At 53.7% G+C, this 56,070-nt stretch carries 61 protein-coding genes and 8 pseudogenes (1 of these 69 only partly in view); 31 read left to right on the top strand and 38 right to left on the bottom strand.

The genetic code is table 11. The features are described 5' to 3' along the window. A protein-coding gene (dmeF, locus tag C8024_RS09240; protein WP_367947252.1) for a CDF family Co(II)/Ni(II) efflux transporter DmeF crosses the window boundary here: on the bottom strand, positions 1–345 show its beginning. Its footprint begins 513 nt before the window's first position; 345 of the gene's 858 nt are visible here — the first part of the coding sequence; its start codon is at positions 343–345; its stop codon lies beyond the left edge, outside the window. Then, positions 342–616 (bottom strand): annotated as a pseudogene (locus C8024_RS09235) (metal/formaldehyde-sensitive transcriptional repressor). The gene dmeF and the pseudogene C8024_RS09235 overlap by 4 nt, the downstream one beginning before the upstream one ends. Positions 617–866: 250 nt before the next feature. Between C8024_RS09235 and C8024_RS23285 the strand changes: the two are divergent. Further along, positions 867–1,052 carry a copper-binding protein gene (locus C8024_RS23285; protein ID WP_367947251.1) on the top strand — a complete coding sequence of 62 codons (186 nt, stop codon included), beginning with the start codon at positions 867–869 and terminating at the stop codon, positions 1,050–1,052. Between the two features lie 436 nt (positions 1,053–1,488). On the opposite strand, the gene C8024_RS09225 is transcribed toward C8024_RS23285, so the two are convergent. The 16 genes and pseudogenes from C8024_RS09225 to C8024_RS09165 all read right to left on the bottom strand — a co-directional run bounded on the left by C8024_RS09225 (position 1,489) and on the right by C8024_RS09165 (position 17,225). Beyond that, on the bottom strand, positions 1,489–3,471 hold the full coding sequence (locus C8024_RS09225) for a heavy metal translocating P-type ATPase (RefSeq protein WP_173204328.1): 1,983 nt from the start codon (positions 3,469–3,471) through the stop codon (positions 1,489–1,491). 3 nt (positions 3,472–3,474) lie between these two features. After that, a complete protein-coding gene (locus C8024_RS09220; RefSeq protein WP_173204326.1) occupies positions 3,475–3,813 on the bottom strand; it encodes a DUF190 domain-containing protein in 339 nt (112 codons plus the stop codon). A 13-nt stretch (positions 3,814–3,826) separates the two neighbouring features. Then, a pseudogene (locus tag C8024_RS23280) lies at positions 3,827–5,175 on the bottom strand (efflux RND transporter permease subunit). Continuing rightward, positions 5,067–6,507: pseudogene (locus tag C8024_RS23275) on the bottom strand (efflux RND transporter permease subunit). The pseudogenes C8024_RS23280 and C8024_RS23275 overlap by 109 nt, the downstream one beginning before the upstream one ends. A gap of 83 nt (positions 6,508–6,590) precedes the next feature. Then, positions 6,591–7,091, bottom strand: a complete 501-nt coding sequence (locus C8024_RS23270) for an efflux RND transporter permease subunit (RefSeq protein WP_367947250.1) — start codon at positions 7,089–7,091, stop codon at positions 6,591–6,593. A 28-nt stretch (positions 7,092–7,119) separates the two neighbouring features. Further along, positions 7,120–8,112: an efflux RND transporter periplasmic adaptor subunit gene (locus C8024_RS09210; RefSeq protein ID WP_173204324.1), complete on the bottom strand. Its 993-nt coding sequence runs from the start codon at positions 8,110–8,112 to the stop codon at positions 7,120–7,122. Between the two features lie 35 nt (positions 8,113–8,147). Then, positions 8,148–8,270, bottom strand: coding sequence for a hypothetical protein (locus tag C8024_RS22555; RefSeq protein ID WP_302051615.1), 123 nt, complete (start codon positions 8,268–8,270; stop codon positions 8,148–8,150). A gap of 211 nt (positions 8,271–8,481) precedes the next feature. Continuing rightward, positions 8,482–9,516 (bottom strand): annotated as a pseudogene (locus C8024_RS23265) (TolC family protein); the annotation flags it as partial. 259 nt (positions 9,517–9,775) lie between these two features. Further along, positions 9,776–10,174 (bottom strand): hypothetical protein, encoded by a 399-nt coding sequence (locus C8024_RS09200; protein ID WP_173204320.1) that lies wholly within the window; start codon positions 10,172–10,174, stop codon positions 9,776–9,778. 97 nt (positions 10,175–10,271) lie between these two features. Further along, positions 10,272–12,196 (bottom strand): annotated as a pseudogene (locus C8024_RS09195) (FTR1 family protein). A gap of 106 nt (positions 12,197–12,302) precedes the next feature. Next, the gene (locus C8024_RS09190; RefSeq protein ID WP_173204318.1) at positions 12,303–12,833 is read right to left on the bottom strand and encodes a DUF305 domain-containing protein; all 531 of its coding nucleotides are present in this window, start codon (positions 12,831–12,833) and stop codon (positions 12,303–12,305) included. 129 nt (positions 12,834–12,962) lie between these two features. Then, positions 12,963–13,997 carry a copper resistance protein B gene (locus C8024_RS09185; protein ID WP_173204316.1) on the bottom strand — a complete coding sequence of 345 codons (1,035 nt, stop codon included), beginning with the start codon at positions 13,995–13,997 and terminating at the stop codon, positions 12,963–12,965. Beyond that, on the bottom strand, positions 13,994–15,847 hold the full coding sequence (locus C8024_RS09180; RefSeq protein WP_173204314.1) for a copper resistance system multicopper oxidase: 1,854 nt from the start codon (positions 15,845–15,847) through the stop codon (positions 13,994–13,996). Before C8024_RS09180 ends, C8024_RS09185 begins: the two co-directional genes overlap by 4 nt. 51 nt (positions 15,848–15,898) lie before the next feature. Continuing rightward, positions 15,899–16,477: an RNA polymerase sigma factor gene (locus C8024_RS09175; protein ID WP_367947249.1), complete on the bottom strand. Its 579-nt coding sequence runs from the start codon at positions 16,475–16,477 to the stop codon at positions 15,899–15,901. Further along, the gene (locus tag C8024_RS09170) at positions 16,478–16,915 is read right to left on the bottom strand and encodes a periplasmic heavy metal sensor (RefSeq protein WP_173204312.1); all 438 of its coding nucleotides are present in this window, start codon (positions 16,913–16,915) and stop codon (positions 16,478–16,480) included. Between the two features lie 13 nt (positions 16,916–16,928). Then, positions 16,929–17,225: a hypothetical protein gene (locus C8024_RS09165; RefSeq protein ID WP_173204310.1), complete on the bottom strand. Its 297-nt coding sequence runs from the start codon at positions 17,223–17,225 to the stop codon at positions 16,929–16,931. Positions 17,226–17,354: 129 nt separating this feature from the next. Between C8024_RS09165 and C8024_RS09160 the strand changes: the two genes are divergently transcribed. The 4 genes from C8024_RS09160 to C8024_RS09145 all read left to right on the top strand — a co-directional run bounded on the left by C8024_RS09160 (position 17,355) and on the right by C8024_RS09145 (position 19,489). Then, positions 17,355–17,738 (top strand): copper resistance protein CopC, encoded by a 384-nt coding sequence (locus C8024_RS09160; protein ID WP_173204308.1) that lies wholly within the window; start codon positions 17,355–17,357, stop codon positions 17,736–17,738. A gap of 129 nt (positions 17,739–17,867) precedes the next feature. Further along, positions 17,868–18,626 carry a DUF2231 domain-containing protein gene (locus C8024_RS09155; RefSeq protein WP_254305757.1) on the top strand — a complete coding sequence of 253 codons (759 nt, stop codon included), beginning with the start codon at positions 17,868–17,870 and terminating at the stop codon, positions 18,624–18,626. Next, positions 18,623–19,153, top strand: coding sequence for a DUF411 domain-containing protein (locus C8024_RS09150; protein WP_367947248.1), 531 nt, complete (start codon positions 18,623–18,625; stop codon positions 19,151–19,153). The genes C8024_RS09155 and C8024_RS09150 overlap by 4 nt, the downstream gene beginning before the upstream one ends. A 123-nt stretch (positions 19,154–19,276) precedes the next feature. Next, positions 19,277–19,489 (top strand): hypothetical protein, encoded by a 213-nt coding sequence (locus tag C8024_RS09145; RefSeq protein ID WP_217272122.1) that lies wholly within the window; start codon positions 19,277–19,279, stop codon positions 19,487–19,489. Positions 19,490–19,560: 71 nt separating this feature from the next. Here the strand turns inward: C8024_RS09145 and C8024_RS09140 are convergent, their stop codons facing one another. Further along, positions 19,561–19,806, bottom strand: coding sequence for a metal-sensitive transcriptional regulator (locus C8024_RS09140; RefSeq protein ID WP_173204306.1), 246 nt, complete (start codon positions 19,804–19,806; stop codon positions 19,561–19,563). A 128-nt stretch (positions 19,807–19,934) separates the two neighbouring features. On the opposite strand from C8024_RS09140, the gene C8024_RS09135 reads away from it, so the two are divergent. The 9 genes and pseudogenes from C8024_RS09135 to C8024_RS22550 all read left to right on the top strand — a co-directional run bounded on the left by C8024_RS09135 (position 19,935) and on the right by C8024_RS22550 (position 24,869). Continuing rightward, a complete protein-coding gene (locus C8024_RS09135; protein ID WP_173204304.1) occupies positions 19,935–20,222 on the top strand; it encodes a hypothetical protein in 288 nt (95 codons plus the stop codon). Continuing rightward, on the top strand, positions 20,215–20,775 hold the full coding sequence (locus C8024_RS23260) for a YHS domain-containing protein (protein WP_367947247.1): 561 nt from the start codon (positions 20,215–20,217) through the stop codon (positions 20,773–20,775). The genes C8024_RS09135 and C8024_RS23260 overlap by 8 nt, the downstream gene beginning before the upstream one ends. Further along, positions 20,706–21,634, top strand: a pseudogene (locus tag C8024_RS23255) (HAD-IC family P-type ATPase); the annotation flags it as partial. The gene C8024_RS23260 and the pseudogene C8024_RS23255, both read left to right, overlap by 70 nt. Further along, on the top strand, positions 21,629–21,895 hold the full coding sequence (locus C8024_RS23250; protein ID WP_367947258.1) for an HAD family hydrolase: 267 nt from the start codon (positions 21,629–21,631) through the stop codon (positions 21,893–21,895). The pseudogene C8024_RS23255 and the gene C8024_RS23250, both read left to right, overlap by 6 nt. 73 nt (positions 21,896–21,968) lie before the next feature. Beyond that, complete coding sequence (locus C8024_RS23245) at positions 21,969–22,484, top strand: HAD-IC family P-type ATPase (protein ID WP_367947257.1); 516 nt, start codon at positions 21,969–21,971, stop codon at positions 22,482–22,484. A gap of 212 nt (positions 22,485–22,696) precedes the next feature. Further along, positions 22,697–23,047 (top strand): hypothetical protein, encoded by a 351-nt coding sequence (locus C8024_RS09125; protein ID WP_173204302.1) that lies wholly within the window; start codon positions 22,697–22,699, stop codon positions 23,045–23,047. 13 nt (positions 23,048–23,060) lie between these two features. Then, positions 23,061–23,507 carry a hypothetical protein gene (locus C8024_RS09120; RefSeq protein WP_173204300.1) on the top strand — a complete coding sequence of 149 codons (447 nt, stop codon included), beginning with the start codon at positions 23,061–23,063 and terminating at the stop codon, positions 23,505–23,507. 8 nt (positions 23,508–23,515) lie between these two features. Continuing rightward, positions 23,516–23,815 carry an amino acid permease gene (locus C8024_RS23240; protein ID WP_254305756.1) on the top strand — a complete coding sequence of 100 codons (300 nt, stop codon included), beginning with the start codon at positions 23,516–23,518 and terminating at the stop codon, positions 23,813–23,815. Positions 23,816–23,990: 175 nt separating this feature from the next. Then, positions 23,991–24,869: an APC family permease gene (locus C8024_RS22550; RefSeq protein ID WP_367947256.1), complete on the top strand. Its 879-nt coding sequence runs from the start codon at positions 23,991–23,993 to the stop codon at positions 24,867–24,869. Between the two features lie 700 nt (positions 24,870–25,569). On the opposite strand, the gene C8024_RS09110 is transcribed toward C8024_RS22550, so the two are convergent. From C8024_RS09110 to C8024_RS09045, 15 genes and pseudogenes are all read right to left on the bottom strand, one after another. Next, positions 25,570–25,857, bottom strand: a complete 288-nt coding sequence (locus C8024_RS09110; RefSeq protein WP_173204298.1) for a hypothetical protein — start codon at positions 25,855–25,857, stop codon at positions 25,570–25,572. Between the two features lie 136 nt (positions 25,858–25,993). Continuing rightward, positions 25,994–26,401, bottom strand: a complete 408-nt coding sequence (locus tag C8024_RS09105) for a hypothetical protein (protein WP_173204296.1) — start codon at positions 26,399–26,401, stop codon at positions 25,994–25,996. Positions 26,402–26,477: 76 nt separating this feature from the next. Then, positions 26,478–27,485, bottom strand: coding sequence for a VacJ family lipoprotein (locus C8024_RS09100; RefSeq protein WP_173204295.1), 1,008 nt, complete (start codon positions 27,483–27,485; stop codon positions 26,478–26,480). A gap of 54 nt (positions 27,486–27,539) precedes the next feature. After that, on the bottom strand, positions 27,540–27,629 hold the full coding sequence (locus tag C8024_RS09095) for an entericidin A/B family lipoprotein (RefSeq protein ID WP_367947255.1): 90 nt from the start codon (positions 27,627–27,629) through the stop codon (positions 27,540–27,542). Between the two features lie 50 nt (positions 27,630–27,679). After that, positions 27,680–28,282, bottom strand: a complete 603-nt coding sequence (locus C8024_RS09090; RefSeq protein ID WP_173204291.1) for a hypothetical protein — start codon at positions 28,280–28,282, stop codon at positions 27,680–27,682. Between the two features lie 289 nt (positions 28,283–28,571). Continuing rightward, the gene (locus C8024_RS09085; protein WP_217272121.1) at positions 28,572–29,273 is read right to left on the bottom strand and encodes a hypothetical protein; all 702 of its coding nucleotides are present in this window, start codon (positions 29,271–29,273) and stop codon (positions 28,572–28,574) included. A 195-nt stretch (positions 29,274–29,468) separates the two neighbouring features. Next, positions 29,469–30,128: a phosphatase PAP2 family protein gene (locus tag C8024_RS09080; protein WP_173204289.1), complete on the bottom strand. Its 660-nt coding sequence runs from the start codon at positions 30,126–30,128 to the stop codon at positions 29,469–29,471. A gap of 51 nt (positions 30,129–30,179) precedes the next feature. After that, on the bottom strand, positions 30,180–30,740 hold the full coding sequence (locus C8024_RS09075; RefSeq protein WP_367947246.1) for a cation transporter: 561 nt from the start codon (positions 30,738–30,740) through the stop codon (positions 30,180–30,182). Positions 30,741–30,805: 65 nt separating this feature from the next. Further along, positions 30,806–32,112: pseudogene (locus tag C8024_RS21435) on the bottom strand (efflux RND transporter permease subunit). Further along, a complete protein-coding gene (locus C8024_RS21430) occupies positions 32,112–33,851 on the bottom strand; it encodes an efflux RND transporter permease subunit (RefSeq protein WP_254305755.1) in 1,740 nt (579 codons plus the stop codon). Before C8024_RS21430 ends, C8024_RS21435 begins: the two are co-directional and overlap by 1 nt. Beyond that, entirely contained in the window at positions 33,848–34,888 is a 1,041-nt protein-coding gene (locus C8024_RS09065; RefSeq protein WP_217272120.1) for an efflux RND transporter periplasmic adaptor subunit, read from the bottom strand. Before C8024_RS09065 ends, C8024_RS21430 begins: the two co-directional genes overlap by 4 nt. Positions 34,889–34,943: 55 nt before the next feature. After that, complete coding sequence (locus C8024_RS09060) at positions 34,944–36,242, bottom strand: TolC family protein (RefSeq protein ID WP_254305754.1); 1,299 nt, start codon at positions 36,240–36,242, stop codon at positions 34,944–34,946. Then, positions 36,235–37,629 (bottom strand): HAMP domain-containing sensor histidine kinase, encoded by a 1,395-nt coding sequence (locus C8024_RS09055; RefSeq protein ID WP_173204283.1) that lies wholly within the window; start codon positions 37,627–37,629, stop codon positions 36,235–36,237. The genes C8024_RS09060 and C8024_RS09055 overlap by 8 nt, the downstream gene beginning before the upstream one ends. Continuing rightward, positions 37,622–38,299 (bottom strand): response regulator transcription factor, encoded by a 678-nt coding sequence (locus C8024_RS09050; RefSeq protein ID WP_173204281.1) that lies wholly within the window; start codon positions 38,297–38,299, stop codon positions 37,622–37,624. Before C8024_RS09050 ends, C8024_RS09055 begins: the two co-directional genes overlap by 8 nt. A gap of 113 nt (positions 38,300–38,412) precedes the next feature. Continuing rightward, positions 38,413–38,784 carry a PepSY domain-containing protein gene (locus C8024_RS09045; RefSeq protein WP_173204280.1) on the bottom strand — a complete coding sequence of 124 codons (372 nt, stop codon included), beginning with the start codon at positions 38,782–38,784 and terminating at the stop codon, positions 38,413–38,415. Between the two features lie 554 nt (positions 38,785–39,338). Between C8024_RS09045 and C8024_RS09040 the strand changes: the two genes are divergently transcribed. From C8024_RS09040 to C8024_RS09010, 6 genes and pseudogenes are all read left to right on the top strand, one after another. Beyond that, complete coding sequence (locus C8024_RS09040) at positions 39,339–40,106, top strand: DUF2334 domain-containing protein (protein WP_173204277.1); 768 nt, start codon at positions 39,339–39,341, stop codon at positions 40,104–40,106. Next, complete coding sequence (locus C8024_RS09035) at positions 40,103–40,408, top strand: hypothetical protein (RefSeq protein ID WP_173204275.1); 306 nt, start codon at positions 40,103–40,105, stop codon at positions 40,406–40,408. Before C8024_RS09040 ends, C8024_RS09035 begins: the two co-directional genes overlap by 4 nt. Positions 40,409–40,427: 19 nt before the next feature. Then, the gene (locus tag C8024_RS09030; RefSeq protein WP_173204273.1) at positions 40,428–40,682 is read left to right on the top strand and encodes a hypothetical protein; all 255 of its coding nucleotides are present in this window, start codon (positions 40,428–40,430) and stop codon (positions 40,680–40,682) included. Positions 40,683–40,784: 102 nt separating this feature from the next. Then, positions 40,785–41,257, top strand: a pseudogene (locus tag C8024_RS09020) (glycosyltransferase); the annotation flags it as partial. Positions 41,258–41,313: 56 nt separating this feature from the next. Beyond that, complete coding sequence (locus C8024_RS09015) at positions 41,314–42,222, top strand: hypothetical protein (RefSeq protein WP_217272119.1); 909 nt, start codon at positions 41,314–41,316, stop codon at positions 42,220–42,222. Further along, positions 42,219–42,749, top strand: a complete 531-nt coding sequence (locus C8024_RS09010; RefSeq protein ID WP_173204266.1) for a DUF2141 domain-containing protein — start codon at positions 42,219–42,221, stop codon at positions 42,747–42,749. Before C8024_RS09015 ends, C8024_RS09010 begins: the two co-directional genes overlap by 4 nt. 278 nt (positions 42,750–43,027) lie before the next feature. Here C8024_RS09010 and C8024_RS23235 read toward each other — a convergent pair whose 3' ends face one another. Next, a complete protein-coding gene (locus C8024_RS23235) occupies positions 43,028–43,204 on the bottom strand; it encodes a hypothetical protein (protein WP_367947245.1) in 177 nt (58 codons plus the stop codon). Positions 43,205–43,365: 161 nt separating this feature from the next. Here C8024_RS23235 and C8024_RS23230 point away from each other — a divergent pair, with 161 nt between their 5' ends. Next, positions 43,366–43,932 carry a glycosyltransferase gene (locus C8024_RS23230; RefSeq protein WP_367947244.1) on the top strand — a complete coding sequence of 189 codons (567 nt, stop codon included), beginning with the start codon at positions 43,366–43,368 and terminating at the stop codon, positions 43,930–43,932. A 173-nt stretch (positions 43,933–44,105) separates the two neighbouring features. Then, positions 44,106–44,954 (top strand): protein-L-isoaspartate(D-aspartate) O-methyltransferase, encoded by an 849-nt coding sequence (locus tag C8024_RS09000; RefSeq protein WP_217272118.1) that lies wholly within the window; start codon positions 44,106–44,108, stop codon positions 44,952–44,954. A 629-nt stretch (positions 44,955–45,583) separates the two neighbouring features. Here the strand turns inward: C8024_RS09000 and C8024_RS08995 are convergent. Then, positions 45,584–47,041, bottom strand: coding sequence for an alpha-L-fucosidase (locus tag C8024_RS08995; protein ID WP_173204264.1), 1,458 nt, complete (start codon positions 47,039–47,041; stop codon positions 45,584–45,586). A gap of 580 nt (positions 47,042–47,621) precedes the next feature. Here C8024_RS08995 and C8024_RS08990 point away from each other — a divergent pair. From C8024_RS08990 to C8024_RS08970, 5 genes are all read left to right on the top strand, one after another. After that, complete coding sequence (locus C8024_RS08990) at positions 47,622–48,140, top strand: hypothetical protein (protein WP_217272117.1); 519 nt, start codon at positions 47,622–47,624, stop codon at positions 48,138–48,140. Then, positions 48,053–50,167 (top strand): TonB-dependent receptor, encoded by a 2,115-nt coding sequence (locus C8024_RS08985; protein ID WP_173204260.1) that lies wholly within the window; start codon positions 48,053–48,055, stop codon positions 50,165–50,167. The genes C8024_RS08990 and C8024_RS08985 overlap by 88 nt, the downstream gene beginning before the upstream one ends. Positions 50,168–50,177: 10 nt before the next feature. Then, a complete protein-coding gene (locus tag C8024_RS08980; protein ID WP_173204258.1) occupies positions 50,178–50,681 on the top strand; it encodes an MFS transporter in 504 nt (167 codons plus the stop codon). Next, entirely contained in the window at positions 50,678–50,836 is a 159-nt protein-coding gene (locus tag C8024_RS20215; protein ID WP_217272116.1) for a hypothetical protein, read from the top strand. Before C8024_RS08980 ends, C8024_RS20215 begins: the two co-directional genes overlap by 4 nt. A gap of 288 nt (positions 50,837–51,124) precedes the next feature. Then, positions 51,125–51,610 (top strand): MFS transporter, encoded by a 486-nt coding sequence (locus C8024_RS08970; protein ID WP_173204254.1) that lies wholly within the window; start codon positions 51,125–51,127, stop codon positions 51,608–51,610. A gap of 17 nt (positions 51,611–51,627) precedes the next feature. Here C8024_RS08970 and C8024_RS08965 read toward each other — a convergent pair whose 3' ends face one another. Then, complete coding sequence (locus C8024_RS08965; RefSeq protein WP_173204252.1) at positions 51,628–52,287, bottom strand: TetR/AcrR family transcriptional regulator; 660 nt, start codon at positions 52,285–52,287, stop codon at positions 51,628–51,630. A 101-nt stretch (positions 52,288–52,388) separates the two neighbouring features. Between C8024_RS08965 and C8024_RS08960 the strand changes: the two genes are divergently transcribed. Then, a complete protein-coding gene (locus C8024_RS08960; protein ID WP_217272115.1) occupies positions 52,389–52,715 on the top strand; it encodes a hypothetical protein in 327 nt (108 codons plus the stop codon). Further along, positions 52,712–53,338: a Coq4 family protein gene (locus C8024_RS08955; protein WP_173204248.1), complete on the top strand. Its 627-nt coding sequence runs from the start codon at positions 52,712–52,714 to the stop codon at positions 53,336–53,338. Before C8024_RS08960 ends, C8024_RS08955 begins: the two co-directional genes overlap by 4 nt. Before the next feature lie 48 nt (positions 53,339–53,386). Here C8024_RS08955 and C8024_RS08950 read toward each other — a convergent pair whose 3' ends face one another. Next, on the bottom strand, positions 53,387–54,730 hold the full coding sequence (locus tag C8024_RS08950; RefSeq protein ID WP_173204246.1) for an oxygenase MpaB family protein: 1,344 nt from the start codon (positions 54,728–54,730) through the stop codon (positions 53,387–53,389). An 84-nt stretch (positions 54,731–54,814) separates the two neighbouring features. Here C8024_RS08950 and C8024_RS08945 point away from each other — a divergent pair, with 84 nt between their 5' ends. Beyond that, positions 54,815–55,513, top strand: a complete 699-nt coding sequence (locus C8024_RS08945) for a CerR family C-terminal domain-containing protein (RefSeq protein WP_173204243.1) — start codon at positions 54,815–54,817, stop codon at positions 55,511–55,513. Between the two features lie 267 nt (positions 55,514–55,780). Continuing rightward, positions 55,781–56,070, top strand: a 290-nt coding sequence (locus tag C8024_RS20210; protein ID WP_217272114.1) for a hypothetical protein, incomplete at its 3' end; no start/stop codon positions are given.

The raw sequence follows: 56,070 nt of genomic DNA, 5'->3' as shown, positions 1-56,070 counted from the left end.
TATCAGTAACGCAACCAACGCCAGCACGATTGCACTGGCGAAAGCTGCAAGATCTCCTACCTTACCGGTGCCAAACGTAAACCGCGGGTTTTTGGCGTTGCGGCGTGCATAAAGATAGGCGAGCGCAGCTATGAGCATCGCAGCGGCATGCGTGGACATATGCCAGCCATCGGCGACCAGCGCCATCGAACCGTAAATGGTTCCGGCTGCAATCTCGACAACCATCATCACGCTGGTCAAGGCAATAACGAACCACGTCCGGCGCTCGTTCCGCTCGTGATTTGGGCCTAGAAATATATGGTCATGTTCGTGGCTGGTTTGCGCCATGCTATCGGAAGCGGTCATTTCAAATATGTCCTGATAACCTGAATCAGATCAGTTGCGCCCTGAGCGCGCTTTTCATCGGTGTCCGTTTCGGGGTTGGAGACATGCTCGCGGACATGCTCCTCAATCAATTCGACCGTAAGGCCATTTACGGCTCCTCGAACCGAGGCAACAAGATTGAGTATCTCGCCGCACGGAGCCTTTTTTCCAAAGCCCGCTCGACGGCTTCGAGTTGCCCTTTAAGGCGGCTGATGCGCGCAAGCAGCTTTTTATCATCTGATGTATGAGACATGGTATAGGGGGTTACCCTATATAGAGAATTTGTAAAGCTGTTATATTCGTAGTTCCGGGTCCAAGTCATATTTAATACGTGGAGTGCAAATCTGTGGCCGATCGGCCTATTGTGGGCATAAGTTAGTTTGACTAAGACGTATAAAATCGTCCCCATTCCCATCGGAAAGTTTGGGCGAATTGGCTCCATCAAATTTCGGCTTCTCGCCCAAATCTTCCCAGTTCCTCCTCGCAAAGTTACTTCCTTGCTAGTGCAAAACATAGATCCAATATCGGAACGAACCAACGATATACCTGAAGCCCCATGGTCCGGTATAACAATGACCTTTCATACAGATGCTGCGATGTTAGCCGACATCAAGCTCGGTGACCAAATCACGTTTGATGTCGTAATCGCTGCTGGTGGCAGCGAGATGAAAGCCATTAGAGAGAAATAATGATGTCTAAAGTCAGAAAATATCACAAAGGACCATGCTTCCTAGCATTGTGCCAATACCCGGCCGCTATGACTGCAATTACCAAAACTTGAGCGATAAGAGATTGAACCGCAGGGAAAATTCACAACATGGAGATTTGCGGAAAATCAGTAAGCGGGGTCACGCTCATCAACGCAGAGCTATAAGCGAAAAACTTGGCAATCCTTTGATTCTTTACCCGTTTGTGGATGTGTCATTCATGCCCATTTCGCTGCAGTGGGACATGTCCACATTACCAGCATCGCTGTTTACAAGCGACGGGCAGGATATGGGACTGGCGATGCCCTGTCCAGCCAAGGCAAGTCCAAGAACAAAGAATAGAAAAATCCGTTTAAACACGACCCAAGTTTTCATTGTTTTGCGATCCCCGTCAACCGATTCATGATGGCTGCACCGATTAACTTTCCTTATATCCCAGCAGCCGCAAGGCATTTATGACCACGACAAGCGTCGATCCTTCATGCATCACGACAGCGGGGCCAATCCCTAAGCCAAATAGGGTTGCCGGTATTAATACAGCCACCACGCCGAGACTGATCCAGAGATTTTGACGGATAATGCCACTTGTTGATCGGCTGAGACCAACGGCAAAAGGCAATGTTGCCAGATCATCTGCCATTAACGCGATATCTGCCGTTTCAAGCGCGACATCGGAGCCCGCAGCTCCCATGGCTATTCCAACAGTCGCATTGGCCATCGCAGGTGCGTCGTTCACGCCATCTCCTACCATTGCGACCCCGCCGTGATCGCTCAGTTGAGCGATCTTCTCGACCTTGTCATCCGGCATCAAGTCACCGAAGGCCTCGTCAAGACCCACTTCCAGAGCGATTGCGTCCGCGACTTTCTGATTGTCGCCAGAAATCATCATCATCCGTGTAATTCCAATAGAGCGTAGCTTCTTTATTACATCGGATGCCGCAGCGCGGGGCGTGTCCATAAGGCCAAGAACACCAACAAATTCTCCGCCGCGTCTGACAATCATGGTGCTGCGTCCGCGTGATGACATTTCGGTAACTTTTTGAGCGACATCTTCAGGAAGCGCATCCTGATCATCTTTGAGAAAAAGCCCCGCTTTCCCTATAAAGACGTGTTCGCCATTGATTTTGGCAGAAACACCTTTGCCCGTTATGCTCTGAAAATCTGTAGCGATCAGATCCGATGTTCCGAGGCGTTTTTCTACAGCACGCACAATAGCTTGCGCCAGAGGGTGATCACTATGCACTTCGACAGCGGCAGAAATAGCGATAAGTTCGTCCGCTCCAATTTCTCCGAAGGGCACCGTCTCGACCAACTCCGGTTCGCCAATCGTAAGGGTTCCAGTTTTATCAAAAGCGATTGAATCAAGCTTACCCAGCATCTCGAGAGGCGCGCCGCCCTTTATGAGAACGCCGCCGCGCGCTGCACGGGCAATCCCGCTTAAAACAGCGCTGGGTGTTGCAATAGCCAGCGCACAGGGGCTGGCAGCAACGAGGACTGCCATTGCCCTGTAAATGCTATCAGAGACTGGCTCGTCAATCACCAACCAGGAAAACCCAGTTGTGATTGCAAGCAGAATGACAACTGGAACAAAAATTCGTTCAAATTTATTGGTGAAGCTCTGCGTTGGCGATTGACGCGTCTCCGCATCGTTCACCATTTCGACAACCCGTGCCAAAGTGGTTTCCGACGCCAATCGGGTGACTTGCACTTCGAGACTACCGCTTCCGTTTATGGATCCGGCGAAAACCCTATGTTCGGATTTGACTTTATCGGCCGCTTTGGCCGCCGCTACAGCGTTGTCGACCGGACGCTTGTCGACCGGGACGCTCTCACCGGTTATAGGTGCCTGGTTGACGCTGCTCGCCCCTTTGACAACAAAACCGTCTGCTGGAAGTCGCTCGTTGGAGCGGATGATGACAATATCGCCGATTACCAACTCGGCCACGGGCAATCGCAATTCCTCTCCATCCCTGCGGACCACGGCATCCTCGGGAGCTAGTTCAGACAGTGCGGATATGGCATTGCGCGCGCGGGCCATTGCATAATTTTCAAGTGCATGGCCGATGCTGAACAGGAATAATAGAAATGCTCCCTCTGCCCATGCCCCGAGCCACGCCGCCCCGCCGGCGGCAACGATCATGAGAAAATCTATTTCAAATTTTCGACGCCTGATCTTTTCGAAGGCTTCCAATATCGTATAATAGCCGCCAAAAAATAGGCCACCACCAAAACCAGAACCCAATACTCGCCGGCAGAAGATTGATTTTGGGTCCCAGCCATCCGGCAAGAAGGGTTGCACCGCAGAGACCTGCAAAAACCATTTCTGCACGGCCACCGAGCAGCCTGTCGATTTGCCCTCCGTGCGAGTGATCCGAATTTTCCGAATGCTTGCTGTGCTCATCGGTCATTTCTGTTCTGCCGCTCGCGTGAGAACATCAACCTTTTCGAGGCTGACTAGCCCGATCCCTCGCAGATCGTCTAGCTGAGTGTAGAAATCTTCCAGTCGTGCCCGGGCATCGATTATTTCGATCACCACCGGCGGGTTATCGCCAATTCCGAACGCGTGATGTTCATGAACAATGGAAGACGAAGAGAACCCCAATATGCCTTTCAGGACGGTGCCTCCGCGAAGACCATAAGACCTCGCCCGAGCAATGATAGTGGTAACAACCGTCTCGTCCCCATGCATTGCGGCTTCGTCGGTATAAATCCGCATGAGCGATATTTGTTGCGTCTTTTGCATTATGCACTCCTTACTATTCTGGCTTTGGACGGAAACGTTGCAGGATGGGAAACTTGTCCAGAGAGGGCGTGAATCGCTTGAAATGGGGCTTCAAATCGGGAAATTGGCGCTCAAGCATCAACCGTGTCACCGCAGGCAAAACGAATAAGGTCAATATCGTCGCCGTGATCAAACCGCCGATAACTACGATTGCCAGCGGCTTTTGCACTTCTGCACCAGTGCCAGTCGCAATAGCCATCGGAACAAAACCCAATGACGGCACGATGGCTGTCATTAGAATGGACCTGTAGCGTTCGACTGCACCGGAGTAGATGGCCTCAACAAGTTCTACGCCCGATTCAAGGCGCGCCTGGATGCTAGTCATCATGACAAGCCCATTGAGCACTGCCACCCCGGCAAGAACAATGAAGCCGACCGCAACCGAGATAGAAAATGGCAGGCCCGTTATGGCAAGCGAGAATATCCCGCCAGCAATTCCCAGAGGGACTGTGACAAATACTGCGGCAGCCATACGGAAGTTACCGAGAGCCATGACCAGCAGGCCAAAGATCAACAGCGCAACGACAGGAACAACAAGATTGATCCTTGCCTGAGCGGCCTGCAGGCTTTCAAATTGCCCGCCCCATTCGAGGATGACTCCTGATGGCAGAGCAACATCGCGCTCAATTTGGGACTTCGCTTCGTTCACAAAGGAACCCACATCGCGGCCTCGAACATTGAGCTGCACAACAACGCGCCGCTGTCCGTTTTCCCGGCTTATCTGATTTAGTCCTTCGGTTTCTTTCAGGGTAGCCAAGGATCTGAGTGGAACCGACGATCTTTTCCCGAAACCATTCTCTGGCAAAATAACCGGAAGCGCTCCGATAGCGTCGATATCATTTCGCACTTCGCCGGGTAGCCGCACTACAATATCAAACCGGCGGTCGCCTTGAAATACGAGCCCGCTTTCCGCGCCGCCCAATGCGGCGCTGACGGTTGCGGCGACTTCATCAACGGTGAAACCATGGGCTGCAATTGCCGAATTATCGAACTGCACGTCCAATGTCGGGAAGCCCTCGGTTTGCTCGACGCGGACATCCGCAGAACCTTCAATACCCGAAAAACGGTCGCAAGCTGATTGGCAGTGGCCGACAGCTGTTCGAGATCGTCGCCAAATACCTTGACGGCAACATCTCCTCGCACACCGGCTATCAACTCATTGAAGCGCATCTCAATAGGCTGACTGAACTCGTAGTTCTGGCCAATGAGATTGGCTAATTTCGCTTCCATTTGTTCCACCAACTCTGTCTTTGAAAGCGCCGGGTCGGGCCATTCATCTTTCGGACGCAAAATGATAAATGCATCGGAAATATTGACCGGCATGGGATCGCTGGCCACTTCAGCTGTTCCGGTTTTGAATACATGAAGCGGACTTGTGGAAATTTGGAAATCTCCCGCTCGATCTGTTTTTGCATTGAAACGGACTGATCCAGCGACGTGGACGGTATTCGGATCGATTGAAGGGACAGATCCTGTTCGTCCAGCTGCGGCATGAACTCGCTACCGAGAAAGCCGAATATGCCGATAGACAGTCCAAATACGGCGAGCCCTGCCAAGGTTGCCGTCCGGGCCATTTCAGTGCTTTTCGTAATGCCGGTTCGTATTTGCTTTTGCTCCAGCTCACCATCCGAACCTCTTTTTCAGAAACGCGGCCGCTTATCAGCAGAGCCAATAATGCCGGGACCAAGGTCAGTGAGAGAATAAACGCCGATATAAGCGCAAGCATTACGGTGATGGCCATCGGCGAGAAGGTTTTTCCTTCAACACCCTGAAAAGTCAGCAAAGGCACGAAAACCAGCAAAATTATCGCCTGGCCAAATAGCGAAGGCCTGATCATTTCTCTTGTTGATGCGATCACTTCTTCCAGTCGTTCGCCTAGAGACAGAAGTCGTCCTTCGTCATGTTGCCGGCCTGCCATCCGGCGCAGAAAATTTTCCACGATGATAACGCTGCCATCAACGATCAAGCCGAAATCAAGAGCGCCCAGGCTCATGAGATTTCCCGATACGCCAAATCGATTCATCCCGATGGCCATCATCACAAAGGAAACGGGAATGACGAGCGCGGTAATCAGGGCTGCTCTGAAATTGCCCAAGAGCAGAAATAGCGCGACGATAACCAACAAAGCTCCTTCGGTCAGGTTTTTTCAACCGTGCTGATAGTCGCATTGACCAGTTTCGAACGGTCCAGAACGACTTCCAATTTTATGTTAGGGGGCATTGTCTTGACGATCTCTGCAAGCCGATCACCGGTTGCAGCGGCAACCGCACGGCTATTTTCGCCAAGCAACATCAATGCGGTTCCGACAACGACTTCTTCGCCGTTCTCGGTTGCCGCGCCGGTTCGCAAATCGCCGCCATTGCTTACAGATGCAACGTCACGGACGCGAACGGGAATGCCTTCGCGTCTCGCGATGATCGAATTTTCAATTTCTTCCAGTGATTTGAGTCGTGCGTCTGCCCGCACCAGAAATGCCTCTCCGCCGCGTTCAACAAAGTTTGCGCCAACAGAAAGATTGACCCTTCCCAGCGCTTCGGAAAGATCGTCAAAACCGATACCGTAGGAAGAAAGCCGAGCCGCCGAGGGGGTAACAACAAATTGTTTGGCATAACCGCCAATCGAGTCGACACCGGCAATTCCTTGAACATTGCGCAATTGTGGTCCGATTACCCAGTCCTGGAGCGTGCGCAGATACGCCGCCTTCGAGACTTCATCGTTCAAGCGTTCACCTTCAGGGGTCAGATAAGAGCCATCAGATTGCCAGCCAGGACCGCCCGAAGTCTTTCTTTTTGGAACGGCTCATAGCTGACCGTCCACATCAAAACCTCGCCAAGACCCGTCGATACCGGTCCCATTGCCGGCTCGGCCGTGGCTGGCAGGCTGTTGCGAACAGTGGTCAGTCGTTCGGCCACCTGTTGACGAGCAAAATAGACGTCGGCGCTATCGTCAAATATTGCCGTAACCTGCGAAAAGCCGTTCCGGGAGATGGAACGGGTCGTCTGCAGTCCTGGAATGCCCGCGAGCGATGTTTCAACCGGATAAGTCACCAGGCGTTCAATATCGAGCGGCGACAGGGTGGGATCGACAGTGTTGATCTGGACCTGATTGTTGGTGATGTCAGGGACAGCATCAATTGGCAGATTAACCAGATTATAGACTCCGAGTGCCGCGACTGCAGCAAGAAACAATACGGTAAGATACCGATTGCGGACGGACATTTCGACGAGACGTGCAATCATAGCCGTTGCTCCAATGGGGATGTATTAATCAATGTTCTGCTTCGCCGCGGCCAAGTTCAGATTTCAGGAGAAAGGCATTTTTACCGGCGATTTGTTCACCGGCCTTGAGACCGTCGACAATCTCGATTCTACCGCCGCTCTTTGCTCCGGTCGTAACGGGCCGTGCACGGAAACCAGATTTGGTCTTTACAAACACGACGTTGCGTCCTTCGACGGATTGGACAGCCTCTGCGGGAACAATCAATGCCGTAGACTGAGCGCTTGTCGCCTGCTGAAGTATCCGCACTCGCACATATTCTCCGGGGACGAGTCTGGCGCCTGAAGCAGGGGCAAGCACGACAATGGCCGCTCTGTTTTCCGGATCGGCAGCTGGCGTAACCGCCAATACCCGAGCGGAGATTTCACCCTCGGGCGTTTCGACCGTTGCCGCTGCTCCAGTGCTGATCTTGCGCGCATCTTCCGCAGGAACTGCCGCCTCAATTTGAATAAGGTTCGGATTGGCGATACGGAAAAGCTCATCCTGGGCGGTCACGTAGGAGCCCAGAATTGCCGGGCTTGACGTTATCCGGCCGCCAATCGGTGAGCGCACAGCAATAAAGCGTCCGCTGACACCTGACGCAATGGCCGCCTGGCTTGCCCGTCTTGCTTCTGCGGCAGCCTGTTGATTTTCTGCTCTCGCCGTTTCAAGATCTGCCCGTGCGGTGATTTTCTCATCGAAGAGGCGCTGCTCCCGGTTCATCTGCGACCGGGCAAGCGCGGCCCGAGAAGCTGCCGATGTAACCTCGGAACTAATTGCGGCGGCTTCGCGGCTCTCTATGGTAGCCACTGTCTCGCCGCGCTGAACTGCATCTCCCAACCTCTTTTTGATGCTCGTGACCCTGCCTTCAGCGCCGGCACTCAATATGGCCTGCCCTTGAGGAGACGGTGCAACACTACCCTGCGCAATAATCTCGGCATCAAGCGAACTTGGAGCCACATCGAATATTCCGATTTCAGAGGCGCGCAGCTGTTCTTCTGTCATTTCGACAACGCCCTCTTCTTCGGAATGATTTTCTTCTATGGTGTTGGCAGCGCCTGATTTTCCGCGCTACCGCCGGTTGAGCCATTGAAAATTACTCCCAGCACAACCGCAAACGCGATGGCTAGGCCAGCGATTATGATCCATTTTCTGTTGTTCATTTTATATATCCCTGCTCGAATTTTGTGACCGTCCCGCAGTCAAACTCTGGTTTTGTGGAGGCGCGCTGTCACCGGAAATACTGGTTTCTGTAGTGACGCAATCCGGCACCGCTATTGCGATCGACGTCAGCATGAACAGGCCGGTTAGAACTGTCAGCATGATGAAGATGCCAGCCAATATTATGATGTGATCTGTTTCCAGTTTTCTCATCTATTTGGCAGCCAATCTCAGAAGCGTTATCACTGCTTCCGCTCGTGCGACCTTTGCTTCCAGCAGGCCGAGTTCAGCCGTGTCTCTTGCTGCTGCAGCGTCCAGGACATCCAGCAGGGTAAATTTCCCGTATTGATATCCCAGTTGGGCCAGTCTTGAAGCTTCCTCAGCCTGGGGCAGTGTCTGGCTTTCCAGAGTTTCCACACGGCTTTGCGTTGCCTCCAGTTGATTGCTGGCAATATTATATTCCCGGTTGATCTCTACCAAACGCAACGCGCGCCGTGCCTCAGCTCCGCGAACGCTTGCTTCTGCCGCCTGAATGCCGCCCTGGTTGCGATTTCCAAACGGTATGGCAATCGAAGCGCCCACGATAAACGCAGTATCTCCGCTTTCTTCAAAACGTCTGGCGCCGCCGCTTAACGTTAGATCCGGAACAGCATTTGCGCGTTCGCGCGTGACAATGGCACTGGCAGCGTCCCGGTTCGCTTCCACGGCTTTGATCTGTAGGGATTGGGACAGGTCGGCTTCAAATTCTACGTCACCGCTACTTAGCCAGACCGGCTCAACTTCCTGAGGTGGTGTTTGCGAGCCCCAAAGCGATGCAAGTAATAGTCTGGCGGAATATTCCTCTGCCCTTGCGGCTTCCAGCGCTGCTTGCGCTTCGCCAAGCGCGGCGTCAGCGCGCAATGCTCTGAGCGGCGGGTCACGGCCAGTTTCAACGAGGATTCTGGCAATCCTTGCCAGTTCCCGGTTGCGTCCGAGGACGCGCGTTGCAAAGCCAACGCGGCTCTGAGCGGCAACTGCTTCTGTATATGCCAGACGCACGGAGCTGGCCAATTCGGCCTGAGAAATCGCAGCTTCAATCTCTGCGAGGCTTGTCTGCGCTCGCGCCGCACGTGTTCTGGCACCGCGTTTACCGCCGAGCTCCAATCGCTGCCCAACAGAAACGGTATATTCGGTTGAACGCAGGCCTTTGAAAACGCCGCTCCCGGCGACGTTTTCAACGTCTACCGAGACCTCGGGATTTGGTCCGAGGCTCGCTTGTTTTGGTTCCCGCGCGCGATATCAATCTCTGCTTGGGAAATTTGCACGGCAGGCGATTCAGCTCCAGCGCGCACTAAGGCCTCGTTTAAACTAACACTCTGATCCTCCGCCAGAGCGGCAGTGGCAGGGCTCGCGGCAAATATCATTGCCGCACAGAGGCGCAGACGCGCCATTTTCTTCAACATTTCTGAGAAATCCTCGCTTAACTAATTGAAATAACGCCATAAGTCTGGCGCAAGTCAGAATTAGTTCAGACGCGAGGTGGTCGTTTTAAACGGGATGAATGCGCAGACAGCGCAAATTGATCGGCATTGCTGCTGAAGCTGGATCTTACCAGATCCACTGATCCGTCAAAGCCTGCCAACCGTGCAGCGGTGACGCTGCCGTTATGGCAATGACCATGCGGACAGATTCCATGTTTACCGGCGTCATTATCCGAAGGGGCTTCATCCGAGTGCCCGGCGTCGGAAACCAACATCAGTTCGGCGTTTTGTGGTTCGCTGGCGCATTCAGCTGCTTCGGCGACAGTCATGCTCGACATAATCAGAACGAGCAAAACCGCCATCAGGCGAAAGAGCCCTGACGTGTTACTGTTTATGCCGCTGCGTTCATTCATGGCTCCGCCCAATACATTATCTTGGTAGTTCATCAAGTGCTTTTGAATAACATTCCTAATATTTCATGCACTTAGATATGTAATATCATCAACTTTTGTGAACTTTGATCGGTTCCGATGTCATTAGAAATCACGAAGAGCAACTCTTTCTAGCATTGTACCAATACCCGGCCGCTATGACTGCAATTACCAAAACCTGAGCGATAAGAGACTGAACCGCAGGGAAAATTCCCAACATGGAAACTTGCGGAAAATCAGCAAGCGGGGTCACGCTCATCAGGCCAGCCTCCTGCAACGCCGCAATTCCCTTGCCAGTGAGAATAACAGTAAGAACGACCATCAACGCAGAGCTATAGGCGAAGAACTTACCTATCGGTAACTTCCGGCTGTATCGTAACATGGCCCAGGCAATGACCGACAGCAACAGTATCGCGGCTCCCGAACCAGCGAGAATGGTCATACCATTGTCAGCAGTCCAGAGCGCGGCAAAAACAATATTGTCTCAAAGACTTCCCGGTAAACGACAATGAATGCCAGCCCAAAGAGAAACCATGCAGACCCTCGTGATAATGCTTTGCTCATTTTCTCACGGATATAGCGCTGCCATTCATCTGCGCGTGACTTGCCGTGCATCCACAAGCCCACAAAAAGCAGGATGACGGCTGCAAACAAAGAACCAAAACCTTCCGTCAACTCTCGGCTCGCTCCGCTAATGCCTATGAGATAGGTCGCAGCGAACCATGTCGCGCCGCCTGCCAGAAGCGCGGCGATCCATCCTCCATGGACATATGGCATGACATCGGAGCGCTCGGCCTTACGTAGAAAAGCAATCATAGCAACTATAATTAACATCGCCTCCAGCCCTTCGCGCAGCAATATTGTAAAAGCTCCCACGAAAGCGGACGCTTGACTGGCTTGCCCGGCGTCCAGAACAGACTCCGCTTTTGAAAACAGACCGTCAAGAACGCGGATCCGGTTCTCAACCTCCGCTACGGGCTGGTCATCGTTAATGGCGACTCGAACCGCGCCCATCGCGCGCTCGATAGCTTTCAGTAAAGTTGAATCCCGGGAGGCCAGTGCAGGTTCAAGAGGCTCAAAACCGTCTAGATAGGCCGATAGCGCGAGAGCTTCTGCTTCGTCTTTTCTGCCTGCCTGATAGGCAGCAAGACTTTCCTTCAGTTTGGTCCGCGATAACGCCAACGAACCGCTGGAGGCAGTCCCAACGACTTCCGGGTGGTTCCGCAGGAATGCCATCACCGCGTCTGCTCTTTCTGGTCCGATCTGCTTTCCAAGATTGGCTGGAGTCATACTTGCCAAAGCTGCGAGATCGGGAAAAAGAGCGCGAATTGAAGCATCGTTTTTCCAAAGCTCTTGCCCCGTGGATGCCTCTTTGAATGCAAAGCTGCCCGCATATGCAGCCATATCCCAACGGTCCTGGGCAGGCAAATCGGCAAAACTCTGCATTGCCGTCCCGTCAAGTCCCTGACCAATAACCTGATAAAGTGCGAACAGGCTGCGTTCTCTTGCTCGCTCAACATCAGTAAAAGCTATCGGGGCGGGGTTGAGCTGCCCTGCATCCGGCCCTTGTCCATTACCGGACATGCCGTGGCAACTGGCACAATTTTGAGCATATAGCTGTTTGCCGTTTTGCACATTCGGTGCAGTTTTGGGGGCAAGCGGAACAGGATAGCTGCGGAGCAGATCGGTTGCCAGCAAACGTGCTTGCCGCGCCACCAATTCTGGAGATACTTTGTTGTCAATGGCTGTATTGAGCTCGTTACTTTTTACAATCAGCGCGGCACGACTCGATTTTGGGGGCAGTTTCGCCAATCCGTCAACAACCGTTCCCGAAAACTCTTCCATCTCGGAATATTCTGCTTCGTTTATCACTTTACCTTTATCGACTGCGCCGGGATAATCGACCGCAATATAATCCAGCAATCGCCACAGCGTTTCAACTTCGGCCTTCTTCGTCTGCGCGGCGATCGGTGAGCAAATGGCGACCAAAGCCAGAACGGATAAAAGGATAGAATATATTCTGGCACATTGGCGCATGATTTAATGGGGCTTCCAGACTATTAGCAACCGCATCTCGACAAGCACGATTCGCTCGCTATTGGCGGGAGATTCAAAAAGAGCGGGTTTTCCGCATACTCAGGCGTTAACGTTTGTCACTCAGATTGAGTGCGCCTTCGAATTTTGGAACGGGCCGCGCCGCAGCTTCTGCATCTGTCGTTGCCTTGCCATTTTGATCAATATCCTTGATCAACCATTCCATTTCTTTGATCTCCTTGCGCTGCGCCTTGATAATACCATCGGCCAACTCGCGCACCCGCTTGTCTTCGATATTGGCACGCTCACTCGTCAATATGGCAATACTATGATGGGGGATCATCGCTTTTTGCCAAGCCTGATCGGAAATCGTGTCCTGCGACCTAACGAGAAATAGCGAACCGGCAAAAATTATAGCTGCACCGCCTAGGATCATAAAATTCTTGCGCTTATCCTGATACATTCCAAGCATAAAGATCAGCATTATAATTGCCATTGCTGCGCCCATATAGAGAGCCATCCAAGTGCGTGTCTCGCTGAAATAGACATGCTCAAGCGCGTATGTGTTGAGATACATCAGTCCAAACATCGCCAGAGTTGATGTCAAAATCATAACGATAAAGCGCGTATAGCTGCTCATTTTAGCTTCTCCTTGCTTGTGTCGAAAATTCGATGTCAAAACTATTATGCTTTCGCGCCATACGGGGTTCTGGGGAACATACCTTCGCCGAAGGCAAACCCTAATCTCGCCGTAGGCGTGATACATTGTTTAAAACCAAGCCCTTATACCAATCAAGAAGTTGAGGCTACTAGGGTCTCCTCCAGCAGTTCTTGTGAAACGCGCCGTGCGCCCTAACTGGTTGTTCCATTCGACGCCGATATATGGCGCAAATTCCCGGGCGACCTCATATCGCAATCGTGCGCCAACTCCGATATCGCTGATACCCGCGCCGGTTCCTGTTTCGCGGATATCCTGAAGCGCGAAATTGGCTTCCAAACGCGGCTGAAAAATGATGCGCTGTGTGATGAATTGATCGTAAGTGCCCTGAAACCGGGCTGTGAGATCACCCTTGTCCGAGAGAAATGCCGCCGTATCAACCTCGAACCGGTACGGTGCGAGTCCAAGGACACCGACCGCGAGATAACTTCTGGAAACGGGCGCAAAATCAGTACGAACACCCGCCTGAAAATCGAAATAGGGAGCGATTGCGTGACTCCAGAGAGCTTGCACTTCCACTTTTTCTATTTTCTGCCCATAAGCACCTTCGCCTTCGCTCTTCATCCACAGCTTGTCGATGTCACCACCAGTCCAAGCTGTAACATCCCAGGCATAGCCGTCCTTGCCATTGGTGATCCGTGTTTCGGCGCGTTCCACCAGGATTTTCGAAAAGGTTGATGCGCCAAGCTTTGCCAGTTCCTCACGCACGGGTGCCATATTCTCCGTACCGTAAAACTTGTCCGCTGCGTGATCGGGGCCCAAAAATGCTTCAGGCGGCGGCTGGTTCATAGGCGGCATATCTTGCATCGAACCCATGTCGGTGCCCATTCCATCCATGGAATCCATAGTGTTGCTGTCGGAACCCGCCATCTGGCCATGATCCATCACCATCGGTTGCTGCCCGCTGGTTTCCGGCGAGTTTTCCGATGTGGCATTATCTTCTGTCGGGGGCTTCTTTGTAAGCGCTTGCGGAGCGGTCTCGGCTTTATCCGGTTCGGCCATCGGCATTTGCATGTCATGGCCCTGATGTTGCGCTAGAACTGGTGCGGATACGCTTAAAAGTGCAATTGCTGCGATATATTTCATGCCGCCTCTCCATCCAGAGGACGAACGGTTACGACTTGAAACATTCCCGCCTCCATATGGTACAGCAAATGGCAATGAAACGCCCAGTCACCGGGCTCGTCGGCTGTGAGGTCGAATTGAACAAAACCACCGGGGAGAACATTGACCGTGTGTTTACGGGGTTGGTTGGACTGTCCGTTTACAAGCTCGAAAAAATGACCGTGTAGATGGATAGGATGTGCCATCATCGTATCATTCACCAGCTTAACCCTCACCCGCTCATTACGCGAGAAGCGGATCGGATCGTCGGTGACGGCGGAAAATTTATTCCCGTTGAGCGACCACATATAACGTTCCATGTTTGAAGTGAGATGAATTTCCAGCTCTCTGGATGGCGTGCGCGGATCCTTGCTAGGCTCAAGCGCGATAAGGTCGGTATAGACCAGCACATCATGCTTCACATCATCAAGACCCAATCCGCGATCACCAATCCGGTCGACTGGCATCGGCGCGACGGTGGCCACTCCTGGTCCGGTCCCTGATTTTGGCGGCAGTTTGCGGGTATCGCGCATATTCATGGGCGCGGCATTGCCGCTCATGTCCATTCCGCTCATTTCTGTGCTTCCGCCCATATCCATACCGGGCATATCAATCCCAGCCATATCCATACTTCCAGGCGCCTCGGTGCCGTGACCCATTGCAGCATGGTCCATTGGCTTGTCATCCGCCATAGGAGCGGTTTTCGCTCCCATTGCTCCCATGCCCATGTCTTTCATTGTCAGGGTTGGCCGTACGCGAAGTGCTGGCAGCGCCGCGACCATGCCGGCAGCGGGTGCCAAGGTTGCGCGGGCCATGCCTGAGCGGTCCACCGCCTCCCCGATGATGTTGAATGCCTTGTTTTCCGTAGGCGTCACAATGACATCATATGTCTCGGCGACGGAAATCTGCAATTCGTCAGTTTGCACAGGTACAACATTTTGACCATCAGCCTGGACGACTTCGAGTTTCAGTCCCGGTATCCTGACGTTGAATATTGACATCGCCGAGGCATTTACGATCCGCAAACGCACACGTTCGCCGGGCCGAAAAAGCCCTGTCCAGTTTTCCTGTGGACCATGACCGTTGATCATATATGAATAGGTTGATCCGGTTACGTCGCTGATGTCGGCTGCCGACATCCTCATCTTGCCCCATTTTAAGCGTTGCTCTAGCGTTTGCCCTTTGCCTGCCAAAAGGCTGGCGAAGGTCTGCTTTTCATAATTAAAGTAGTCAGATTGTTGCTTAAGCTTTTTCATGATCATGTGTCCGCCCAGCGGCGACCAATCAGACAGAACCACCATATATTCTCGGTCGAAGGCGACTGGATCCTCGCCCGCTGGCTCAACAATGATCGGACCGTAATGCCCGTCCTGTTCCTGAGTACCTGAATGGCTATGATACCAGTAGGTTCCGGATTGGCGTATTGGAAACTGGTAGTGAAAAGTCTCGCCAGGTTTGATGCCGGGAAAGCTTACGCCGGGCACCCCGTCAAACTGGAAGGGGACCAGCAGACCATGCCAGTGGATTGAACTGTCTTCATCCAGATTGTTGGTGACCGACAGCCTGACGTTCTGGCCTTCTTTCAAGCGGATTAGTGGCCCCGGAATAGTGCCATTGATCGCGATGGATTGTGCGCTTCTGCCTTCAACTGCAAAATTGGCATTCCCGATGACAAGATCGATTTGGTCTCCGCTCAGCTCATCAAGGCCTTTGCGGCCCTTGGGCAATGACGACGCGGCCCTTGCCCAGCTGGGGAATAGCGCCGATGCGCCCAGCGCACCGCTCACCGAAAGGGTTCCAGACAGCAAGTGCCGCCGATCAAATTCAATCATTTTTAACTCCAGAACATGCAATCGTTACTTTTCATTACGCAGGCCAGAAGATCACCCCTCAAGTTTTCTAGAAATTTCTCGCAGGCGGTTGCGGGCACGATAAATCCGCGTTTCGACGGCTTTCTCTGATATTCCGAGAATATGCGCGGCTTCGGCCTGGCTGTTCTCGCCAAAAGTGACCAGAACGAAGGGCTCGCGCAGAGCTGTTGGCAGGCGAGTGATCTCTCTTTGCATGAATTCAAGAGCTTGTCGGGCCTGCAACTCTGCACTTGGGTCGGGTGTATCGTCAGCTATCGTCAAGTCAGCTTCGTTGTCGCTGTGAAACTCGAAAAACTGCCTGATCCGGCGTTTGCGCAAAAGGTCACGGCATTTGTTGACCGTGATACGAGTGAGCCACGGAGAAATGGGCCGCGACAGATCAAAACTGGCAAGCTTAAACCAGGCGGCAGCTAGTGCCTCCTGGACAGCGTCTTCTGCATCGGATTTGTTGCCCATCAACCTGAGCGCGATGTTGTGGAGCCGGGGTGCCTGCTGGATCATAACAGTATTGAAGGCTGCTTTGCTGCCTTTTGCAGCCTCTGCGATGAGCACACTATCCGGAACTTGCGGGTTAGGCTGTGATTTCTGCACTCAAGACCCGGCGGTGAGCGAAGTTGATACCCGCTTGTCAAAGGCCTTTTGTTGACCGGGCTTCAACAGCATTCGCATGGCGAAGAGATGCTCAACAGTAGCCTTTTGCAAAAGGCCCATATGCTTATGCACAGCCTCAATCGCCGCTGCAACTTTAGGGCCATATTGATGTTCTTCTTCGATGGCGGCTGCAAGGTCGGCATTTGAAGATCTGAGCGCCAGCTCCAAAGCTTGTCTTCTGATCACAAAATCATTTTCGAGAATTTCTAGCTGTGCTTGCTGTGCGCTATCGAGATCAAGCTCCTCATGAACAAAGCTGTGCATGCCAGAATTTTGACCGCCGCTCTGGCTCCAATGTTTCGCGCCTAATGAGCCTATCCAGCCCGCACCGAGCGCCAGCAGGATAAGCAGGATGATTTGTACGGGTCCGATTTTCATGAATTTGCCAATATCATTGTGACACGTGGAGAAGGCTTGCCGGCGAGTAATCCACGCCCCCCATTAATGGATTGCTATTGATGTTGGCCATTGCGGGCTGTTCGCCCGTTCCAATTCCCGCTCCAAGCGCGGTCACGACGATCAGTGCCGTCAACAGACTTTTCTGACGCGAAAGGCGGCGGCTGTTTATTTCACCAATACGAAGCCAGACATTGTTTTCAAATCCATCGTCGATTTCCAAAGCTGCCTGGGGTAAAGCAGAGTTCAGGCTGGCAAGCATCTCATCTAGTTTGTTGTCAGATAGCGGCATAATCATGCTCCTGTTTGAGTGATCTGCCAACTAATACGCAAGCTCGACCGCTTTGCCCTCAAAATTATTTTGAGGGGTGGGCAATGTTGCTGCGTATTGATGGTTAGAAACGCTTGAAGGAATTGAAAAATGTACAAGATTAAATTTGTTGGCTTTAGCCTCGCCGCCGCCGCATCGCTCGCTGCAACACCGCTTTTCGCACACCCTAGTCTAGTTACGGCAAAACCGTCGGCCAATGCCACGGTCGCACCAACAAATAAACTTGATCTGGTCTTTGATGAGAAGGTCATGCCTGCAAACACCCGTATGCAGCTAATGATGACATCTATGCCGGGTATGGCCGGGCACGCCCCGATGAAGATGCCAATTTCGGTGATGATGGGCAAAGACGGCAAGTCCGTCATGGTGATGATGAAGAAACCTCTTACGGCCGGCGCTTATGAACTGCGCTGGATGGCATCGGGCGACGACAAGGAAGTTGTCAGCGGAAAATATGCATTCCAGGTAAAGTGATCGGGTCGCAACCGATACTCCGGGTGCGCCCCCCCTAAGCGCACCCGGAGACTATGGTTGGAAACCACATCGCAAGATTGCCACTATTATTAGCAACAAAATAATCGATTTTGGATCAGGTGGGTTGAGATGCTGACACAGAGATTCCGTACTTTAACGCTGTGCATTGCTTTCGCACTAGCCTCATTTAGCGGGCCAGTACTTGCACATGGTGATCCGACCGAGATGGGCGCTGGCCCCGGAACGAGCGACCAGCATCATAAGGAAGCAATGGGAAGCGACGTCGCACAAAGTGCCGAAATGCAGGGCATGATGGATGAGGGAACCATGCCGATGATGCCCGATGGCTCCGCTCCTGCCGCGCCCGAAAGTGACCATATGGGCGGGATAAGTGATGATCATGGCGGCATGATGGCGCATGACGAAGCAGAAGATAATAGCAATAAGAGCTTTGGCGAGCGTTTGTTCATCTGGCTTGGCAAATTGCATATCGTGGTGATCCATTTTCCAATCGCCATGATCGTCGCCGCGTTTGCAGCCGAAGCGTTTGGTGTTGCGCGCAATAAGCCTGACTGGCGTTCAGCAGCGCGGATCATGCTCGTGATCGGGGCGCTGGGAGCGGTTGCAGCCGCCTTTTTGGGCTGGTTTGCGGGCGGCTTCTATCTTTATGACCGCAACCTTATCCTCACCACGCATCGCTATCTCGGTATGACCGTCGCAATCGGAGCAGTGCTACTGGCATGGGCCGGACTGAGCCGCTTTCACCATGGTCGCAGCGAGGAAAGAATATTCGGCATCTTGTTAGCACTATTGACGATCGGCGTGCTTGTACAAGCATTTCTGGGCGGCACATTCATGCATGGCGGCATGAATCATATGAATTTTTGAGTTTGTTGGATGGTAGCTACAAAACGCAAACTATTTTAATGGAGTTTTTAAATGTTAGAAAAATTAGACATTCCGTATCGAAGCGCTGGGCGGCGGCAGCTCTGTTCACCACCCTTGCTGCCTGTACAACCGCCGCTCAGGCCTCGCCCTATGTTATGTACCGTGATCCAGGGTGTGGCTGCTGCGAGAAGTGGGCGGAGCATATTGAGGCCAACATGAAGCAGGGCGTTGAAATCCGAGACACTCAGAACATGACCGCCGTGAAAGATGCGAACGTAATTCCAAAAACCCTTAGATCCTGCCACACCATGATTGTCGAGGGCTATGTAATCGAGGGTCATGTTCCAGCCAAGGAAATCGCAGGATTGCTGCGCGAGAAGCCGGCCAATATCAGAGGTCTCGCGGTCGCGGGAATGCCGGTCGGTTCGCCGGGCATGGAATATCAGAATGAAACGCAGCCTTATAAGGTCATTGCTTTTGGTAGCAATGGCCCCACTGTTTTGCCTCGTACAATTAGGGTAATGTAACAAGAAAGGAATTATGATGAAAAAATGGCAACTGTACTCGGAGCCCTCGTTCTCCTTTATGGAGGATCTGCACTCGCTCATGAACATAAAGCCGACGCATCCTCCGATCAGAAATGCCGAATGATGAAGGACGGCAAAGCGATGGACGGCATGATGATGAAGGGTGCCGATGGCAAAATGTCCTGCCAGATGATGGATCACTCGAAGATGGACCATAGCAAAATGGATCACTCAAAAATGTCAGCCCCGGATGCGAGTGACAAAGCGCAACCAGCTATGGACCATTCGAAGATGGATCATAGCAAGATGGAGCCCAAGAAAGACGCACCCGAATAAGCATATAATCGGCTCGGAGCTTCGCTTTACGAGGCTTCGGGCCGCCTATTTTCCCATCTTGCCGAACAAGTTCACCAACTCGGCAATTTTCTCTTTTGGTCAGCCTTGCTACCGGAAGTCAGGGCTTCCTCGACGCAATGATTGGTGTGGATCTCCAGAATTTTCATTTTGGTAGAGCGCAGGGCGGCTTCCATTGCGGAGAATTGCTGGAGGATATCGATACAATAGCGATCATCTTCCATCATTTTAGCTATTCCGCGTGCCTGACCTTCGATCTTTCGCATCCGCACGATTTCTTTGGTGAATTTGTCTGTCATTTTGTCCTTATGCCAAATTTTGGAGCGTGATCAATCGAAAGAGGTGGCCGCATCAACCTTGACACTAAACCATCATTCTACTATACCCCCCTATAGTATATACCGCTGATCATCAAGAGGAGCTAGAAATGACGCATGTTTCAAACCGCACTCAAATCATTGTCTGGGGCTGGACGCTAAGCCTGTTTCTGTTGTTCAGCTACCTCATCTGCATTGGTTTCGGTCTTTTAGCACCGCAATCCATGCACATGCATGAAGCTTGGGCACCTTGGTTGCCGGGCTTCGAATGGCTGACTTTGCAGGGATTTCTTGCAGGGGCGGTCGGTAGCTTTCTCTATGGTTGGTATATTGCCCTGTTGGTTGTCCCGCTGCGCGCTTTGATAGGCCGCCAAGTTGCAGGTGCCAATCATGTCTGAGAATGATACCGGGGCCGCCAAATCGTGCTGTTGCAAAGACAAAGAGGCTTCTGTCGGGACCGTAAAAGATCCCGTGTGCGGCATGGATGTCGATCCGAGCAAGAGCGAGCATCATGCACAGCATGACGGGCAGGATTATCATTTCTGTTCAACCGGATGCAAAACCAAATTTGTCGCTGACCCCGCGCATTATCTCACCGGGAAGCATAATGAGGCAGCAGAAAATGTTCCAGCGGGCACGATCTATACCTGCCCGATGCATCCGGAAATCCGGCAAGAGGGTCCGGGTTCCTGCCCGATCTGCGGAATGGCACTCGAACCTGAGACCATTAGTCTCGATACCGGCCCCGATCCCGAATATCTCGATATGCGCAAGCGCTTCTGGGTCAGTGCGTTGTTTTCCATCCCGTTGTTCATTTACGCGATGGGCGACCTTATTCCGGGCAAGCCGTTTGAAGGGCTATTTGAGCCGGGAGTGTCGCAATGGTTGCAGCTCTTGCTGGCATCACCGGTAGTTCTGTGGGGCGCATGGCCGTTTTTGTGCGCGGGGTAAACTCGCTCAAAACCATGAACCTCAATATGTTCACGCTGATTGGGCTTGGCGTAGCGGTTGCCTATGGCTTCAGTCTGGTCGCAACACTCTTTCCAAGCATTTTTCCGGAAGCATTTCGCGGCCATGATGGCGGTGTGGCTGTCTATTACGAAGCAGCGGCTGTCATTACGACCCTGGTACTACTGGGGCAAGTGCTGGAGCTGAAAGCACGCGGACAGACATCAAGTGCGTTGCGCGCACTGCTAGAGTTGGCACCGCCAGTCGCATCGCGCGTCAGCGCGGATGGCTCGGAAGAGGAAATATCTCTCGACCTGGTGCAGAGCGGCGACAGCTTGCGTGTTCGTCCGGGCGACAAAGTTCCCGTTGATGGCACCATCGCCAAGGGGTCCAGCACGATTGATCAATCAATGATTACGGGCGAACCAATACCGGTTGTCAAAACCGAGGGCGATGATGTTACGGGCGGCACCGTCAACCAGACTGGCAGCTTTATCATGACTGCTGAACGCGTTGGTAAGGACACGCTTCTCGCCAAAATCGTCCAGATGGTCGCCGAAGCGCAGCGCAGCCGTGCGCTATCCAGAAACTTGCTGATACGATTGCGGGCCTTTTTGTGCCTGCTGTGGTTCTGATCGCTATTGCGACATTCATTATATGGTCGATTTGGGGTCCAGAACCGGCGCTGGCCTATGGTTTGGTCAACGCAGTCGCAGTCCTCATCATCGCTTGTCCTTGTGCGCTTGGCCTTGCCACTCCGATGTCGATCATGGTTGGCACCGGGAAGGGCGCGCAGAACGGCATTTTGATCAAGAATGCCGAAGCGCTCGAAACTCTGGAGAAGATTGACACAATCGTGGTCGATAAAACCGGCACGTTGACCGAGGGCAAGCCCAAACTGGTTTCAGTCGAACCGGAAAAGGGTTTTGACGGCGACGAAATGCTTGCCCTTGTTGCCGCAATTGAAATGGCGAGTGAACATCCGCTGGCAGCCGCAATTGTGAGCGGTGCAAAAGACAAGGGGCTTTCGTTTGAAGCAGCAACCGACTTCCAGTCAGTGACGGGAGAAGGTGTCGAAGCCCGCGTGAAGACGAAACGCGTCGCCATCGGCAATGAAAAATGATGGATCGGCTCGGTGCTGCCAGCGCGGACCTGATTGCCAAGCGCAGGACGGCCGATCGCAGGGACAAACAGTGATGTTTGTGGCCGTTGACGGCAAGCCTGCTGGTCTTATCGGTGTCGCCGATCCGATCAAGCCGACTACGGCAGACGCGATTAAAGCGCTGCACAAAGCCAATATCCGCATCGTCATGCTAACCGGCGATGCGGAAGCTACTGCGCAAGCTGTTGGGAAGATGATTGGCATTGATGAAATCCACGCCAATGTGTCACCGGAAGACAAACATCGGGTCATCAGCGAGCTGCAAGCGGCCGGTAAAATGGTCGCAATGGCAGGAGACGGCATCAATGATGCTCCCGCTCTCGCCAAGGCAGATGTCGGGATTGCGATGGGCACAGGCACGGATGTGGCGATGGAAAGCGCTGGTATCACTTTGGTGAAGGGCGACTTGGGCGGCATCGCCAAGGCCCGCCGCCTCAGTCAGCTAACAATGGGCAATATCCGCCAGAATCTGTTTTTGCGTTCATCTATAACGGGCTTGGTGTGCCGGTTGCGGCAGGCATTCTCTATCCGTGGTTCGGGGTCTTGCTAAGTCCGATGATTGCAGCGGCAGCAATGAGTCTTTCGTCTGTTTCGGTAATCGCCAACGCCTTGCGTTTGCGCCGCAAAGTGCTGTGAGCTGCGTGATCGCAAACCTTAGTATCCGGCCTCTCGGCTGTCCAACGCACTCGCTGTTGCGGGACTCCATGATCTGCGCGAGCGAAATGAGGCAATCCAACAACCAATAAAATCCGGGAACATGGAATGACGAAAAATGATGACCCAAAGCGATTGAATAATCTGCCGTTGGCGCTGTCTCGCTGGGATAACGAGGGAGGGCACCAACCAAAAATAGACGAACGCGGCTCCAGTGATCCGGAAATGACCAACACTGAACTCGTCCAGCTTCGTGTTCGCGTCATTGCTCTGGAAAACATTGTCCTTGCCTTGCTCGCGGATCAACCAGCCGAGACCTATGACAAGGTTCGTGAAATGGCAGAGCTTATTTCGCCCAGACAGGAAGCGACACAGCACCCTCTGACGATAGAAGCTGCATTGCACATGAACCGGTTCGCAGACCGAGCGGAGCGATTTCGCGGCGTTGGCAATAAATGAAAATCATCGCGCTATGAAGTTTGGTAACGAACCAGAGGTCCACATCGCTACGTTTGGGTTCTTCACGTCGTTCATCTGGGAAATGCTGCAAATGCCCTTCTTCTATGTTGGCTCGGCAACCTCCTGGGAAAGCACGTTAGGCTGCACGCGAGCCACAATTGGCGATGCCGGGATATTAGTGCTGGCATACACCGTGGTTTCGATGTTGAATCGCGACCGGCATTGGATGCACCGCCCGACCTCCGGCATGATCGGCACCTATCTGCTGTCCGGCCTTGGAATGACCGCCATCATCGAAGAAATCGCGACCGGTGTTCCAACGCAATGGGGTTGGGGCTGGCGATATAGCGAGCTCATGCCCTTATTCCCCGGCACGAATATTGGCCTCGTCCCCATCCTGATGTGGATCGTCATTCCACTGATAACGCTCTGGTTTGCAAGGCGCCAGCCACAATCCTGATCCTCGAAATGCCAAAGGCAAAACAGATGCAAAGCAGCTCATATAACAAGAACAGTCTCACGCTGCCGGGAACCGTAGCGATGGGGACCGGAGTGATGATCGGTGCGGGGATATTCGCTTTAACGGGTCAGATCGCCGAATTATCAGGACCGCTATTCCCTCTAGCTTTCCTTATCGGGGCCGTGATCAGCGGGTTCAGCGCCTACACTTATATCAAGGTTTCCAATAAATATCCGTCAGCAGGCGGCATCGCTATGATCCTCAAAAATCATATGGACCATCGACGGTCACCGGGGCTGCTGCTTTGATGATGGCCTTCTCGATGATCATCAACGAAAGCCTGGTTGCCAGAACTTTCGGAACCTACACGCTCCAATTGTTCGATATTGGCCGCGAGTCTGTGCTGGTTCCAATACTGGCCATAGGGCTGATCGTCTTTGCATTTATCGTGAACATCGCGGGTAACAAGATTATTGGCGCGATATCCTCAATCACCGCAATCTTGAAAATTGGAGGGATACTGATTTTTCCTTCACCATTCTCTGGGCGTCGGGGTTCACATTCGAGTTTACGCAAACTGCGCCAAGCGAAGCAGCTTCGCCTACTGGCTTTATTGCCGGGATTGCCCTCGCAATATTGGCCTTCAAAGGATTCACCACGATCACCAATAGCGGCGGCGAGGTTGTTGAACCTGAGAAAAATGTCGGACGCGCTATCATGATCTCTTTAGGGATATGCTTGATCGTCTATATGACCGTAGCACTCGCTGTGGGATCAACGCTTAGCATTGGCGAAATTGCTGCTGCCAAAGATTATGCACTGGCAGAGGCGGCGCGTCCTGCCTTTGGTGAATACGGCGTGTGGTTCACGGTCGCAGTAGCCATCATTGCAACTGCATCGGGGCTTCTTGCCAGTGTTTTTGCCGTATCGCGCATGCTGGCGATGCTTACGGACATGAACCTCATTCCGCACCGCCATTTTGGAATGCCCGGTGACATTCAAAAGCACACGCTCGTTTTCACCGTGATCGCCGCAGGTCTGTTGGCTGCGTTCTTTGATTTGAGCCGGATAGCATCATTGGGGGCGATATTCTATCTGGTCATGGACATGATCATCCATTGGGGCGTTTATCGTCATCTCAAAGATGATGTCGGAGCAAAAGGATGGATTTTGTTAAGCGCGATCATTCTAGATTTGATTGTTCTTGGGGCGTTCCTGACCATGAAGGCAGCGAGCGATCCAATGATCATAGTAATCTCTTTTGCCGGCATTGCTGGATTCTTTGCCCTCGAGAAATATTATCTGGCGCATCGGCGTAGTGACAGCAAATTAGAAACCGAAACGACCAAGCACTCCCACTGAGTCTGTCACATATACAAAATTCGGCTACTTGCTCTCTCGACCGTTCAAATCAAAAAATGTTAGACAAAGAATGTCTAACCTGAAGAACAAGTTGGAGCGTGGGCTACAATCCAAAATTGGCATGTTACTAATATTAAGGTGTTTTGGTTCAAATGTCTTCTAAGCTGCACTCTCCCCAAAAACCTGCCGTTCAGCAACCTAGCCACAAGCGGACGGTGCCGCCAACGATACTTCGTCCCAAAATCTGCCATTCGTTTGGAATGAGCAATTGAGCAAATGAGAACAGGTATGGTAAAACAGTCGGCGAGACGGGATCGGAAGAACCAGGCTTAGGAAATCAACGCGGCCAGTACACGCACAACCCGCAAGCCTTACATAGCCGTTAGAGTGAGCGAGGTGGTCCAGTCGAAACCTGAAGATATTTAGCGGTGAGGACGATCAGGAACCGGATATGCCAAGCGTACGACGTGGAATCTGGTGCGAGGATTTTCGCATGGGGACCGTTTTCTATTCTAGACGATAGCTCGCAATGTAACCCAAGTGGTCTGACAGACTGGTGCCGTCCGGTTCGGCCCCAAAAGGGACTGACACTTCAATCAATCTCAAGTTTGTTGTCTCGCCTGATCGAAACCACTGCCAGTCCTTGCCGCGTTTGATGATTGACCGAGCATCGTTCAGCTGTCGTCCATCACGCATCCGTTCAGTGGCAACTGCAAGATGTAACGCTTCGCGCCTCCGGGAAGAACCCGCCCTGATCCCTGATAACATTGATACGCGAGGGAACATCCCCGACGTTGAAATCTCCAGTAAAAATCACGGCTGAACTGCTGGGAATTTTCGCATGAATGAACTGCATCACGGTTTTGGCCTGCATCGTCCATGCAGCATCGGCCCGAACGTCACTTACGCCTGAAGCTCGCCGTGAATTTAGGTGCGTATCGATGATGGCAACGGGCTGTGAATAAGATGGAACTTTGATCCAGGCCAACAGAACGCCCTTGTTTGCAAGGCAATCATATCCAGCACATGCGTATTCCGGGAACGCAAGCTGTTCAACCTTGACAATCGGAAAGTCGGAAAAATCCGCAATCCGCTGTTAGCGTATTTGCCCTCGGTTTCACCCTTTAATGGTGACGAAGCCTCAGTGAATCTCTTGGAGGGGGAAGGAAAGGAGACTTTGCTCTTGTAAGCCGCTGCTGGTCCGGCGGCAGCATATTTATAGCCGCCTGATGCTTGATGGCTGCGGCAGCATCAATAAAACCTTCTTGTAAGACAACAATGGTGGGGGCAGTCCCCATCGCTCTCAACTTTGCCAGACGCTCGCCAATTTTCCCCAGCGCCGCGCTCCTGCCAGCCGCGATGGGCCAAGGAAGACCTTTAATATTGTATGACATCACCGAAATCTGGCCTGTCGCTCCGCTATCCTCTAGAAATTTTTCTGTTCCTGCAGCTTCTGCGATTTGATGCGTGGTAAGGGACAATCGCCCAATCAACGATGCGCAGAATATCGAAAACGCCACGATTTTCCGCATTCTCATCTTCCTTCTAGCATCAACCTCCGACATTTAGATGCCTGCCCACGGATCTGCATTTTTGAGTGGAGATTATTTACTTCAGATCAGAAGTGTTCTTCTTGGTCCCGCACAGCCCTGCGATCTGAGTCTGTCGCTTTTGCAAATAATATTCGCGCGATGCGACATAGGGATCATCTGAATTGTGGATTATTTCCAACTCCTCATCAAACTCTACCCGCTTGTCGAGTTCACGGGCGACGCTGCTTGGAACGGCCACATACGGTTGGCTGAGCGTCCTTCCAGCTGAGTTGGGCACAGGTATCGGTATGGCGAAGGCATCTACTCCACCGCCGATCAAATCGCGAACTGTGGTCGCCCCGATTACCGGCAAAAATAGAAATGGCCCTGGTTTGACTCCATAACATCCCAGCGTATCAGCAAAGCCGTTCTTCCGTCTGGGTAAGTTGATCGGTTTCCGTTTCGCGAAATCGAAAAGCCCGGCCACGCCGGCTGTTGAATTGACCAAAAAGCGACCAGCAGTTTCGGCCGCTTTGCCGGGTTTCAGTTGCAGCAGAAAATTCACAAAAACAGCCGGTTCGTGCAGGTTATTGGCGAAGTTTCGCAGACCATTGCGGACAGGTTCGGGCACAGATTTTTCATAAGCGTGCGCAGATGGTTCAACCACGGCTTCATCGATAGCCTGAGTAATAGCGTATGACTCGGCGTTGATATTTTGCAAGGGATCGCCTGGCGTCCGTATCCGACCGGTTACGGTAATAACATTTTCATCCTGCAACGTTTTTCCGGTTTCAACCCCCGAAACCGGATCTGGTATTTCCGTTGCCTTCAGTATCGATGGATCTGTTTCGATAGCTTCAGTAGGAACACTAGAAATTGTCGGATCCGCTAATGCGGTTGGTTCGTCAGATACAGGCGTCGCCCCAAGGGTTTCTGATGTTCCGTCGAGGGCTTTTAGCTGGCTAGTTTCTTGGACATTTGTAGTTGATGCTACCAAATCAACAGAATTTGACGGCGGAGAGACGATCCCACTGACCGGGGTACTTGCGAGCAGCATTGCGCCCGTTATTCCTGCAATACTCATTGCGTATCACCCTTGTGCTTCTAATTGGTCGATCCCTTGGGACAAGGGTGCAATTCACTCGGCAGAGTCGCTAACGGCATCACCAGCAGATTCAATGTCTTCGCCGACTCCGTGTATTGTATTGCAAGCGGTCAGCGCCAACATGGAAATTGCCACCAGGGCCAGGGTTGTCTTTCTCAACATTTCGAATTCCTCTAGTTGGTGGTGTCAGGCGCAACCGGTTTCGTTGCGGGCTGGAAAAAGCCTTCCAGTTCATCAACCAGATCGAGTTCAGTCACAGCAGCTTTTGCCGCCATTTTGTCGTCTTTAACTGATAGATATTCGTCGAGCTTGGAAAGCGAAGTCGTGAACCTTTTGTTCAGATCAGTATCAGTCACTTTGTCCTTGATCTGGTCCCACTGATCGTGCGCATATTTTGCGGCTTCTTGGGCATCTGCCCAGCGCTTCGGATCGGACTTGAGATCAGCCTGTATTCGAAATCCGGCATAATCGAGCAAACTGACCGCAGCCGGTATCCTGGCATCAGGGGGATATGCGCTCACAATCAACTTATAGCCTTCAACAGCAGCCAACGCAGTGTCGGAGGGATTTCCGGCATCGATTGCTGTCTTGGCATCCCGCAAGTAGCCATCTAGTGATTTGGTGGCTTGAGGGCTAAGTTGACCGGAGATACCGGCTACGGATTCTTGCGCTTTTGTGAAAAGCGAAACAAGCTCCTCTGGGCTGGCAGTGAATGCCTGTTCCGTCAGAGCTTCCAAATTTTCCGCCGCTGCAGGCAAACCTGTCATAGCGGTCACGGTTTCATTTTTGGGACGGTCACGATCTGATTGCTGTTTTGATTATTTGTATCAGTCGGCTTGGATGATCCACAAGCAGATAGCATTGCGACCGCAGCAAGCGGCAATCCGTATTGCAGAATGTTTATGCGCCCGTTTTCATGAAAATATCCTTCAAAGTTGGTGCAGCAATAAACCGGCTGCTTGAAAACCTATTAGGCCCCCATAGATTGCATGCTAATGTCCCCGAGAATACAAATTCCCAATGTTTCAGACGCATTGGAATTTCCGCATAGCCGCCAGTCAGAATTCAAGCTGTTTGAGGGGGGCGTTGTCTCACAGTCCAGTAGCTTACAAGACCAAAGATTACGGCGAGGAAAATCGCGCTTGTGCCGACTGTCCCAAGCCCAAGCCCGCCATTGCTCGTAGGCTGTGAAAGCAAATCGCCACAAGATGCTCCAAATGGCCGCGTCAAAACGTATGCTATCCAAAAGGCCACTACAGCATTCAATTTGAACACCAGATGCGCAAATGCGACCAGCGCTATCATCGCACTGAAAACGGAGGCCGAGACTGCATAGCCCAACTGCATTCCCTCTGCGACAAGATCGCCTGCTGCCGTCCCGAGAGCGAAAGTGAACAGAATTGCGGCCCAGTAGAAGCTTTCACGTTTGGTTGTGAAGATCGTGTGGATCGAGAGTGTCTTCTCGCTGGCATACCAGGCAACAAATGTGATCGCCAAGGCAATGCTGAAAATGATCGTTGTTGTCTCTAGTGCAACTCCGTAAACATCAACAAGGTTATCTGTAACCAGTGTTCCGAAAATGCTGATCAATACGACCGCGAGCCAGTAAATCGGCGGCACATATTTGCGTACGGAGAATTGCATGATCAGTGTGATGACCAGCAACGCCCCCACCAGCAGCGAGGTATTGCCCAGGCCCAATTTGAGATCGACCGACAAGAAATCTGCTGCCGTTTCGCCAACCGTGGTCGCCATGATCTTGATCACCCAGAAAATAAAGTGACCAGCGGAACCTTGTTGAGCATCGTGCGTGTGTCAGCTTCAGTCATTCAGGTTGTCCTTAAGCTCCGGTGCCTCTGAACGATATTGAACGGGCGACCAGCATCATTGCTAGGCCCTTCCACATTGCGTGATGATGTTCCGGAGAATACAATTCCCCAATGTTCGGGAAATGGCGGATTGTCAGGAATCCAGAACTTCCTCTTCCACGATGGGGAGCTTTACGAGCAAGGCCCACAGGCAGGCCCAACAGGTGCCGAACATCCATCCTGCCAATACGTCGCTCGGCCAATGCACGCCCAGGGCCACGCGCGAGATGCCGATCGCCAGCGTCAGCAACAGCGCGACCGAAAGCACGAACAGCCGGGTCCGCAAACTGTCCTCGACTCTCGAAAACAAAACAGCGATTGTCAAATATACGATGGCGGAATTTGCAGCATGACCACTCGGAAAACTTGCGGAGTGTTCGATCACCAGATGATCGACAAGCGTTGGCCGGGGGCGCAGAAAATAGCCTTTGAGCAGTGTCACCATTAAAGCGCCGCTGACAGTCGCTCCGACAATGACCAAGGCCATGCGGTGCGCGCCCTTCATGTAGACGAACAGGGCAGAACCGGAAATCACCAGAGCCAGCACGGTCGTTCCGCCGAGCGTCGTAACATCGAGCATGGTTTGTCTGAGCCATGTCGGCCCCGCCATAGTCTGCAACTCTCCGGACTTGCGGAAAGCGAATAATATACTCTGGTCTATCGCGCTGACTTCACCCTCGGCCACCTCCGACCAAAGCCATAGAAACAGCAATATGGTGAGCGCAATGCCGCCGATGAGCAATATCTGCTTCATCGGCAATCTGTTATCAACGGCAAGATTCCTAAATCGCGTCATCGATCCAGTTTATGGCTCCGCATTTTTCGCTTCCGCCAGATTTTCCCGCCTGGCCGCTTCCCAAATTTCAAAAGCGGCCCCGGCGTTTATCAGCGCGATTCCCAGTCCGACAATCAGGTCCGGCCAGGGAGAAAGCCAGAAAAGCGTGATTATCCCCGCGATGATGATCGCAGCATTGGCATAGACATCGTTTCTGGCAGATAGAAAGGCTGCTTTGCTCAAACTGCCGCTGCCATGACGGTGAACGGACAAACGAATGGCGCAAACCAGATTGACCAGCAAGGCGCCCGCACCCGTAATAGTGAGCGGAATGGCCGCAGGCGGGACGAAACTGTTGAACTTTAGCCAAACGGTCCAAAGCGCCGCCAAGGAAGGTACGAGAATTATCGCGCCCAACACAAACCCCAATCGCGAACGCGCCTTGAGCGACCAGCCGATAGCCAGCAATATCAGAAGATTAACCGATGCATCTTCGAGGAAGTCGATACTGTCCGCAAACAGCGACACCGATCCGATATTGACGGCGACGACAAATTCGACGCCGAAATAGGCAAGATTTGCAGCTGCCACGAATTTGACCGCCGATCGAAAATCAGCAGAGTCGGCATTACTACGACTTTCTAGTTCATCTTCTTTCATGTTGCCTGTTCCTCCTTTCCACCCTTCTTTTCAAGAGCGATTAGACAGGCCGGAAGAAAGAGCAACACGAGCGGCACGGCGGCGAACAGTCCGAATATTATCGCGGTGGCGAGCGGTTGCTGCAAACCTGCTCCTCTACTCAATCCAAGGGCCAGCGGGCTGAGTGTGAGTATCGCGATCAACGCCGACATTAAAATGGGACGCAAACGCTTCTTGCCTGCTTCGTGAAGCAGTGCCGCGGAAACCGGCTGACTTTTGTCGATCTCGGCAAGAAAGAAAATGATCAATTCAGCCACCATACCCACCACCATCGTCAGTCCGAGCAGGGCTGAAATATTCAGTTCTATTCCAGTAATCCATAGGCCCATGATGACTGCCGATGCTGTGAGCAAGATTGTGGCCATCGCCGATGCAGTCCAGCCAGCGCGCTCAAATAAAACAGTCAGTAGCAAGGTGCTAAGCAGCATTGCCGCCGCGAACACCATCGCAAGATCGGCGAAACTCTTTTGCTGTTCGGCATACAATCCACCATAATCGGTGCGGATTGAGGCAGGCAGTTTCAGGCCGGCAACGGTAGTTTTATTTCGGTCATGGCCGAACCCAGATCGCGGCCGTCGAGCCGGCCGGTAACCGCAATAAACGGCGCCAGATCTTCGCGTGTCAGCTGCCTCTGTCCAGCATCTATCGAAACTCTGGCAACGTTTGCGAGGCGAATGGCGCTACCATCCGGGGCTACCAGAGGTAAGTTTTCAATTTGATCTACCGTGGTGCGAATATCCTCCGGGGCGCGCACACGAACATCAATAAGCTGCGCGCCAATGCGCACTTGGGTTGCAGTGGTACCGCCTATCGCCGACTCTAATTGTGCGGCAATATTATCCGGATCGAGCCCGAATTGTGCAGCCGATCCCGGATCAACCTCGATACCGATGGCATCACCCGCCACTCGCAGCCCATCGACCACCTCCACCACGCCCTGCACCTTGCCTATGGCATCGGCGACCGTTTTAGCGGCCTTGTGCAAAGCTTGCGGGTCATCACTGAACAGCTTGACTTCGATCGGTTGCGGAACTGCCGTCAAATCGCCGATCAAATCTCCCATCAGTTGGATAAACTCTATTTCCAACCCTGGAACCTCGGTCCTAATTCTGTCCCGAATTTCGCCCATAACGAGATCAATGTTTCGCCGCGAACCGCCTTTCAGCCGGACAAAATAGTCGCCCTGATCGGCCTCCGTCAGTCCGCCGCCCAATTGCAATCCCGTCCGCCGAGAATAACTTTCGACTTCGGGAGTTGAGGTGATTATTTTTCCACACGTTTGAGCAATGCATCGGTGTCTTCAAGCGCTGCACCGGACTGCGCCTTGTAATCCAGCACAAAGCCACCTTCATCCATTTTTGGCATAAATCCCGAAGGGACATTGAGCCACGCCAGATAGCCCACGGCGACCATGATCACTCCAGTCAGAACGACAAAACTTCGCGCCCGCGCAAAAAGCTTCTGACCAGCACGATCATAACCTGTTAGCAATTTATCGAGCAGTTTCCCGGCTTTTTCTGCTGATTCCGCGTCTTTGTCACGGAGCCAATAGGCAGAAATCAAGGGAATGACGAAACGCGCGAAGAGTAATGAAACAACTAGCGCCGCCACCATTGTCACCGCGAGCGCTTTGAAAAATTCTCCGGTCACTCCGCTGATGAATGCCAGCGGCAGAAATACGACAATAGTCGCACTTGTCGATCCGAGAAGGGGAACTCCCATTTCTGCCGCCGCTTCCAGCAACGCCTGTGGAGTCCGTACTGCATTTTGCTGCATCCGGCGCATCATATGTTCGAGCATAACCACTGCATCATCAACAACCAGGCCAACCGCAGCAGCCATACCACCGAGTGTCATCATGTTAAAACTCATGCCTAGCGCGAAGAGTATCAAGCAAGTTGCCGCCAAAACCGCCGGGAGCATTAGACCGGTGATGACCATCAGCCGTCCGGATCGCAGGAACACGAATAGCACGATGCCTGCAAGCAGAGCGCCCAAAAGAATGGCATCGCGCACGGCATTGGCCGCGCCGACCACCAGTTCTGATTGATCGTAATAGGTAGATACTTTGACGGAACTTGGTATCTGCAATTCTTTCAATCTTGCGTCGACCGCCTGAACGATAGCAACTGTATTGCCTTTCAAGGCCTGCTTGACGTTGATCAAAACCGCACTTTTGCCATCGGCGGTTACACGAGTGAATGCAGGCGCGCTCGAAGGTTCAATCGTGGCTATTTGCCCAAGGGTAACGACACCCGCACCGGCACCGGCCGACTTGATTGGAATGGCCTTGAGATCGCTTAAATCAGCAACCCTGTTTTCAAGAAGGGCCAGATATAACCTGTGCCGATCCTCGATCTTGCCGAGCCCACGCACGTTATTTGCTTTGCCCAGCGCGATTACAACATCGCTAAGGCTGACCCCTAGCGACGCCAATTTTGCGGGATCAACATTTACCGCAAATTCGCGCGGCGCGCTGCCAAGTATCTCTACGCCCGCAACCCCTTCGACGGATGTCAGGGCAGGACGTATTTTTAGTTCTGCTATATTTCGCAAAGCCACCGGGTCAAGATTATCTGATGTAAGCGCATATCCAACAACCGGGAATAACGTCGGGTCCGATCTGCGCACCTCGAATTTCGCTCCACTGGGAAGGTCGGGAAGCAATGTCGCCAGAGCGGCTTGTGTCGCCAAACTAGCGTCGACCATATCGTCGCCCCAAGAGAAATTCAGCGCAACTTCTGCACTACCTCGGCTGGTTGTCGATCTTATGCGGGTAACACCAGGTACCGCACGCAATGCAATTTCAATCTTACGGGTTATCTCGGCTTCCATTTGTGCTGCATCGCGGTCTCCCGCATCTACTGACACGACGACGCGCGGATAGTCGATATTGGGAAATAGCGCGACTGGCAGCCATGTTGCAGCCGTGACCCCGCCAATAGTCAGCAAGATGACCGCCAACCAAATTGACCGCGCGTGATCGCTGATGATTTTTGTCATTTGGTGCGGACTTTCATACCGTCTTCGAGGGCAGTAACACCGTCAATCGCAACCCGCTGGTCAGCATTCAATCCCTTGGCAACGCTCACCTTGTCACCCATGCGAGGACCGACAGCGACATCGACCCGCTTGGCCACGCCCTTTTCAATTATATAGACATAGGGCTGTCCGCCGTCATCGAGCAATGCGGCATAGGGAATGGTGAGTCCGCCTGAGTTGCTGCTCAGCAATATCATGCCAGTAAGACTTTCGCCCGCACCAATTTCGCTCTCCTTCGGAATCAGCACATAGATCGAAGCCAGCTTGGTCTGGGGATCTACCACCGGATCGACGGACTGGATCGGTACGGTCAGCGGCGCTGTCGTTCCCGCTGCGGTAATTTCAACATAGCTGTCTGCCGGGACGCGCCGGGCGAGAGACGGATCGATGCCGAACCTTGCGCGGATGTCGCTGTCTTTAACAATGGTTACCACGGGGGTTGCGGCCGCGACCAGCTGGCCGGGAACGGCGCCGATCATCTGTACAAAGCCGGTATCCGGCGCGCGCAGGGTCAGCGAGCCACTACGGTCGGCCAGACTGGCCTTGAGTGCATCTGCCGACTGTTTTGCCGCGCGAGCAGTCTCCACTTCGGCATCGCTGACCAGTCCGTCCGCTCGCAGTCGCTCCATCCGGGCATAGGCCTGGCTGGCCGTCCGGGTGTTGGCGCTTGCGGTCGCAAGCTCGTATTTTGACGCCGGACTGGGCGCAAGCCGGACCAGCACCTGCCCGCGGCTGACATTGCTCCCTACCGGCGCATTAATCGACTGGACAATCGCTTCGATCGGCGAGGACAAGGTATATTGCCCTGACGATCCATTTTCGGCCGCCCCATAAATGGTGACTTTCTCGTCGATCGAACCGGTCGTCACTGCCGCCGTTTTAACCAAGGCTGACGGATCTGCCGCAGCGGTGTCGCTGAAACCGGAGCAGGCCCCAAGCACCAATAATCCGGCAAAAGTGAGTCCTGCAGCAATCTTCTGTCCCGACAATTTCATCATTCCACCCATTTCTATTCCCACGCTGCCTGCGGTGTGCCGACCAGCAATTCCAGCGCTATGGTCTGCTCGGCAATCGCCTGTTCGCTCTGAACCAGCAGGAAATGCTTGTCGCGCACCGATTGTTCGGCGGTTTCGGCTGTCGCCAGCGCCAGGTCACCGCGATCGGCAGCGGTGCGCGTGCGCGCGCAAATTTTTCGATTTCCGGCAATCCGTCCATGATTATGGCCCGCTGCTGACGCGCGATGTTCAGGCCGCCGACAGCAGCGGCAATCTCGGCACGGGTCTGGAACAGACGTGCATCATATTCGGCCCTCAAAGCTATCCGGGTCGCTCTTTCAATCGCAATCCCGCCGCGATTGCGATTCCAGAGCGGCAAGGTGAAACCCACCGACGGGCCAAGCAGCTTGTTGGTGCCGGTGTCACGGGCACCGCTAATCGTCAGGTCGAGCGAGGGAAACTGGTCGAGCACAGCCTTGCGCACCGAGGCTTCCTGGGCTTCGTAACCGGCCTTTAGCGCTTGTAGATCGGTGCGATTGGCAACAGCGAGATTGAACAGGATCGCGCTGTCTGGTGACGCCTCCGGCAGAGGCTGCGGCGCAAGCCGCAAGGCATATTCCGGTGGCAAACCCATCAATCTGCGAAGCTCATATTCCGCTGCCGAGAGACTGGTTTGCGCCGTTTGTCGATTTGATATGGCATCAATCGCCGATAGCCGCGCCGACTGCACCTGATCGGCGGGGATATCGCCGCGCCCCGATGCCCGTAGATAGCGCGAGAGCAGAGTCGCTGCTGATTGCTCGCTGGCAGTAGCGATTTCGAGCGCCCTGCGCAGTTCCAATATTCGTACGGCTTGCAGACGCGCGTTGCTGGCGATCTGCCATTCAGCCCAGGCCAGATCCAGCCGCACCTGCAATGCCTGCTGCTTCGCTTGATCGCGCAGGACGCTGAGGGTGCGCAAAGTGTTGAGACTGAAACCCAGTGCGCCCGCTATATTGTCAACCGGATCAGGACCGGACAGGATATGGTCAATGCCAAAATTGAACGACGGATCCGGCAGCAAACCAGCTGCAAAAACCTGCGCATCGCTCACTCCGGCCCGCACCCGCATTGCTTGCAGGTCCGGATTTGACAGAACTGCGATAATGGCAATTTCATTGGGATCCAGCGGCGCTGACAAATCTATCGCTACAGGCGCAAGATAGGGCCGGTCGATGGATGACGCCTCCTGGGACAGCACCGCCGCGACTGGGGGCTGCAGGGCCGCGGACGAACCCGGATCGGAAATCGGCATAGGTCCATAATGCGCGCACGATGCGAGCAGCAGACTGGAGGCAAACAGGGTCAGGTTACGCATGGCTGATGGTCCTAATCGGAGCCCGGCTGGATTTGAAATCTATCGTGACTTTCAATCCCGGTTGATTGTCTGACAAGGATAGCCGTGCGCCATGAGCATCCGCGATCGCCTTCACCAGACTTAGGCCCAGACCATTTCCCGACGTTGTGCGACTAGCTTCCATCCGGGCAAAGCGCCGCAGCATTTCCGCGCGTCGGCCCTCGGGAATTCCTGGGCCGTCATCCGACACGATCAATTCGACCCTATTGTCTTTATTCAGCAACTGGACAAAAATCTGACTGCCTTGCATTGAATGGCGCAAACAATTGTCGAGTAAATTGGTCAACATCTGGCCAAGCAAATGCCGGTCACCGGAAATCGTACAATCCGAATCAATTTCGCACGACAAGCTAAATCCGGCGTCCTGGGCGGCCGGTTGGTATGCCTCGCAAATATCATCAACAATTCGATCCAGCCGCAGAGGCTTGAAAGTCGACTTGATCTGCCCCGCTTCGATTTCCGAAATACCCAGAAGCGCTGCGAAAATCGCAAGCAAATCGTCAGCCTGCCCAATTGCGCCCTCGATGGCTTGTTTTCGTCCTGCCGGATCGAGATCCTCAGACAAACCGCCCTCTAGTCGCTGGCGTAGCCGATTGAGGGGACTGCGCAAATCATGAGCTATATCGCCAGAAACCTGGCGCAAATTTTCCATCAAGGTCGCAATGCGGTCGAGCATTTTGTTCAGCGTATGGGATAGCTGGTCAAATTCGCCTCCCGAACCGTCAACCGGCATTCTTTTGGAAAGGTCGCCGCCAATGATAGCCGAAGCGGCCTGGTTTATGCCGTCCAAACGGCGGCGCAAGAGCAGAGTGAGCAGAAAGCCGCCGCCCGTTCCGATTACAAGCATCGCCCCGAAAGCTATCAAAAACTGTAACAGAAGGGTCTCGCCAATCGCTTCCGCGGATTCTAGGTCAGCGACGATTGCCAGTCGGCTGCCGTCGGACAAGACTTGCGTATATGCACGTGCCTGATCTTTTTGGTCGCCTTCGTCCTCATCGTCAAATAGCACAATCGACCAGCCCGGTTTCGGCGTAGTAGCCGGAAAACTACCGGCAATTCGCTTTCCATGACTGTCGGTCAAAATAAAGCCAACCCGATTGAGGTCAGGACGGGCTTCTTGACGCATGATTTCATCGGAAAGACCATTGATTCCTTCACGTTGGTATAAAGTCAAAAGATCATCCGCTTCCGCACTGATTCGGCTGTTGAGCTGTTGGTCCAAAGCCTTTTGCGTGGATGTGTAAACGGCCCAGCCAAGAATCGCGGTCGCCGTCATGAATAGCACCGTATATATCCAAGCCAGTTCCCGCATGGTGCGAGGTTGAAATCTACGTTTCAATTCAGACATCCGCTGCGATCATATAACCTGCGCCCCGCACGGTAATTATTGCATCCTTGTCACACTGCTCGTTCAGTTTGGAACGCAGCCGACTGATATGAGTTTCCACGATATTGGTTTTGGGATCAAAATGGAAATTCCAGACGCGCTCAAGCAGCATCGTTCTGGTTACGACTTTGCCCGAATTTCTGAGTAGCTCTTCGAGTAGCGTAAACTCCCTCGGCTGCAAGTCGACCATGACTCCGTCGCGCGTTACCTGCCGCTTGAGGCGATCCAGCTCAATGCCGCCTGCACATAATGTGGTTTCGACTGCTTCGGGCTGATGGCGACGCACCAATGCATTTATCCTCGCATTCAGTTCGGAAAAGGCAAATGGCTTGACCAGATAATCATCTACTCCGGAGTCCAGTCCTTCCACGCGATCCTCCAATCCGGCCCGCGCTGTCAACATCAGGACGGGAACGGATGATCCGGCCCTCCGCAGCGAGCCAATCACTTCGATCCCATCGATTCCAGGCAGCATTCGATCAAGAATGATCACATCAAAATTTCCGTCAGTTGCATGAAACAACCCATCGTTTCCATTGTCGGCGACGGTCACAAGATGACCCGCCTGTTCGAGACCCTGAGCGATATAGTCGCTCGTGCTTTTATCATCTTCAATTACGAGAATTTTCATGCGCTATTCACCTATACTATCGGTTGAACAGACAAAGTGCGCCATTGCAAGGGGGGACGAAGTTGCAATGGCGCACAAAGTGAGGACCAGGAGCTGATCCATCGAAGTGAATCCTAGTTCTGGTTGATTTCAGCTGCTTCTCCATCAGCGTCTTCGGCGTCTTCCCCTTCATCGGCATCGCCATTGTCGATTGCGTTCTCGAGAATAGCGCCGGTGTGAGCATCCACTTCTATTTCGCGAACGACGTCGCCTTGCTGTATTTCAAATTCATAGACCATGACGCCATCTTCGCTCTCGAGTTCAGAATCGATGACTTCTCCAGGCGCTGCCCGAACGGCGAAACGCTGTGCCTCCTGTTCGCTAAGAGCAGCGTCACCTGCCTGTGCCTCACCCGCGATCGCAGGAACGACAAATGCCACGCCGGCTCCCGCACCTGCGATTCCGAGGAAAGTCATGGCAGCTATGATTTTTGATTTACGCGTCATACTGATTACTCCGTATTAGTGATCGGCACGGCTGATGCGACCCAAAGAGGTTCCCAACCTAACCTTGAGGTTGCTAATAGCTACACTCAGATTACCAGAAAATTACCGCAAATATACAGTTTCCCAATGTTGCCTGTTCTCGATTGCAGCCTGCGCTCGCACGTCATAACGATCATACAATCATCCCTAACGGAAGAATGTTTTCGTGCCGGTTTTCAATGAATATCATGCTGTTTCTTCAAGCTTTATTGCCGTCAATTATTGCGGGGCAGGTAACCAGATTAATGCACCGTGAGGCGGCTGACTCGCTTGATCGGCTTGCACGGCGTCCACACAAATTCAGATTTATTTTGGCCAACTGAGGTGATCGGTTTTCGGCATTGTTTCACAGACTAACCGGTAGGATTCTAAATGCATTTCAGTTTCGAAACATCCGGGGTCAGGGTCGCGCCAGGATCTGCAGCGAGCAAATGCCAGACCTTGAAGAATTGTCCTGCGGGTTCAGCCCAGCCCATGGAAAGAGGCGGAGCTGCAAGCTTCGGACGATCTGTAATATGACGTCGAAGCAGACTCTTCTCACGGCCATTCACGATGTCAGTCCCCGTTTTGCCAATGAAATCGACATTCTATTTAACCGGCTGGCTCCATCAGCAGGGTCGGAGAATATTGCAATGCTGGTGGTCCCTGACTTTTGGGGCATAGCGTCCCTAACCAAGGCACCTGCTTTCCGGCGCAGCTTGCGAAGCTGGTCCGATCAGGGCGTCGAGATTTTCCTCCATGGCTGGCGCCACCGCGCAGAGCATATTCCCCAATCGCGATATGACCGATTCCGCGGCAAATATCTGACGGCTGGTGAGGGCGAGTTTCTGGCGATGGACCAGGTAACCGCAACCAGAAAAATGCGCGATGGGCGAAAGCTGATTGAAGATATTACCGGAAGCCCGGTCAGCGGATTCATTGCCCCGGCCTGGCTCTACGGGACCGGCGCGCACGAAGCCTTGGCCGAAGTCGGCTTCGCTCTGGCAGAAGATCATATGCATGTGTGGAATCCGGTCTCCGGAGAAACGCTGGCGACTGGTCCGGTCGTGACCTGGGCCAGTCGCAGCGCGCTGCGCACGGCTTCCTCGCTTGCGTTTGCCAGAGTCGCGCCAGCCATTTTATCACGCGCTCCGGTCGCACGGATCGCCGTTCATCCCGGCGATATATCAAAACCGTCAATCCTTTCCAGCATCGATCATTGCATGTCCCGATTGGGTAGACAGGGCCGTGTGCATGGCCGCTACTCGGATCTGTTGCCGGAAACGCAAGGACTGGCGGCATGAAAATCCTGACATTCCTGCACAGCTTTGAGCCGGGAGGTGTTGAACGTGTCGCTTTGCGCCTTGCCGCATGTTGGCAGAAACAGGGGCTTGAGGCTCCGGTCTTCATGGGCCGCCTGGATGGTGCCGGCCGCATTGCCGAAGCGGAGCGGCTGCGCCTGATCTATCCGGCCACGCCGCCGATCAGTCCGGCCTGGATCGAGACCATGTGGATGATAGCCACATTGCCGGGTGTTATCCGCCGGGAAAACCTGACGCGCTATTTTGTGCCGGCAATAGCTATTCGGTCGTGGCCGTGGCGATGAAATTGCTTCTTGGCGCCGAATGTCCGCCCATTGTCGCAAAATCAGCAATGATCTCGACCGTCGCGACATAGTCCGTCCTGCGCGCTGGCTCTATCATCTCTGGCTTCGCATCCAGTCCCCGTTTCTGGACCATATCGTTGCCATGGAAGCGTCGATGAAGCCCGAAATTGCCAAATGTATGGGGACACCTGACGACCGGATCGCGGTCATCGCAGACCCCGCGATCAGCGACGGCGAAATCCGCCGGCTTGCACGGCTCCGCAAAATAATGTGAAACAAGTGTCCGGCCGCAGCTTCGTGGCCGTCGGACGGCTCACCAGGCAAAAATATTCCGATGATGTTGCGGGCCTTTGCCAAAGGATCGATCAGCGGCGACACCCTGACGCTTGTTGGTGACGGCGCGCTGCGCAAAGCACTGGAAGCACAAGCCCGTTCACTGGGTTTGGCGAACCGTGTCCATTTTGCCGGTCATGTTGATGACATCGCACCTCCGCTGGCGAAAGCGACTTTTACCTGATGTCTTCCCATTATGAGGGGGTTCCGGCGGTTATCATAGAAGCGCTGGCTGCTGGCCTGCCGATCATTACCACCGACTGCAGCAATGCGATTGCGGCAATGCTGGATAGCGGCAGGCTTGGCCGTATCGTTGCCGCGGGCGACGAGCAGGCAATGGCGCGGGCGATCAAATTTGCAGCGCCGGATTTCCATTTGGATGCGGAACGCATGGATATGGCAAGGCAATTCACTCTCGAAAATTCTGGTCGGCTTTATGCGGGTCTGTTTGCCGCATTGGCGGATCAGCAGCTCGGCGAACACGGCTTTTTGCAAATTAGGAGCATGAAACCATGAGCAATGGTGAGTCCGCATATGGACCAAATCTTCCCGCCATCGGCAGTCGCCGCAGCTTGGCTGAATCCATCCCGCAAATTCTGGTTCCGCTGATCACAAAAGGAACCAGCTGGACCCAATGGATCGGACCGCTGGTTGCGCTCGGCTTTCTGGGTGTGGTCTTTTACGAAGTCCGGGACCTCGATTTTGCCCAGCTAGTAGCAAAAATACCCACTCTACCGTCGTTCTGGCTGCTGTTTTTCGCTTATTATTTCTCCGGCCCTGTGTCGGAATGGTTCATATACCGGCGGCTCTGGCACATACCGCTGTCAGGCTTTGTGGCCCTGGTCCGCAAATTGATCAGCAACGAGATTCTGCTCGGTTATCTGGGTGAGGTTTATTTCTATGCATGGGCGAGGCGAAGCACCCAAATCCATGCATCACCCTATGGCGCAATCAAGGACGTTACCATCCTTTCCGCGCTGATCGGCAACGGCTTCACGCTGCTGATCCTCGCCCTGCTTTACCCGCTTTTTCATACGCTGGAATTTGGCGGCGTTGCCAATACTGCTTATTATTCGATCGGTTTCGTCTTGCTCACCTCGCTGGTGATCATGGTGTTGCGCAACCGGTTGTTCAGTCTCGCAGGCCCGGATTTGCGATATATTGCCTGGGTACATGGCGCCCGGATCATCTTCACGACGGCAGCAAGCGCACTGATGTGGCATTTGTTGCTACCCGAGGTTGATTTCCGCTGGTGGGTGCTGTTGGCAGCGGGAAGGCTGCTGATTTCGCGCTTACCCTTTCTGCCCAACAAGGACATCATGTTCGCCGCACTCGCTATTGCCATCATCGGCCATGACAGCGAAATCGCTGAGCTGATCGCGCTCATCACGTCGCTCCTGCTCATTACCCATCTCGTCATCGCCACAATTCTCGCCATTCCGGAATTTGCGGGCAGGGGCAGCAAGGGCAGTAAAATATGAAATTACTGTATCTGACGGCAGCAGTCGCAACCCCGTTTTTGCTGGCCGCACAATATATTCCCTCCTCACCTGGACTGGGCACGGATGAAGGTCGCTGCCGCATCGGTGAAACCGGCCCGGCGATCAAGGTTGCGGTGACCGGGTTGAAGGACCGCAAGGGGAAACTGAAGCTCGAAGTCTATCCCTCCAATGACAAGGATTTTCTGGAAGACGACAACAAACTGCTGATGGCCGGCAAGACTTTCCGGCGTGTCGAAGTTGCCATTCCCGGGTCCGGAACGCCGCAATTGTGCATCCGCATACCTGCGCCGGGGAGCTATTCGCTGTCCTTGCTCCACGACCGTGACGCCAATCGCAAGTTCGGGCTTTCGGTGGATGGCATTGGCTTTTCTGCAAATCCCAAACTTGGTTGGTCAAAACCGAAAGCCGCTGCCACGCGCCTGACTGCTGGGTCGGGAATCACAAATACCACCATCATCATGAATTATCGCCACGGGCTCACAAGTTTTCGTCCCCTGAAAGATTGAGTAAAGGATTGAACTGATGAAGATTGTCGATGTCTGTGCATTTTACTCGCCAAAAGGCGGCGGCGTGAAAACCTATGTCCGGCAGAAGCTCGCGATCGGACCCAGTCTCGGCCATGAAATCGTGATCATCGTTCCCGGCATCGGTCATGGCGTGGAACATTTTGGTCCGGGCGCCGGATCGTTACCATTCCGGGCAAGAAATTCCCGCTGGATGGCCGCTATCATTATTTTGATGATGCCGATGAAGTCCACGCGGCCCTCACCCGCGAACAGCCGGATTATGTCGAGGCCTCGTCACCCTGGAACAGTGCTTCCATTGTTGCCGACTGGCCAGGTGCGGCGCCCTGCGCCTGATCATGCACGCCGACCCGTTGTCCGCCTATGCCTATCGCTGGTTCGGCAAAATTTTTGCACGCTCCACGATTGATCGCCAGTTTGACTGGTTCTGGCGGCATTTGCGCCGCCTGGATTCCCACTACGATCATGTCATTTGCGCGGGTGACAGTCTTGCCGAAAGATTGATCGATGGCGGCCTGAAAAGGGTAAGCACGGTGCCGATGGGCATCGAGCGAAATGTTTTTCTCCGACGCTGCGCAGCAAAGAGTTGCGCGCCGCCATGCTGGAGCGCTGCTCGCTGGGTCCCGATGCTACCCTCCTGATCGCCGTCGGTCGGCATGCGGCCGAGAAAAGATGGCCGCTGGTCATCGCCGCGGCCACGGCCGCCGGCGCTCAGCGAGCCGTCGGGTTGATCCAGATCGGCGGTGGCGGCGAAACGTCCCGGCTGCAGCGCGAAGCGAGGGCCAATCCGCATATCCAGTTCCTGCCGCCGACGGATGACCGCGCAGCACTGGCGGCGATGCTGGCAAGTGCCGATGCGCTGATCCACGGGTGCGAAGCTGAAACATTTTGCATGGTCGCGGCCGAGGCGCGCGCATGCGGTCTCCCTGTTATCGCGCCAGATCAAGGCGGCGCTGCGGATCAGGTAAAGGCGGGCGCTGGATTAACCTATATGTCAGGAGATTCCCGCTCGGCTGCCGAAGCCATTGTCCGCTTTATCGACAGAAGTGCGGAATTCCGAAAGCAAGCTGGAGAGAAATCGGGCAGCGTCCAAAATATGGAAACTCACTTCCGGGATCTGTTTGCGCTCTACGCGACCGAATTGGAGAAATCCCATGCGGCATGACAAGATCGCATGCGCGGAACCGGTCACCTTGGAACGCGCGGCGCCTGAAAAAGCGGCCTTGCGAATTGCAGCATCAAACAATGGATTGACCCATACTCCGCACGACAATGGCGGACAGCGCTGTAGCTGCCTAATCGGATTTGTTCGGCTACTCATTTGGGCGACCCGCAATAATGGTCATTGAAAACCAATATCGCGTTCCCGTAGCGATGACGAAATGGCATCGGGAGTCCAGAATATACACAATGCCATTTATCGTGATTTCACAATTCCTTCTTTTAGGAATGTCGCCAACCGAGGTGCAGCGAAACAATGTTCAGGAATTAAGTCAGATGCGAGTGGAGGGAGCATTGTTCCAGGAAAAGCGCGAAATAATGGCCTCAAAAATCAAGAAGCAGGTCCAAAAATCAGGATACAAAGACCAGCGAAGGCTACGACCGATTATTGATGCTATCCGCGATACACCGCGACATCTTTTCGTCCCAGAAGATGAAAGGGCCAAGGCTTATGAAAATCACCCTTTGCCTATTGGCTATGGTCAGACGATATCCGATCCATACATCGTAGCGATCATGTCCTATGTGTTGGATTTGCAGCCGGGAGACAAGGTTCTCGAAATAGGCACTGGCTCGGGTTATCAGGCGGCTATACTCAGCCCGCTAGTAGACAAGGTCTTTACGATTGAGATCGTCGAACCACTGGCTGAGCGGGCCAGCGGGCTGCTCAGTTCGCTAAAATATGACAATGTGAAAGTTCGTTCTGGTGACGACTATCAAGGGTGGCCAGAGAGAGCGCCATTTGACGCGATCATCGTTACAGCGGGCGCGAGCCATATCCCGCCGGCATTATTGGATCAGCTTAAACCCGGGGGCAAAATGGTGATACCTGTGGGAGCAAAATTCTGGGACGAGAATCTGACGCTGATAGAGAAAAAACAGAACGGAAAGATCGTCAAAAAACAACTCGGCTGGGTTATGTTTGTTGATTTTACCGGCGAGATCACCAAACAAAAATTGCCATGAGAAAATCGTTAATTCCGTGCAACAAGGGAACGGGCCAAAAATTGCGCTTAAGCAGCAAGAATATGGTGGAATTACCAACCAAACGTCCGCTTGCGAGATGGTACAACCACAAAGTGAACGACGGCAACTGGCCAATGAAGCCACGTTTCAGTATTCAGACCATTTTCGGACGTTAGGCATCATCGCACTAAACGCCGCCTACGTAACCAACTCCATATACGCCTCAAGATATAAGGTTTGCTAAACTTCACTTCGAATTTGTGTTAGCCAACTAACACAAAAAGTTACGATTCTAGGCAAAAGAGCGAAAATGCTAACACATATTATAACACATCGGACTAAATAGTGATATATTATTCATCATTATCAATTATATAGATATCAAGCATTCCGTCTCATAACCTGAAGGTCGTAGGTTCAAATCCTACTCCCGCAACCAACCAAATTACACAATCTATCCAATTCAAGCCTCGCTCGAAACAGCGAGGCTTTCCTGCGTCTGGTGGCGTCGGAGTCGACCCATTGGCCGTTGATCGAGTTAGCAGAGACCAAATCATTGGCAAGTTGGGAAGTTCCAGACACAATCTAGCCAAGCATCCACCATGGCGACCTTCCGGTGTTCAGCAGCCTCACGTTCCGGCTAGCGCTACCGATACCGCGGTGCCGATCGGATCAGAGCTGGGGCTCACGAAGGTCAGTAGAAGATCCTTTCCCTGCACCTCCAAGGTCACCGGGCTGCCATCGGCAAGGCGGGAAGCAGCGCCAGAGATGATCAGGTCTTTCACCCGTAATCGTTTGGATGTAATCGGACCCTTGAAAATCAGGTTCAACCGTCCCGGCGAAGTGGTGAAGCGGACGGCCTGGCCGTCCTCGGTCTCTCCATCCGAGCGATTCCACGGCCGCGTTCCATAGATTGCATCGCCATTGGCTCGCAACCATGTGCCAAATTGCTTCAGTCGCTTCAATTGTTCGTCCGGGATGGTCGCATCAGTCCCGCGGGGGCCGACATTGAGCAAAAGATTGCCATTGCGCGACACGGCATCAATGAAATCATGAATGAGTGTTTCGGCGCTGTCATAATCCGCATCCGTATCGTTGCGGTTGAAACCGAATGAATGGCTCATCCCGCGGGTCGCTTCCCATTTCTTGATCTGGATTTCGGCGAAGGCTGCATATTCGGGCGTACGAAAGTCACTGTGTGGGACGGGCGGCGGGATGATGCCCTCCGATTCCTCGCCAGTGCGTTTACGCAAGGACGCCTTGATTTTGCGATCAATGAGTTTCCGGACCAACGGAATTTTCAGCAACTCTCGTGGAACGCTTGCCGCCACCCAGCGGTCGTTGACCACACCATCCGGCACGGCCGAATAATAATCGGCAAATAGCTGGTAGAGCGATTTGGATCGGGTTGGCCATGATATGTCATTCCAGAGCACCGAGGGTTCATATTTCTCGATCAATTCGCGAACCTGGGCCATCGCATAGGCCGGATAGTCGCCGCCGGGTGTCGACGATATGAAGTCGCCAAGAGTGCGCATCGGCCGACGATTGAAGGTCCAGTCGATCCCTCCCGAATAATAGACCCCGAACCGCATCCCGGCTGCGCGCACGGCCGTCGCCAGTTCGCCGACAATATCACGGCTTGTGCTCCAGTTCTCTTGGTGCGGATTGGCAATATCGGACGGCCAAAGCGAAAGTCCGTCATGATGTTTCGTCACGAGAACGACATAGCGGGCGCCTGCATCGCGAAAAGCCTCCGCCCAAGCCGAAGGATCCCACTGTTTCAGACCCTCTTCGAATGGTTGTTTGAAATCCGTATAGGGGGCATCGCCGTAATTCGCCTTATGAAACTCAGCCGAGGGTGTCCCCGCAACCTTGGTCGCGTTCCAGTACCACTCAGTATAGGGCACCATCGCAACCGCCCGGTCATAGTCTTTGACAAAGGCTTCGCCAATCGAGCCGAGGCGCGGTGCAAAGCCGGGAATCGCGAAAGCCCCCCAATGGATGAAGATCCCGAACTTGGCGTCATTATACCAGTCAGGAACATCGCGTTTGGAAAGTTTTTTAAGGGTGGAAGACGCGCTCATTTGAAAGTCCCCCATATTGCCATCAGAGAATTCCGTTCCCGCGCGAGAGGATACCCGTCGCTTCTTCTCAGCAACATATTTGGCCAATTCGCCAGGCGCAATTGTCGAGCCATTATTTTCCTCCCCATTTCTGCCTCCATCTTAGTGGTGGCTTAAACGTTGTCGGCGTCACGAGACACGCCGAGGCACTTAATTCTATTGGCATAGAAAAATCGATAAGACAATTATTATGTAATTTGAATTTGAAACACAGGCGGCCTCTTCGCTCAAGGGATTTGCGTTCCTACGACGTTGCGATCTCGCCCGATTTACGGAGAGCCGACAATGCCGATCCGGGAGCACCAATGCCGGGGCCGCCTGATTTTCAGCAGCAGCAGGTACGGAATATCTGGCTGTATTCCGTCAAATTCATCAACATCTATACCGATAATTATATCATTATAGACTAATATATAAATCTCCTATAACATCCGATTCAGGAGATGCGAAAAAGGCATCCCGGATACTAATGATGTGAGACCCGTATAAGCGGGATCACTGTTCTAATTATCGACCAGCTGATGGCTGGCGAGGGGAGAGGATGGGTATGCGAAATATTTCATGGATGCTTGCGAGTGTCGCATTTGTAGTGACACCGGCTGCGGCTCAAACTCAGGATTCCGCGCCGGCGGCAGATCAGCCATCTAGCGCGAAAGGTGATAGCGGCCTTGTCGAAATTGTTGTCACCGCCGAAAAGCGCAGTGTCAATCTTCAGGACGTAGCCTTGCCGATATCGGCCTATACGTCCGATGTCCGGCAAATCGCCGGCATTGATACGCTGCAGGATTTTGCGAATTTCACGCCGGGCCTCAGCTACTCAGCGAGTAACGACCGTGTTTTCATCCGCGGCATTGGCCGCCAGACAAATACCAACGGCAGCGATCCGGGCGTCTCCACATATACGGATGGAATATATGATTCCTCGACCGCCTCGATTGCTGCATCGGACTTTTTATCGAACGCGTTGAAGTGTTGCGCGGCCCGCAAGGCACGCTTTACGGACGCAATTCAATTGGCGGCGCCATCAATGCGATCTCCAGGCGACCGACGGAAGAACTGAATGCGGATCTGCGCGGGAGGATTGGCAATTACGGCCTCTATAGTCTGGAGGCTTCTGCCTCGGGAGAGGTCGCGAAAGGACTTCGGGCACGGTTTGCGGGTGCATATCAGAACCAGGAGCGCGGTTATTTCAAAAATGATGCTGGCAAGGGCAGTGAAGGGGGACGGGGCGACCGTCAGTATCTTGAACTGCAACTGGAGGCCGATCTCGGACCGGATGTCGTTGGCTGGGTCAAATTGTCTACCGAAAGTTCGGATATCAATCCGCGCACTATCAACCGTATCGGCGGCTATGATTTTGCGCCTTATCCCTTCGGCGCTATCACCCCGGGGGCTGCCTTCGGCTATTTGACCCCGGGCGTCGTGACGCTGAACCCGAATCCCCAGCCGCCAGGGGCGGACGATATCAGGCACTTTAGTGCCGACACGACCCAGACGCAGCGGGTGCGTGACAATTTCAGTGCAACAGGCGACATAACGTGGACATTGCCAACGTTCGATGTTCGGCTGCTTGGCGGCTATCAGCAATATCGTGCCGAAAATACCTATGAACTCGATGATACCAGCGTCATCTCCTATACATTTCCGCTCGCCGCCGGTGGAGGGATTTGCGCGTTCATTCCCGGCTGTGGGCCATTGACGGTATTTCCGTCGTCACAAGTTGACCTGGATACCGACAAGTCTTTTGGCAGCGGCGAACTCAACCTGACGTCGAACACCAACGGACCGCTGCAATGGGTCGCCGGTTTATATTATTATCAGGAGACTCTGACGCAGGAAACGCACTTCCGCGCACCCGATCAGTTGCAATTGCAAACGCCAGCCAATGGTCCGGCCAACCCGTCCAGCGATTTCGTATATGCTGCTTCGACGCTGACCACCAAGTCGATGGCTGTTTTCGGCCAGATCGACTACCAGATCTCCGACGCGTTCAAAGTGACAGGTGGGTGGCGCTATACCCGTGACAAGAAAAGCGGTGATGAATTCTTCCGCATCCTGTGCTTTGGCTGCGGCGGCTTTTCGCCCGATCAATATGGTAGCGCGACACCAGCGCTTGATATTACCGCGTCGCAAATTTCTACAGCCGCCGCGCCGGGCGTGGTTTCTGCTGTTGCGATTGACCCGGCAACAGGTATCGCCAGTCGCGGACTGTCGAACAGTTGGGATGCTGTAACCGGCACTGTCGCAGCCCAGTGGCAGCCGACAGAAGATGAATTGGCCTTCCTGCGCTACAGTCGTGGATATAAATCGGGTGGTTTCAATGCAGGCGGTATTTCGGCGCTGCCACAAACCGAGGCGGAGCATGTCAACGCCTACGAGATAGGATATAAACGGACCCTCGGCGCGAGGCTTCGGGTCAATCTGGCGGGCTTCTACTACGACTATAAGGGCCTTCAGGTGCCACTGACGGTATCGCAGCCGGGGGGCGCGCAGCTCACCGAGTTCTTCAATCTCGACAGTTCGAAAAGCTACGGAGCGGAAGCCGAGCTGGCCTGGCAGCCGACCGATGCTCTGCAATTGGGGTTCAATTACGGTTTTGGCCATTCGCGCGTCGACAGCGGATGCTGTTTTGTCGACGGAGAGGATCCCTTGGCTATCCAGCCGGGAGCTCAGCCATCCGGCGCTATTGTGGCAGGGCAGCAACCGCAAAGTGTCGATGGCGCGCGACTGCCCAACGCTCCGCGGCACAAGGTTGCCGTGAACGCTGTCTATAACATCGACTTCGATCCGGGTACGTTATCCTTGTCGGGCAATTATGTCTGGCGCAGTGCGGCCTATAGCAACATCTTCAACCGCGAATATAATCGTATGCCATCCTATGATCAGGTTGACCTGCGCGCGGTCTGGACCGAACGCAACGACCGGTTTCGGGTGATCGCATATGTGAAGAATGTTTTTGACAGTCTGGGCTATGATGGCGCTACGGGCGATCTACTGGCTTCCTCGCCGACGCTGGAAGTGGCGCAGTCCTATTCGCTTACGCCGCCCCGGACTTTCGGTGTCCAGTTTGAAATTCGTTTCCGTTAGGTAGCGGCGGATGTCGCAATCCGGATCGGTGGCCGGAGGTCAGCTGTCGTTTAAAACACGGCTTCTCTATGGCTCGGGTACCATAGCGTTTGGTGTCAAGGATCAAGGCTTCAATGCTCTGCTGATGCTATTCTACAATCAGGTGATCGGCCTGCCGGCCGCCTGGGTTGGATCGGCGATCATGATTGCGATGATCGCAGACGCGCTATTCGATCCCTTGCTCGGGCAATATTCTGACAATTTCCGCTCCCGCTTGGGGCGGCGGCACCCTTTCATGTATGCAGCGGCTTTGCCGATCGGAATTTTCTACCTACTGCTCTGGTCCCCGCCCGACGCCTCAAATATAGTGCAATTTGCATGGCTGGTAATGACCGCGATTTTCGTGCGCTTCTCTATCAGCCTTTACGAGATTCCCTCGACGGCTTTGCTCGCCGAGTTCACCAGCGACTATGACGAGCGGACAAAACTTGTCGCCGCGCGCTTCTTCTTCGGCGTGTGCGGCGCCTTGGCATGACAATCGTGACATTCGGCTATTTTCTCCAGCCGACGCCAGAGCAACCGGTCGGCCATCTGAACGCCGGGGGCTATGGGGTCTATGCGTGGGTAGCGGCGGCCATCATGATGGTGTCGGTGCTGATATCGTCCTTTGGCACGCAAAAGAAGTACTGAAGCGCCCGGCTCCGCCACCGCGCGTGGCGATATCGACCTCACAAATGCTGAAGGAAATGCTCGGCATATTGGTGCACCCTTCTTATGTTTCGGTGCTTCTCGCCAGCTTGTTTTTCGCCATTGCCTCCGGGATCAACATGGCTCTTCAAATATATTTTTCGACCTATTTTGGGAATTGAGCGCAAGCCAGATCGCCATGGTCGCTTCGACCAGCACCGTCGGCATATTCTTGGCCTTCGTCGTGGTCCTGCCTCTGTCCGCGCGCTTTGGCAAAAACTGTCTGCGTTGATGATGTTCAGCTTGGCGCTGATTTCCAATGTAACGCCCTTGCTATTGCGGCTGGCCGACCTTTTTCCGGCCAATGGCGAACCGATGCTATTATATCTGTTAATGGGCCAGTTCGCGTTTACAATCATGACAACCATCGCGGGGGGAATCCTGGCCGTTTCGATGATCGCGGATGTGACTGACCAGATCCAGCTGGAGACCGGGTACCGGTCCGAGGGGCTGCTCTTTTCGGCATCAACGATGGTCAACAAAGCGGTCTCGGGCATGGGAATTCTGCTGGCGGGTCTCTTGCTCGCCTTCGTCAATTTCCCCGACAAGGCACAACCCGGACTTGTCAGTGGTGACGTTCTGCAAAGGCTAGCGGGCATCTATATCGGCACGACAGCGCTAGCGACGGTGCTTGCGATCATCTGCCTCGCTTATTATCCGATCAACCGGCTGCGTCATATCGAGAATATCCGGCAGCTGAGCGAGAAAACGCTCTGATAACGCTGTTTCTGTCGTCAAACCGGATCGGCTGAGTCAGCGGCATCGCTTTTGGTCAACGGCAAGCCGTTTGCGAGTACGGCTTCGGCAGCATCGAGCAGCCGCTCGTTCTCCGCGACAAGATCGCCGGCTCGACCGCTTTCGATCCAGCTGTCGAACGCCATACGGCCGCCCGCGACCAGCATAGCAGCGGCCATTTGCGCGCGACGATCCTCCTGAGGGTCTATCCCGAGCTCGTCAGCAATATAATCCGTCAGCAAAGATACCTGCAGGCGCTGATGATCAAACCAAACGGGTAGGAGATCGGGTTCCCCGGCAATGGCTCGTCCGAGATTAATCTGTCCATCGCCGTCGCGCTCATAAGCATGGGCAATTCGAGCGACCTGGTTCCGCCAGAATGTCAGGACCGGTACACCCTGTTCGCGCTGCGTCTTGATTACGGTCTCAAACCGTGTGCCGGCTGCGACCGCGATCTCTGCCGCAAGTTTGCGCTTGGACGAAAAATGAGTGAACAGCGTGGTTATATGGATGTCGGCAGCCTCGGAAATTGCCGCCATTGTCGCGTCGGCATAGCCGTGGGTTACGAACAGGCGCCGGGCGGCATCGACAATACGCTGGCGGGTGCGCGCTTTTGTCGCGGTTCGCCTCGGGAAACTGGTTTTAGCTGGTTCTGACATGGGCCCACTATAGTCTATAAATAGCGAAGTGCCAGTTCTAACTTGATCATTCTATCTTTATAGTGTTATCTCCAAAAATCAAATTTTGGAGGGTGATCGCGATGATGGATCTGGCAATGCGGAATGAATTCGAAACGTGGGTCGAGACGGGCCGGCCGCCGCTTGATGAGCAACCGCTATTGGGAATAGCGGCGCTGATGACGACCGCGGCATTTGTCGATCCGGTCGCCCAGGTACCGATCTTTGACGCTATTGCGGCGGCAACTTTGGCCAGTAACGACGGCGCCCAACGCGCCGCTCAAATCACCGAGGCATTGCCATGGGTGAAAGAGGGGAAGCCCCGTATAGCCTTGCCACGGCCATTGTGGACGGGTTCTGGAATATTGTCCAGGCACCGCCGTCAGCGACCGAAGGCGAGCTGGATTTGACATTGCAAGTTGTGGCGCTGGGTGATCTTTATGACGATCGGATGTTGGATCGCTGCGAGGAGGCGCTGCTGGAATTCGAAGGGGTGCACGATTTGATTGCGCAACCGGAAGTCCGACTAACCACCGCCGATCTGGAAAAACACCCAGCGGATACTCTTGCAACGGAATTGCTGACGATGTTGCATTCCAACGGCTATGATATTGAGGTAATTGACGCCGATAACGTCGTTTTGCCGGGTGACTATCCCGCGCAAAACAGGACCAACCGGCGTATCCTTCAGCTTCACGATGTCTGGCACCTGGTGGGTGGATATGGGTTTACCGCAGCTGGCGAAGTCGCCATCTCCGGCTTTCAAATGGCGCAGTTCGGACAAAATTATTCGACGCGCTTTCTGGCGACTGTGGTGACCAAAGTTGCGAATCATACGCCTGAGGTGATGGATTTGTTGCTGGGCGTTACTTTCGATGGCTGGCGTCATGGCCGAGCCACCAAACAATTGATTGCGGAACCGTGGCATGAGCGCATCGCTGATCCGATTAGCAAAATCCGCTCAGATATGGGGATCGACCCGATCGATAGCAGCGCGGTGCGGATGATGGACGCGCTTATGCCGGCTGGCTGATTGCCGACCGTTGGAATGATTGATTGAAAGAAGCCGCCCGGCTGCGGATCAATCCGCGGCCGCCGGTTTGGCAGACGGACGATATTGTCTCGCATCGGTTGTAAATTCGGCATGACCATAGTCGGCGAGCTGGGCCCGAAGCTTCGCGACCAGTCGGCGATCGGCGATCTCGCGCAAGCCGGGAATATGTGCGGCGAGCGCATATAGCCGCATTCTGGCATAAATGAATATACCGGCAATGGCGGCCAGCGCGATATCCCCCGCTTTCAGGTCCACGCCGATCGAAGCGGCTTTCTCTTTGTCGTTGCCCATGAAGCTTTTGACGAAAAACAGCTTTGCAAAAGCGCGTTCGAACGTTTCGTGGGTGCGCGCGCGAAACGAATTATTCGGCCGTAAATCTGCCGCCATGGTCGCCCGCAACAATTCCCCGCATGTTTCATCATCATATCCGCTGAGCAAGGTCCCGCTACGCGCGTTCATGAGGTCGACAATCCCCTGGGGCGTGTCGGCGAGCAAATCTTCGGGAAGACCGAGAAGGAAGCATCGATAGCGCGCCAGTTCTACCATCGCACGTTCCGAGTCCGTGAATTGTTCCCGTCCCTCCGCGATCATTTTATAGGATAAAAGAAAGATCGAAATGAGCCCGGCAGGCATCTGGTCGACTTGTGGAATGGGGATGCCGTAAACGCTGACATCCCATTCACCGGGGCGACGCAAGACGTTTGCACGCACCATTGAATGCATCAACCGCACCATGGCCGCCGCTTTGAAGCCAGGACCAAAACGTTCGAGCGCGCCTGGCAGCAGAGAAGTGGTGAAGAATGTCGCGGTATCCTTGACCCGTCTGGCGGCCGTCTGGGTCGTTAATGTGCCCGTGATCGCCATAGGCAAGGCGGCATATTTGTTCATGAAGGTTGCGATGAATGCGCCGCGGATGATGAATGGGCCGAAATTTGCGGCTGAATTGCGATCTATACGTGCGCCTTCCTCGACAAGTTTCATGTCGACCCAGTCGGGCGTTCGCTCCATCTCGCGGATCAAGTCGACCAGTTCGGGCGGCGCGTCCGGCACATTTTCCACGCCTTGGTCGCAGGCCAGGACCAACATGTCGACCAAGGTGCGAAAGCTATAATCGCGCATCAGGCTTGCATAGGCGTCGGCGGCAGCATCCCCGGTCATCGTATAGGCGCGGATGAAATCCAGGCGCTCTGCGTCGGCCAGCAGCGCGTCTCGTTCTGACGCATATTCGCCGGAAAGCGCAGTGGGATCGCCAGCCGTAGCGGTAAAACGTTCGGGTATGATGCGGAAATCGACGTTGCCATACATGGCCGGCGCGCGCTCGCGTTGCGCTTCTACCTTTGTCCAACGGTGATCCTGTCCCGCCTGCGTCATCCCACTTTTCCTCTCTCGACTTGATGCTCCTTGGTATATATATCAATTGATATAAATTCAAGCAAAACGGATGAACATTGATCGATGACAAAAGTCAAATCCTCGGCTCCCCCTCTCCGCGCCGCCGTCGATGGCTATCGCAAAGGCGAGAAAACGCGTGCGCGCATTCTTAATGTTGCGCTCACAGAATTTGGTAACAGTGGTTTCTCAAGCGTCACAACACGACAAATCGCTAAGAAGGCCGGGGTCAATCTGCCTGCGCTAACTTATTATTTTGGAAACAAGCGCGGCCTTTATCTGGCATGTGCACATGCTATCGTCGCACGCTACCGGGATGGGCTGGCCCCGGTCGCCGAGGTCTATTCCGCGACATTGCGGGCACCACTGGGGCCGGACGAAGCCCGCACATTATTGAAGCGTCTGTTCGCGGAACTGACCCGCTTCCTTCTCTCGACCGCAGGAAACCAAAATCCGGCATTGTTCGTCCAACGCGAGATTGCGAGCCCCGGACCGGCCTTCGAGATTCTTTACGCGGAGCTCTGGCGACCGGGCATTGAACTTGTGACGAATCTGATCATAGAGGCATCGAACGGGCTATTTTCCGAGCAAGAGGCACAAGTGCGCGCGGTTCTGATGATCTCCAGCCTGACAGGTTTCTCATCGGGACTACCGGTAATTGCGCGTACGTCGGGCAAAGCTGACTATGTCGGGCTCGTCATCGCAGCGTTAGACGCGCAGATCGCGACATTGGAGCGAAGGGACTTGCATTTCTCTCCTGGTTAACCGGCTTTGGGCGTTTCCGTGAAGAGGCCGTCCTTACCCACCTTCTGCCGCAGCTTGTCCGCTACTCGCTGATTAGACATCTGCAACAGGGTAATGATCTTATGGATTGGAGCTATCCGGAAATTCCGGTGTAATTGTGGAGAGCGTTCCGACGCGTTTCTGTCCCCTGGGCGGCGCGGCTGATTACCGACCTGCTGTGATTCGAGCGCGCCGCCGGCGGCGACTCACGCGGTACTGTTGCCGTGATTCGCGGGTGCAGTTGAAGAAATGCCGCAACCAAGAGCAGATATGGCTCCAAATTATCAGCGCCTCGCCGGGCTTCCGTCTTTTCCCTTGGCGGTTTCCGCTTCTCCTTATTGCCACGCCAAGACGGGATATTCCGGAATTTCCTGCGATTTTCAGATATCCCGCGAGGCGAATGGATCGCTACCGGTCGGGGCGGAAAAAGAAGAAAATTATTCTGCATCAGCACTGTTGACCGAATCAATTCATCCATCTAGAGACCCCTTCACCGGCACGACGCGGCTCACACGGGTCCCACTTTGCTGGTCGTCAAA

Source organism: Sphingopyxis sp. BSNA05 (assembly GCF_013265645.1).
In the GTDB taxonomy this organism is placed as follows: Bacteria; Pseudomonadota; Alphaproteobacteria; order Sphingomonadales; family Sphingomonadaceae; genus Parasphingorhabdus.
The sequence above is the reverse complement of the archived record's forward strand: the minus strand, read 5'-3'. Positions and strand labels throughout refer to the sequence as shown.

Bases quoted from the DNA above. Each gene is read 5' to 3' on its own strand.
- C8024_RS09225 (WP_173204328.1), bottom strand. From the start codon at position 3,471: ATGAGCACAGCAAGCATTCGGAAAATTCGGATCACTCGCACGGAGGGC.
- C8024_RS09220 (WP_173204326.1), bottom strand. From the start codon at position 3,813: ATGCAAAAGACGCAACAAATATCGCTCATGCGGATTTATACCGACGAA.
- C8024_RS23270 (WP_367947250.1), bottom strand. From the start codon at position 7,091: ATGATTGCACGTCTCGTCGAAATGTCCGTCCGCAATCGGTATCTTACC.
- C8024_RS09210 (WP_173204324.1), bottom strand. From the start codon at position 8,112: ATGACAGAAGAACAGCTGCGCGCCTCTGAAATCGGAATATTCGATGTG.
- C8024_RS22555 (WP_302051615.1), bottom strand. From the start codon at position 8,270: ATGAACAACAGAAAATGGATCATAATCGCTGGCCTAGCCATCGCGTTT.
- C8024_RS09200 (WP_173204320.1), bottom strand. From the start codon at position 10,174: ATGAACTACCAAGATAATGTATTGGGCGGAGCCATGAATGAACGCAGC.
- C8024_RS09190 (WP_173204318.1), bottom strand. From the start codon at position 12,833: ATGAGCAGCTATACGCGCTTTATCGTTATGATTTTGACATCAACTCTG.
- C8024_RS09185 (WP_173204316.1), bottom strand. From the start codon at position 13,997: ATGAAATATATCGCAGCAATTGCACTTTTAAGCGTATCCGCACCAGTT.
- C8024_RS09180 (WP_173204314.1), bottom strand. From the start codon at position 15,847: ATGATTGAATTTGATCGGCGGCACTTGCTGTCTGGAACCCTTTCGGTG.
- C8024_RS09170 (WP_173204312.1), bottom strand. From the start codon at position 16,915: ATGAAAATCGGACCCGTACAAATCATCCTGCTTATCCTGCTGGCGCTC.
- C8024_RS09165 (WP_173204310.1), bottom strand. From the start codon at position 17,225: ATGCCGCTATCTGACAACAAACTAGATGAGATGCTTGCCAGCCTGAAC.
- C8024_RS09160 (WP_173204308.1), top strand. From the start codon at position 17,355: ATGTACAAGATTAAATTTGTTGGCTTTAGCCTCGCCGCCGCCGCATCG.
- C8024_RS09155 (WP_254305757.1), top strand. From the start codon at position 17,868: ATGCTGACACAGAGATTCCGTACTTTAACGCTGTGCATTGCTTTCGCA.
- C8024_RS09145 (WP_217272122.1), top strand. From the start codon at position 19,277: ATGAAGGACGGCAAAGCGATGGACGGCATGATGATGAAGGGTGCCGAT.
- C8024_RS09140 (WP_173204306.1), bottom strand. From the start codon at position 19,806: ATGACAGACAAATTCACCAAAGAAATCGTGCGGATGCGAAAGATCGAA.
- C8024_RS09135 (WP_173204304.1), top strand. From the start codon at position 19,935: ATGACGCATGTTTCAAACCGCACTCAAATCATTGTCTGGGGCTGGACG.
- C8024_RS23260 (WP_367947247.1), top strand. From the start codon at position 20,215: ATGTCTGAGAATGATACCGGGGCCGCCAAATCGTGCTGTTGCAAAGAC.
- C8024_RS23245 (WP_367947257.1), top strand. From the start codon at position 21,969: ATGTTTGTGGCCGTTGACGGCAAGCCTGCTGGTCTTATCGGTGTCGCC.
- C8024_RS09125 (WP_173204302.1), top strand. From the start codon at position 22,697: ATGACGAAAAATGATGACCCAAAGCGATTGAATAATCTGCCGTTGGCG.
- C8024_RS09120 (WP_173204300.1), top strand. From the start codon at position 23,061: ATGAAGTTTGGTAACGAACCAGAGGTCCACATCGCTACGTTTGGGTTC.
- C8024_RS23240 (WP_254305756.1), top strand. From the start codon at position 23,516: ATGCCAAAGGCAAAACAGATGCAAAGCAGCTCATATAACAAGAACAGT.
- C8024_RS09105 (WP_173204296.1), bottom strand. From the start codon at position 26,401: ATGCGGAAAATCGTGGCGTTTTCGATATTCTGCGCATCGTTGATTGGG.
- C8024_RS09100 (WP_173204295.1), bottom strand. From the start codon at position 27,485: ATGAGTATTGCAGGAATAACGGGCGCAATGCTGCTCGCAAGTACCCCG.
- C8024_RS09095 (WP_367947255.1), bottom strand. From the start codon at position 27,629: ATGTTGGCGCTGACCGCTTGCAATACAATACACGGAGTCGGCGAAGAC.
- C8024_RS09080 (WP_173204289.1), bottom strand. From the start codon at position 30,128: ATGAAGCAGATATTGCTCATCGGCGGCATTGCGCTCACCATATTGCTG.
- C8024_RS21430 (WP_254305755.1), bottom strand. From the start codon at position 33,851: ATGACAAAAATCATCAGCGATCACGCGCGGTCAATTTGGTTGGCGGTC.
- C8024_RS09065 (WP_217272120.1), bottom strand. From the start codon at position 34,888: ATGATGAAATTGTCGGGACAGAAGATTGCTGCAGGACTCACTTTTGCC.
- C8024_RS09060 (WP_254305754.1), bottom strand. From the start codon at position 36,242: ATGCGTAACCTGACCCTGTTTGCCTCCAGTCTGCTGCTCGCATCGTGC.
- C8024_RS09055 (WP_173204283.1), bottom strand. From the start codon at position 37,629: ATGTCTGAATTGAAACGTAGATTTCAACCTCGCACCATGCGGGAACTG.
- C8024_RS09050 (WP_173204281.1), bottom strand. From the start codon at position 38,299: ATGAAAATTCTCGTAATTGAAGATGATAAAAGCACGAGCGACTATATC.
- C8024_RS09045 (WP_173204280.1), bottom strand. From the start codon at position 38,784: ATGACGCGTAAATCAAAAATCATAGCTGCCATGACTTTCCTCGGAATC.
- C8024_RS09040 (WP_173204277.1), top strand. From the start codon at position 39,339: ATGACGTCGAAGCAGACTCTTCTCACGGCCATTCACGATGTCAGTCCC.
- C8024_RS09035 (WP_173204275.1), top strand. From the start codon at position 40,103: ATGAAAATCCTGACATTCCTGCACAGCTTTGAGCCGGGAGGTGTTGAA.
- C8024_RS09030 (WP_173204273.1), top strand. From the start codon at position 40,428: ATGTCCGCCCATTGTCGCAAAATCAGCAATGATCTCGACCGTCGCGAC.
- C8024_RS09010 (WP_173204266.1), top strand. From the start codon at position 42,219: ATGAAATTACTGTATCTGACGGCAGCAGTCGCAACCCCGTTTTTGCTG.
- C8024_RS23235 (WP_367947245.1), bottom strand. From the start codon at position 43,204: ATGCCGCCAGAACCAGTCAAACTGGCGATCAATCGTGGAGCGTGCAAA.
- C8024_RS23230 (WP_367947244.1), top strand. From the start codon at position 43,366: ATGCTGGAGCGCTGCTCGCTGGGTCCCGATGCTACCCTCCTGATCGCC.
- C8024_RS09000 (WP_217272118.1), top strand. From the start codon at position 44,106: ATGGTCATTGAAAACCAATATCGCGTTCCCGTAGCGATGACGAAATGG.
- C8024_RS08995 (WP_173204264.1), bottom strand. From the start codon at position 47,041: ATGAGCGCGTCTTCCACCCTTAAAAAACTTTCCAAACGCGATGTTCCT.
- C8024_RS08990 (WP_217272117.1), top strand. From the start codon at position 47,622: ATGGGTATGCGAAATATTTCATGGATGCTTGCGAGTGTCGCATTTGTA.
- C8024_RS08980 (WP_173204258.1), top strand. From the start codon at position 50,178: ATGTCGCAATCCGGATCGGTGGCCGGAGGTCAGCTGTCGTTTAAAACA.
- C8024_RS20215 (WP_217272116.1), top strand. From the start codon at position 50,678: ATGACAATCGTGACATTCGGCTATTTTCTCCAGCCGACGCCAGAGCAA.
- C8024_RS08970 (WP_173204254.1), top strand. From the start codon at position 51,125: ATGATGTTCAGCTTGGCGCTGATTTCCAATGTAACGCCCTTGCTATTG.
- C8024_RS08965 (WP_173204252.1), bottom strand. From the start codon at position 52,287: ATGTCAGAACCAGCTAAAACCAGTTTCCCGAGGCGAACCGCGACAAAA.
- C8024_RS08960 (WP_217272115.1), top strand. From the start codon at position 52,389: ATGATGGATCTGGCAATGCGGAATGAATTCGAAACGTGGGTCGAGACG.
- C8024_RS08950 (WP_173204246.1), bottom strand. From the start codon at position 54,730: ATGACGCAGGCGGGACAGGATCACCGTTGGACAAAGGTAGAAGCGCAA.
- C8024_RS08945 (WP_173204243.1), top strand. From the start codon at position 54,815: ATGACAAAAGTCAAATCCTCGGCTCCCCCTCTCCGCGCCGCCGTCGAT.